Origin of the sequence: Myroides phaeus (assembly GCF_900099675.1) — a bacterium.
GTDB lineage: Bacteria > Bacteroidota > Bacteroidia > Flavobacteriales > Flavobacteriaceae > Flavobacterium > Flavobacterium phaeum.
This window is the reverse complement of sequence record NZ_FNDQ01000013.1, coordinates 1-57,671: the sequence shown is the minus strand read 5'-3', so window position 1 is coordinate 57,671 and position 57,671 is coordinate 1. Positions and strand designations below refer to the sequence as shown.

The 57,671-nt window shown below is 32.2% G+C and carries 51 protein-coding genes and 3 tRNA genes (1 of these 54 running past the window's edge); 29 read left to right on the top strand and 25 right to left on the bottom strand.

The window, feature by feature from the left end; all coding sequences use genetic code 11:
- From BLT46_RS08195 to dtd, 8 genes are all read right to left on the bottom strand, one after another.
- A protein-coding gene (locus tag BLT46_RS08195) for an FAD-dependent oxidoreductase (protein WP_090408990.1) crosses the window boundary here: on the bottom strand, nt 1-113 show its beginning. Its footprint begins 1,228 nt before the window's first position; 113 of the gene's 1,341 nt are visible here — the first part of the coding sequence; it begins with the start codon at nt 111-113; the stop codon falls past the left edge of the window.
- 171 nt (nt 114-284) lie between these two features.
- Nucleotides 285-1,370 (bottom strand): agmatinase family protein, encoded by a 1,086-nt coding sequence (locus BLT46_RS08190; RefSeq protein ID WP_090408987.1) that lies wholly within the window; start codon nt 1,368-1,370, stop codon nt 285-287.
- A gap of 57 nt (nt 1,371-1,427) precedes the next feature.
- Entirely contained in the window at nt 1,428-2,711 is a 1,284-nt protein-coding gene (gene kynU, locus BLT46_RS08185) for a kynureninase (protein WP_090408984.1), read from the bottom strand.
- 232 nt (nt 2,712-2,943) lie between these two features.
- On the bottom strand, nt 2,944-3,993 hold the full coding sequence (gene queA / locus BLT46_RS08180; protein ID WP_090408981.1) for a tRNA preQ1(34) S-adenosylmethionine ribosyltransferase-isomerase QueA: 1,050 nt from the start codon (nt 3,991-3,993) through the stop codon (nt 2,944-2,946).
- A 115-nt stretch (nt 3,994-4,108) separates the two neighbouring features.
- Nucleotides 4,109-5,338 (bottom strand): 3-phosphoshikimate 1-carboxyvinyltransferase, encoded by a 1,230-nt coding sequence (locus BLT46_RS08175; RefSeq protein WP_090408978.1) that lies wholly within the window; start codon nt 5,336-5,338, stop codon nt 4,109-4,111.
- Nucleotides 5,339-5,347: 9 nt separating this feature from the next.
- The gene (locus BLT46_RS08170) at nt 5,348-5,674 is read right to left on the bottom strand and encodes a nucleotide pyrophosphohydrolase (RefSeq protein ID WP_090408976.1); all 327 of its coding nucleotides are present in this window, start codon (nt 5,672-5,674) and stop codon (nt 5,348-5,350) included.
- Nucleotides 5,675-5,685: 11 nt separating this feature from the next.
- Nucleotides 5,686-5,883, bottom strand: coding sequence for a hypothetical protein (locus BLT46_RS08165; protein WP_090408973.1), 198 nt, complete (start codon nt 5,881-5,883; stop codon nt 5,686-5,688).
- Entirely contained in the window at nt 5,883-6,335 is a 453-nt protein-coding gene (gene dtd / locus BLT46_RS08160) for a D-aminoacyl-tRNA deacylase (protein WP_090408969.1), read from the bottom strand. The genes BLT46_RS08165 and dtd overlap by 1 nt, the downstream gene beginning before the upstream one ends.
- Nucleotides 6,336-6,701: 366 nt before the next feature.
- On the opposite strand from dtd, the gene BLT46_RS08155 reads away from it, so the two are divergent.
- Genes BLT46_RS08155 through BLT46_RS08140 form a run of 4 tightly spaced genes read left to right on the top strand, consistent with a single transcriptional unit; the run spans nt 6,702 to nt 15,126 of the window.
- On the top strand, nt 6,702-9,716 hold the full coding sequence (locus tag BLT46_RS08155) for a SusC/RagA family TonB-linked outer membrane protein (protein ID WP_090408966.1): 3,015 nt from the start codon (nt 6,702-6,704) through the stop codon (nt 9,714-9,716).
- Between the two features lie 2 nt (nt 9,717-9,718).
- Complete coding sequence (locus BLT46_RS08150; protein WP_090408963.1) at nt 9,719-11,095, top strand: RagB/SusD family nutrient uptake outer membrane protein; 1,377 nt, start codon at nt 9,719-9,721, stop codon at nt 11,093-11,095.
- 12 nt (nt 11,096-11,107) lie between these two features.
- The gene (locus BLT46_RS08145) at nt 11,108-12,316 is read left to right on the top strand and encodes a DUF4929 family protein (protein WP_090408960.1); all 1,209 of its coding nucleotides are present in this window, start codon (nt 11,108-11,110) and stop codon (nt 12,314-12,316) included.
- Nucleotides 12,316-15,126: a M16 family metallopeptidase gene (locus BLT46_RS08140; protein WP_090408958.1), complete on the top strand. Its 2,811-nt coding sequence runs from the start codon at nt 12,316-12,318 to the stop codon at nt 15,124-15,126. The genes BLT46_RS08145 and BLT46_RS08140 overlap by 1 nt, the downstream gene beginning before the upstream one ends.
- A gap of 50 nt (nt 15,127-15,176) precedes the next feature.
- Here BLT46_RS08140 and BLT46_RS08135 read toward each other — a convergent pair whose 3' ends face one another.
- The 3 genes from BLT46_RS08135 to BLT46_RS08125 form a co-directional block, all read right to left on the bottom strand.
- On the bottom strand, nt 15,177-17,150 hold the full coding sequence (locus BLT46_RS08135) for a DUF3857 domain-containing protein (RefSeq protein ID WP_090408955.1): 1,974 nt from the start codon (nt 17,148-17,150) through the stop codon (nt 15,177-15,179).
- A gap of 85 nt (nt 17,151-17,235) precedes the next feature.
- Complete coding sequence (rsgA, locus tag BLT46_RS08130; protein WP_090408951.1) at nt 17,236-18,201, bottom strand: ribosome small subunit-dependent GTPase A; 966 nt, start codon at nt 18,199-18,201, stop codon at nt 17,236-17,238.
- Nucleotides 18,202-18,222: 21 nt separating this feature from the next.
- Nucleotides 18,223-19,305 carry a chorismate mutase gene (locus tag BLT46_RS08125; RefSeq protein WP_090408948.1) on the bottom strand — a complete coding sequence of 361 codons (1,083 nt, stop codon included), beginning with the start codon at nt 19,303-19,305 and terminating at the stop codon, nt 18,223-18,225.
- A 179-nt stretch (nt 19,306-19,484) separates the two neighbouring features.
- On the opposite strand from BLT46_RS08125, the gene BLT46_RS08120 reads away from it, so the two are divergent.
- The 3 genes from BLT46_RS08120 to gldA are packed head-to-tail and all read left to right on the top strand — an operon-like array spanning nt 19,485 to nt 21,656.
- Nucleotides 19,485-20,327: a sulfite exporter TauE/SafE family protein gene (locus BLT46_RS08120; protein WP_090408946.1), complete on the top strand. Its 843-nt coding sequence runs from the start codon at nt 19,485-19,487 to the stop codon at nt 20,325-20,327.
- 4 nt (nt 20,328-20,331) lie between these two features.
- The gene (locus BLT46_RS08115) at nt 20,332-20,721 is read left to right on the top strand and encodes a DUF1634 domain-containing protein (protein ID WP_090408943.1); all 390 of its coding nucleotides are present in this window, start codon (nt 20,332-20,334) and stop codon (nt 20,719-20,721) included.
- A 35-nt stretch (nt 20,722-20,756) separates the two neighbouring features.
- Nucleotides 20,757-21,656 (top strand): gliding motility-associated ABC transporter ATP-binding subunit GldA, encoded by a 900-nt coding sequence (gldA, locus tag BLT46_RS08110; protein WP_090408941.1) that lies wholly within the window; start codon nt 20,757-20,759, stop codon nt 21,654-21,656.
- A 66-nt stretch (nt 21,657-21,722) separates the two neighbouring features.
- Here gldA and BLT46_RS08105 read toward each other — a convergent pair whose 3' ends face one another.
- The 8 genes from BLT46_RS08105 to BLT46_RS08070 form a co-directional block, all read right to left on the bottom strand.
- On the bottom strand, nt 21,723-22,346 hold the full coding sequence (locus BLT46_RS08105) for a deoxynucleoside kinase (RefSeq protein WP_090408939.1): 624 nt from the start codon (nt 22,344-22,346) through the stop codon (nt 21,723-21,725).
- Complete coding sequence (locus BLT46_RS08100) at nt 22,346-23,146, bottom strand: hypothetical protein (RefSeq protein WP_090409048.1); 801 nt, start codon at nt 23,144-23,146, stop codon at nt 22,346-22,348. Before BLT46_RS08100 ends, BLT46_RS08105 begins: the two co-directional genes overlap by 1 nt.
- 22 nt (nt 23,147-23,168) lie before the next feature.
- Nucleotides 23,169-23,654 carry a dihydrofolate reductase gene (locus BLT46_RS08095; RefSeq protein WP_090408937.1) on the bottom strand — a complete coding sequence of 162 codons (486 nt, stop codon included), beginning with the start codon at nt 23,652-23,654 and terminating at the stop codon, nt 23,169-23,171.
- Between the two features lie 19 nt (nt 23,655-23,673).
- Nucleotides 23,674-24,069, bottom strand: a complete 396-nt coding sequence (locus BLT46_RS08090) for a 2TM domain-containing protein (protein WP_090408934.1) — start codon at nt 24,067-24,069, stop codon at nt 23,674-23,676.
- Nucleotides 24,070-24,099: 30 nt separating this feature from the next.
- The gene (locus tag BLT46_RS08085; RefSeq protein ID WP_090408932.1) at nt 24,100-24,924 is read right to left on the bottom strand and encodes a thymidylate synthase; all 825 of its coding nucleotides are present in this window, start codon (nt 24,922-24,924) and stop codon (nt 24,100-24,102) included.
- 21 nt (nt 24,925-24,945) lie between these two features.
- Nucleotides 24,946-25,581: a bifunctional nuclease family protein gene (locus tag BLT46_RS08080; protein WP_090408930.1), complete on the bottom strand. Its 636-nt coding sequence runs from the start codon at nt 25,579-25,581 to the stop codon at nt 24,946-24,948.
- 89 nt (nt 25,582-25,670) lie between these two features.
- Nucleotides 25,671-26,639: an electron transfer flavoprotein subunit alpha/FixB family protein gene (locus tag BLT46_RS08075; protein ID WP_090408927.1), complete on the bottom strand. Its 969-nt coding sequence runs from the start codon at nt 26,637-26,639 to the stop codon at nt 25,671-25,673.
- A 41-nt stretch (nt 26,640-26,680) separates the two neighbouring features.
- On the bottom strand, nt 26,681-27,427 hold the full coding sequence (locus tag BLT46_RS08070) for an electron transfer flavoprotein subunit beta/FixA family protein (protein WP_090408924.1): 747 nt from the start codon (nt 27,425-27,427) through the stop codon (nt 26,681-26,683).
- A 904-nt stretch (nt 27,428-28,331) separates the two neighbouring features.
- Here BLT46_RS08070 and BLT46_RS08065 point away from each other — a divergent pair.
- The 7 genes from BLT46_RS08065 (at nt 28,332) to porT (ending at nt 36,839) form a co-directional block, all read left to right on the top strand.
- Nucleotides 28,332-29,309 (top strand): pyruvate dehydrogenase complex E1 component subunit beta, encoded by a 978-nt coding sequence (locus BLT46_RS08065; RefSeq protein WP_090408921.1) that lies wholly within the window; start codon nt 28,332-28,334, stop codon nt 29,307-29,309.
- 70 nt (nt 29,310-29,379) lie between these two features.
- Complete coding sequence (locus tag BLT46_RS08060; protein WP_090408917.1) at nt 29,380-31,869, top strand: DUF5686 and carboxypeptidase-like regulatory domain-containing protein; 2,490 nt, start codon at nt 29,380-29,382, stop codon at nt 31,867-31,869.
- An 85-nt stretch (nt 31,870-31,954) separates the two neighbouring features.
- Nucleotides 31,955-32,482, top strand: coding sequence for an inorganic diphosphatase (locus BLT46_RS08055; protein WP_090408915.1), 528 nt, complete (start codon nt 31,955-31,957; stop codon nt 32,480-32,482).
- Nucleotides 32,483-33,084: 602 nt separating this feature from the next.
- A complete protein-coding gene (locus BLT46_RS08050; protein WP_090408913.1) occupies nt 33,085-34,572 on the top strand; it encodes an alanine/glycine:cation symporter family protein in 1,488 nt (495 codons plus the stop codon).
- Between the two features lie 33 nt (nt 34,573-34,605).
- Nucleotides 34,606-35,166, top strand: coding sequence for a GNAT family N-acetyltransferase (locus tag BLT46_RS08045; RefSeq protein ID WP_090408911.1), 561 nt, complete (start codon nt 34,606-34,608; stop codon nt 35,164-35,166).
- A 145-nt stretch (nt 35,167-35,311) separates the two neighbouring features.
- On the top strand, nt 35,312-36,040 hold the full coding sequence (gene ubiE, locus BLT46_RS08040) for a bifunctional demethylmenaquinone methyltransferase/2-methoxy-6-polyprenyl-1,4-benzoquinol methylase UbiE (protein ID WP_090408909.1): 729 nt from the start codon (nt 35,312-35,314) through the stop codon (nt 36,038-36,040).
- A 1-nt stretch (nt 36,041) separates the two neighbouring features.
- Nucleotides 36,042-36,839 carry a type IX secretion/gliding motility protein PorT/SprT gene (gene porT, locus BLT46_RS08035; RefSeq protein WP_090408907.1) on the top strand — a complete coding sequence of 266 codons (798 nt, stop codon included), beginning with the start codon at nt 36,042-36,044 and terminating at the stop codon, nt 36,837-36,839.
- Here the strand turns inward: porT and BLT46_RS08030 are convergent.
- Nucleotides 36,836-37,570 (bottom strand): TrmH family RNA methyltransferase, encoded by a 735-nt coding sequence (locus BLT46_RS08030; protein WP_090408906.1) that lies wholly within the window; start codon nt 37,568-37,570, stop codon nt 36,836-36,838. The genes porT and BLT46_RS08030 overlap by 4 nt on opposite strands.
- A gap of 78 nt (nt 37,571-37,648) precedes the next feature.
- On the opposite strand from BLT46_RS08030, the gene tamL reads away from it, so the two are divergent.
- The 3 genes from tamL to accD are packed head-to-tail and all read left to right on the top strand — an operon-like array spanning nt 37,649 to nt 42,191.
- Complete coding sequence (gene tamL / locus BLT46_RS08025) at nt 37,649-40,177, top strand: translocation and assembly module lipoprotein TamL (protein ID WP_090408904.1); 2,529 nt, start codon at nt 37,649-37,651, stop codon at nt 40,175-40,177.
- 45 nt (nt 40,178-40,222) lie between these two features.
- Entirely contained in the window at nt 40,223-41,290 is a 1,068-nt protein-coding gene (gene fbaA, locus BLT46_RS08020) for a class II fructose-bisphosphate aldolase (protein WP_090408899.1), read from the top strand.
- A gap of 46 nt (nt 41,291-41,336) precedes the next feature.
- A complete protein-coding gene (gene accD / locus BLT46_RS08015; RefSeq protein WP_090408896.1) occupies nt 41,337-42,191 on the top strand; it encodes an acetyl-CoA carboxylase, carboxyltransferase subunit beta in 855 nt (284 codons plus the stop codon).
- 72 nt (nt 42,192-42,263) lie between these two features.
- On the opposite strand, the gene BLT46_RS08010 is transcribed toward accD, so the two are convergent.
- Entirely contained in the window at nt 42,264-43,511 is a 1,248-nt protein-coding gene (locus BLT46_RS08010; protein ID WP_090408893.1) for an ABC transporter permease, read from the bottom strand.
- Nucleotides 43,512-43,710: 199 nt separating this feature from the next.
- Between BLT46_RS08010 and purH the strand changes: the two genes are divergently transcribed.
- From purH to BLT46_RS07975, 7 genes are read left to right on the top strand one after another with little or no spacing between them, the layout of a single operon-like run.
- Nucleotides 43,711-45,237, top strand: a complete 1,527-nt coding sequence (gene purH / locus BLT46_RS08005) for a bifunctional phosphoribosylaminoimidazolecarboxamide formyltransferase/IMP cyclohydrolase (protein WP_090408890.1) — start codon at nt 43,711-43,713, stop codon at nt 45,235-45,237.
- 54 nt (nt 45,238-45,291) lie between these two features.
- The gene (locus BLT46_RS08000) at nt 45,292-46,320 is read left to right on the top strand and encodes a rod shape-determining protein (protein WP_090408887.1); all 1,029 of its coding nucleotides are present in this window, start codon (nt 45,292-45,294) and stop codon (nt 46,318-46,320) included.
- Between the two features lie 9 nt (nt 46,321-46,329).
- The gene (gene mreC / locus BLT46_RS07995; RefSeq protein ID WP_090408884.1) at nt 46,330-47,160 is read left to right on the top strand and encodes a rod shape-determining protein MreC; all 831 of its coding nucleotides are present in this window, start codon (nt 46,330-46,332) and stop codon (nt 47,158-47,160) included.
- Nucleotides 47,153-47,677, top strand: coding sequence for a rod shape-determining protein MreD (locus BLT46_RS07990; protein ID WP_090408881.1), 525 nt, complete (start codon nt 47,153-47,155; stop codon nt 47,675-47,677). Before mreC ends, BLT46_RS07990 begins: the two co-directional genes overlap by 8 nt.
- Nucleotides 47,674-49,539: a penicillin-binding protein 2 gene (gene mrdA, locus BLT46_RS07985; RefSeq protein ID WP_090408866.1), complete on the top strand. Its 1,866-nt coding sequence runs from the start codon at nt 47,674-47,676 to the stop codon at nt 49,537-49,539. Before BLT46_RS07990 ends, mrdA begins: the two co-directional genes overlap by 4 nt.
- Nucleotides 49,536-50,789 carry a rod shape-determining protein RodA gene (gene rodA / locus BLT46_RS07980; RefSeq protein WP_090408862.1) on the top strand — a complete coding sequence of 418 codons (1,254 nt, stop codon included), beginning with the start codon at nt 49,536-49,538 and terminating at the stop codon, nt 50,787-50,789. Before mrdA ends, rodA begins: the two co-directional genes overlap by 4 nt.
- 46 nt (nt 50,790-50,835) lie before the next feature.
- The gene (locus tag BLT46_RS07975; RefSeq protein ID WP_245722965.1) at nt 50,836-51,384 is read left to right on the top strand and encodes a hypothetical protein; all 549 of its coding nucleotides are present in this window, start codon (nt 50,836-50,838) and stop codon (nt 51,382-51,384) included.
- 351 nt (nt 51,385-51,735) lie between these two features.
- Here the strand turns inward: BLT46_RS07975 and BLT46_RS07970 are convergent, their stop codons facing one another.
- The 4 genes from BLT46_RS07970 to BLT46_RS07955 all read right to left on the bottom strand — a co-directional run bounded on the left by BLT46_RS07970 (nt 51,736) and on the right by BLT46_RS07955 (nt 52,297).
- Nucleotides 51,736-51,882: a hypothetical protein gene (locus tag BLT46_RS07970; protein WP_245722964.1), complete on the bottom strand. Its 147-nt coding sequence runs from the start codon at nt 51,880-51,882 to the stop codon at nt 51,736-51,738.
- A gap of 134 nt (nt 51,883-52,016) precedes the next feature.
- A tRNA-Phe gene (locus tag BLT46_RS07965) sits at nt 52,017-52,092 on the bottom strand.
- A 26-nt stretch (nt 52,093-52,118) separates the two neighbouring features.
- Nucleotides 52,119-52,191, bottom strand: a tRNA-Phe gene (locus tag BLT46_RS07960).
- A gap of 33 nt (nt 52,192-52,224) precedes the next feature.
- Nucleotides 52,225-52,297: transfer RNA gene (locus tag BLT46_RS07955), tRNA-Phe, on the bottom strand.
- Nucleotides 52,298-52,424: 127 nt separating this feature from the next.
- Between BLT46_RS07955 and BLT46_RS07950 the strand changes: the two genes are divergently transcribed.
- From BLT46_RS07950 to BLT46_RS07930, 5 genes are all read left to right on the top strand, one after another.
- Nucleotides 52,425-53,174 carry a type III pantothenate kinase gene (locus tag BLT46_RS07950; protein ID WP_090408858.1) on the top strand — a complete coding sequence of 250 codons (750 nt, stop codon included), beginning with the start codon at nt 52,425-52,427 and terminating at the stop codon, nt 53,172-53,174.
- Nucleotides 53,152-54,411, top strand: coding sequence for a BamG family beta-barrel-assembly machinery protein (locus tag BLT46_RS07945; protein ID WP_090408855.1), 1,260 nt, complete (start codon nt 53,152-53,154; stop codon nt 54,409-54,411). Before BLT46_RS07950 ends, BLT46_RS07945 begins: the two co-directional genes overlap by 23 nt.
- Before the next feature lie 20 nt (nt 54,412-54,431).
- Nucleotides 54,432-54,989, top strand: coding sequence for an LPS export ABC transporter periplasmic protein LptC (lptC, locus tag BLT46_RS07940; protein WP_090408853.1), 558 nt, complete (start codon nt 54,432-54,434; stop codon nt 54,987-54,989).
- A 1-nt stretch (nt 54,990) separates the two neighbouring features.
- Nucleotides 54,991-55,182, top strand: a complete 192-nt coding sequence (locus tag BLT46_RS07935; protein WP_090408851.1) for a hypothetical protein — start codon at nt 54,991-54,993, stop codon at nt 55,180-55,182.
- Between the two features lie 235 nt (nt 55,183-55,417).
- On the top strand, nt 55,418-57,520 hold the full coding sequence (locus BLT46_RS07930; protein ID WP_090408849.1) for a peptidylprolyl isomerase: 2,103 nt from the start codon (nt 55,418-55,420) through the stop codon (nt 57,518-57,520).
- Nucleotides 57,521-57,671 lie beyond the last annotated feature (151 nt).

The following is a 57,671-nucleotide window of genomic DNA, read 5'->3' as shown; positions in this document are numbered from 1 at the left end:
CTAATATCACAACTTTTATCATATACAACAACTTGGTAACCTTTTTTCTTTAAAGTTAATGCTAATACAACACCAACTAACCCACTACCTACAACTGCAATATCTCTACTCATCACATTTATACTATTTGAAACTATTACACCAGATAAGCTATAGTATTCATAATTTATCTTGACTATAATAACTACTTATAATTCTGTTTGTTTTAGCTCATAAAGCTACAACCACAAATGATAACAAAAAAATAAAGAGCCTAAAAATGGCTCTTTATCTTTATATCAAAATTACTTTTTGAATTCTATTTTTTCTCCTACTGTCAATCCTTGTGATTTAGCATAGGCACCACACATATGGAACAATAATCTTGCTCCTACGTTTCCATCCCAATCATCTTCTCCTGGAGCCACTTCTACCAAGTCCATACCAATAATCTGCTTATTAGTTTCAGATAACCTTGTAATCATATAAGTAGCTTGTTCAAAAGTTAATCCTCCTGGAACTGGTGTTCCTGTATTTGGACAATACCAAGGTAACAATGCGTCAATATCAAAACTAATAGCAACTTTCTCAGGTAATGAGTTTATAATTTGGTCACATTTCGCTTTCCAAGACATTCCTTCAAACTCATCTGTTTTTAAATCTGAATCTGTATGAACTAATACTCTTCCATTTGATGTATGTACAACCTCAGCTTCTTGCTCACAAAAATCTCTAATTCCTACTTGTACAATTTTTTCAACTTGAGATAACCCTAAAGTATTGAACATAATTGACGCGTGAGAATAAGTAAATCCTTCATACGCATCTCTTAGATCCATGTGTGCATCAAAATGTAAAATTCCAAAAGAATCATGATATTTAGCTAAAGACTTGTAGTATCCTAATGGCGTACTGTGGTCTCCTCCTAATAACACTACTTTTTTACCTTTTTCCATCCAATAAGTGATTTTTTCTTCAACCTCTTTATGGAATACCTCACACGCCTCATTAATAGCATCTAAATCTTTTTGCAATGCCGGATTTTCTGCAACATCTTCTCCATTCTCTAATGCCTCAATAATTGGCTGAGCCATTTCTTTATATTTTGCACTATTCTCTGCCCAATGTGCAGGTGCTTCATCAATAAATATCCCTAATTTCCACAACTCAGGATACTGTTGATGATGTAAATCTACTTGAAAAGAAGCTTCTAAAATAGCTTCTGGTCCTTCAGAAGTACCTGCTCCATAACTAACAGTAACCTCCCAAGGTGCTGGAACTACAATAATTTCACTTTCTTCTGCAGTAAAAGGTAATCCATAAATACTTGCATCAGCTAATCCTGGTTGAGAAGGATCAAAATTGTCTATTTTATGCTGTTTTGTTGACATCTGTAAATGTTTATTTTTTTTGCAAATTTAAAATTATAATTCAATCTCAAAACAATACTACACATTAGATTGTTTTAGTCCTTGTTTCAATATTTGTCCAAAGTGATAAATATCTTCATAAGAGGTGTAAAAAGGAACTGGTGCCAAACGAATTACATTCGGTTCACGCCAATCTACTATCACTCCTTTTTCCATTAAATAAGTAAACAACTCACGGCCTTCTCCGTGTAATAAAACTGAAAGCTGACTCGCTCTTTCCTCAGGTACTATTGGAGTGATTACTTCAAAATTACCTCCTACTTCTTTTGCTATATCTTGAATAACAAAATCAAGATAAGCTGTTATTTGATCTCTTTTAGCAATTAACGTAGACATTCCTACTTCAGAAAACATTTCTACAGAGGCTAAATAAGGTGCTAAACTTAGAATCGGTGGATTGCTAATCTGCCATCCATTTGCACTTTCAATTGGATCATATTTTTTTTCCATCAAAAAGCGACGCTCTTTATTATGTCCCCACCATCCACCTAAACGAACAAGCGTTTCATCTTGGTGATACTTTTCATGTATAAAACAACCAGAAGCGTTTCCTGGTCCTCCATTCATATACTTATAGCTACACCAAGCTGCAAAATCAACATTCCAGTCGTGTAACTTTAATTCTATATTACCAGCAGCGTGAGCTAAATCCCAACCTACTTTTGCATTGTATTGCTGTGCATAATTGGTAATCGTTTTTATATCTAATACTTGACCAGTGTAATAATTAATTCCTCCTATCAGAACAAGGGCCAACTCATCTCCTACCTCATCAATTTTAGCAAGAATATCTTCCGTTCTAAAATTGTGTTCTCCTTTTCTACGTTTTACCTCTACAACAACATCTTTATAGTTCAATCCATGCCATTGTACTTGTGATTGTATTAAGTACTGATCACTCGGAAATGCCTTCTCTTCACAAATAATTTTAAACTTACCTGTGGTAGGTTTATAAAAAGTAGCCATTAACAAGTGTAAATTAACTGTTAATGTATTCATTACAGTAACCTCACTTGCTTTTGCCCCTACAACTTTTGATAAAGGTTCACAAAATCTCTCGTGATAATCCCACCAAGGTTTATCTGCATAGAAATGTCCCTCTACCGCTAATTCTGCCCAATCAGTCATTACTTCATTTACAAACTTAACTGCTCTTTTGGGCTGAAGTCCTAATGAATTACCTGTAAAGTAGATAACTTGTTTCCCATTTACTTTTGGAAAATTAAACTCCTGTCTGTATTTAGACAGCACATCTTTACTATCTAAACTCTTTGCATAAGAAAGGCTGTTCTCAAACATCATGAATTATATTACTTTTGGTTTTAGTAAATGTAACTATTTTAATCCTATCTCAAAGACACCTTATCGAATAAAACCGAATACTACTTTCTATTAAAACAACTAAATGATTATCTCTAAACAATAACTTACCCTACTGGTGTTAACTACTTGATATCCTTGTTTCCTAATCTCAAAACAAAAAAGAGGATATCTGTTTAGATATCCTCTTTTATAAATTATTTAAAATCTTCTACTATAAGATTAGCATCGCATCTCCGTAAGAGTAGAATTTGTATTTCTCTTTTACTGCTTCTTTATAAGCTTTCATCATTAAATCATGACCACAGAAAGCTGAGATCATCATCAATAATGTTGACTTAGGCATATGGAAGTTTGTTACCATACAATCAGCAATACTGAAATCGTAAGGAGGGAAAATAAATTTATTTGTCCATCCAACGAAAGGATTCAAAGTTTGATTAGAAGAAACAGAACTCTCTAAAGCACGCATACTTGTAGTACCTACAGCACATACTCTGCTTTTTCTTACTTTAGCTTCATTAACTATATCACAAGCTTCTTGAGTTACAAACATCTCTTCAGAATCCATTTTATGCTTAGATAAATCTTCAACCTCAACTGGGTTAAATGTACCTAATCCAATGTGTAATGTAACTTCTGCAAATTTAATTCCTTTAATTTCTAAACGTTTTAATAAATGCTTAGAAAAGTGTAATCCTGCCGTTGGTGCAGCTACAGCTCCTTCTTCTGTAGCATAAATTGTTTGGTAACGTTCTGCATCTTCTGGAACTACCTCACGGTTGATATATTTAGGTATTGGAGTTTCTCCAAGTTCTTGAAGCTTCACTCTAAATTCTTCATAAGATCCATCATATAAGAAACGTAATGTTCTTCCTCTTGATGTTGTATTATCAATTACCTCTGCTACAAGAGAATCATCTTCTCCAAAGTATAATTTATTTCCAATACGAATTTTACGAGCTGGATCCACTAAAACATCCCATAAACGCTGTTCTGCATTTAACTCACGTAATAAGAAAACTTCGATTCTTGCTCCAGTTTTTTCTTTATTACCATATAAACGAGCTGGGAATACTTTAGTATTATTTAATACCATTACATCACCTTCATCGAAATAATCGATTAAATCTTTAAATTCTTTATGGTCAATAGTTCCTGCTTTACGATCAATCACCATTAAACGTGATTCATCTCTATTTTCAGCTGGAAACTCTGCCAATAACTCAGTTGGCAAATCAAAATTAAAGTTTGATAACTTCATTGAATACGGTTTAAATTAAAATAACACTAAAGACTATACTAGTCCAAGAATATGCAAATATACAACCTCACGATAGGGGTTGTCAAGTATTTAACGATATTTTTCTTTTTATAGCTTATATCTCTGCTGTATTAAATCCTAATTCAGTCAAGCAATCCCAGAAATTAATAAATGATTTACTAACTACCTCTGCCTCAAGAATTACTATATCAGTCTTCAATGCTAAAGGAGCAAAAGCCATAGCCATCCTATGATCTTGGTAAGTTTCAATTGCAATCCCACTATTAATTACTTGACTTGAATTAATAAATAAACTCTCGTCCGTTACCGTAATAACAGCACCAAGTTTTGTTAATTCGTTTTGTAAAGCAACTAATCGATCTGTTTCCTTGATTTTTAACGTATGTAGCCCTTTTAACTCACATTCAACTCCTAATCCAAAACACGTAACTGCAATTGTTTGAGCTAAATCTGGTGTTTCTATTAAATCCGCACTAAACTTAGACAGCTCCTTTTCTACCTTTTGTAACGCTATACAATCGTCTTCTAAAAAGGTAGTTTCAACACCTAATCTTGCATATAACTTTGCTACATTACTATCACCTTGTAAACTATTCTCTTTATAACTGCTTAATCGCATTGTTGTTCCTACAGGCGATAATGCAATTATAGAATAAAAATAAGAAGCAGAAGACCAATCAGATTCCACTGTAAAACTATTTTTTAATGGTTTCTCTAGTTGTTTTGCAACAATAGTATTGCCTTCAAAAAATGTTTCTACCCCTAATTGATTTAATAAAGACAAGGTCATCTCAATGTACGGGCGTGAGGTAATATCTCCTACTAATTCTATTTCAACTCCTTGTTTAAAATGAGTTCCGACTAACAATAAGGCAGTTATATACTGACTACTAATATTAGCTGGCAACACAACTCTCCCTCCTTCTGATAAATGTCCTTTTATTCGCAAAGGTGGATATCCATCAGCTCCTTTATAACTAATCTCAGCTCCCAATTGACGTAAAGCATCAACCAAAACACCAATAGGTCTTTCTTGCATTCTCTTACTACCAGTCAATACCAAGCTTCTATTTGTACATAAAGAATAATAAGCCGTCAAAAAACGCATTGTTGTTCCTGCGTGATGAATATCAACCACTTCTTCTGTAGTTGACTTCAATGCATTTACCATAGCACAAACATCATCTGAGTCAGATAAGTTTTTAATGTGTAATTGTGGAAACAATTGTTGTAAAATAAGTAGGCGATTACTTTCTGATTTACTTCCTGAAATCACCAATGATTTACAATTGTTTATTTGACTATGAGAGAGTATTTTCTTCATATAAACAGTTTATTTCAATTTTTCATTGTTGTGGTGACGGTCGTGATCACGCTTTGTTTTCACATCCATCTTTTTATCAAAAGCTTCTTGTAGATTAACTCCTGTCTGATTTGCTAAACAAAGTACAACAAAAACAACATCGGCTAATTCTTCACCTAAATCCTTGTTTTTATCGCTTTCTTTTTCAGATTGTTCTCCATAACGTCTTGCAATAATACGGGCTACTTCTCCAACTTCTTCAGTTAATTGAGCCATATTAGTCAACTCATTAAAATAACGAACTCCGTGTTCTTTAATCCAATTATCTACTGCTTTTTGTGCGTCTTGTATATTCATCTTTTTTACACTTAATTCTTTTTAAATATTTTTCCTTTAATCCACTTGTCATAAATAATCATCAATACCATAAATACAACATATTTTACCATAAAATTCAAAACACAAGTTTGATTTCCTGCTATGGCACATCCTAACTCATCTGACAAAAACCAAGTTAATCCAATATATATAACCGTAAAAAAACTATATTTTACTAATGTATTCATTACTCTTTATTTTGTGTGTCAATAATTATAGTTACAGGTCCGTCATTTAAGAGTTCTACTTTCATATCTGCTCCAAACTTTCCTTTTTGAATTGGCTTTCCAAGTTCTCTTTCCAATTGTGCTATAAATTTCTCATACATCGGCACGGCAAAATCAGGCTTTGCTGCACGTATGTAAGAGGGTCTATTTCCTTTTTTTGTAGAAGCGTGTAAAGTAAATTGACTTACCAACAATATATCTCCTTCGATATCTTTAATAGACATATTCATCACTCCATTCTCATCATCAAATACACGTAAATTAGTTACTTTTCCTCCTAACCATTCTATATCACTTTGTGTATCTACTTCTTCAATACCAACAAGTATAAGCAATCCTTTTTCAATTTCACCTATAACTTGCCCTTCTACAGTTACAGATGCACGTGTTACTCTTTGTATTACAGTTCTCACTTGATAATTTTTTAAATCAATATCTACAAACTTAAAACTTTCAATTATTCTCTCCTCTCTTTCTACTCTTTTTTTTACTTTATCAAAACCTCCAAAAAAAATATAAATTCAATCTAAACACTACTCAACATTCACTTAGTGAGAATATTCTCATTTACACTAATTCTAATTAAAATATAAACAAAAAGCAAGAAACATAATCATAAACACCTGTAAACAAACACATTAAACCTTGCTTTTTTAACAATTAATTCCTACTCTATTATTAGTATTTAATCTAAATAAAGAACTAAATACCTTTGATTAGTTAATAAAATGTTTAATTTTGTGCGTTAATTTAGAATAAGTCTTAATTAAACACTAACTATGAAACCTCTTAAAATCAATTTATTAATCGCTTTCTTTTCTTTACTTTCTACTGTATGTTTTGCTCAAACGCAACAATATGTAGGAAAAGTAATTAATCAGCATACGAAAAAACCTATACAAGGTGCGATTATCACCTTAGTAGATACTAAACAAATTTTCATTACTGAAGATAATGGTACCTTTTCTTTTACAGCTCCTAAACAAACAGATATTATCGTCTCCCATTTAGGTTTTGAAGAAATCCGTATGTCTTTAAAAAATACTTCTCAAAATATTTATCTAAACCCAATTATGGAGCAACTCGAAGAATTGCTCATAAAATGTACACACAATATAAATGATATTGATGTGCGTAATCTAACTGGTTCTGTAGTTACACTTGATATGAATAAATTAAGTGAACGTTCTGAGATAGATATGGCTAAACTTTTACAAGGACAAATACCAGGATTGACTGTTAATTATGGAGGGGAACTTGGAAAGAAACCTGAAATACGCATTAGAGGTAACTCCTCTTTTAATTACAAAGGAAGTGCTAATGAACCACTTTTTGTAATGGACGGAATTATTATATCTACAGAAACATTCCTTACTTTAACCCCAAATGACTTTACGACAATAAAAGTACTTAAAGACGCTCCTGCTACAGCTTTATATGGTATAAAAGCGGCTAATGGTGTAATTGAATTAACGTCAAAACAAGGTTTTGAAGGCAAACCTATTTTTAGTTTTTCTATGAAACAAGGAGTAACTTTTAGAGGAGAACGTCCTGTTGAAATGATGGGAACTAATGAAAAATTAGCATTTGAAGAGCGAATAGAAATGCTGGCCACTCCTGGCTACTTGTTCTCTGAGAAATACATCACTAAAAATTATCAAAATAGCCCCTTATTACAAGAAAAATTAGCAGAGGGAAACAGAATACTCGATTCTCTTAAACAATATAACACGGATTGGTTTAAAGAACTAATTAAGCCTAATCATTTTCAATCGTACAACTTTAGTGTTCGTGGGGGGACTGAAAAAAACACCTATTTCTACTCTTTGAATTACAGTAAACAAGGAGGTCGTATTCCTGGTAATGATATTCACCATATCACAGCTCGTGCTAACTTGAATTATCTAATCACAGATAACTTCAACCTTGCTATTAATAATAGCTTTGGGGTAGCTACTGCTAACACTCAAAATGGTATGGACAATGATCCTACCTCTCTCGCTTATATACTAAATCCATATGAAACTAAAGAGAGTAAAAAATTGTATAGTTTTAATAAACATCAATCTTATAAAGATTTAATTAATCAATTCTATCAAAAAAGTACTACTAAACGCTTTAGTAGTTCTTTGGTTATGCAATGGGACGTCTTACCTGAATTAAACATCTCAGGAGTAATTGGTGCAGATTATAGTTTAGGGGAAATAAATAAACGCATATATAGTACTGCATACAGTCAACGTGATAATCCTATAAATGCACAGGGGTACTTATCAGAGGAAGACAACAAAAACTTTGATTTTTCTTCAAATATTCGTGCGAGTTACCAAAAACAAATAGGAGACCACGACTTTTTTATCGGAGTAAACTCAGATTATTATTTGTCTAATATTAAATCACTTTCTGCTTCTGGTTATGGTATTGCTGATGATATAAACAGCATCTCTGGTATCAATAACTCTTTAACGGGGACTTATGCTCCTAATAACGGGGGAAATAAAATTAAAAATGCGCAATTAGGTTTTGGAGCTGCCTTGGGGTATACATTCCAAAATACCTATGATTTTTATGCAAGTATCAAAAGGGATGGTTCTTCTCTTTTACCAAGTAATAACAGATGGAACAATGCTTGGGCAACGGGTATTGCATGGTCTCCAAGTGAATATGCTTTTTTTGCTAAACAGGACATTTTAACGGCTTTAAAGTTTAAAGCTTCTTTAGGTTATACAGCAAGTATGGTTGGTATTACTCCACGTGATATTACTACAACTTTCAGTAATTCTAACAACTTTTATGGAGAAAGTAGAATTTTACAACTACTTGCATTGCCTAATAAGGATTTAAAACCACAGCAAACTTATTCAACAAACTTTACAATTGACTTTGGTTTCCTAAATAGATTTAACCTTACAACTACTTTGTATAACGAATTAACGAAAGAAGCCATAGTTACTGTTCCAATTGCAAGTAGTAATGGTTTTAAAACGTTTACAAAAAATATCGGGGAATTAGAAAACAAGGGGATTGAGTTAATGCTTAATGGAGATGTTCTACACATTGCTGATTTTAAATGGAACTCATCTATTTCTATGTCTTATAATGCTAATAAAGTCAAAAAACTTTATGGTACGGATAAAATTTATTTAACTGACCAATCTGTCATTCCTGAATATGAAGTTGGCAAGCCTTTAGGTGTCATTTATGGTTTACGCGATAATGGTGTTTACCCTATTACTGGATTGCCTCAATATGTTGATAATGATGGGCAAATAATCAACTTTGAAAATAGTATCTCTCCTAATTACTTCAATAACTTAGGATACTCTATTGCGCCTTACAGTGGCTTTTTCAACAACTATTTTAGTTATAAAAACTGGTCTCTAACTGTTAACATTAACTATAGTTCAGGTGGTAAAGCAACTTATAGTAAATCTTATATTAGAGATAATACAAATGCTAATAAGAATGCTATTAAAGGACAATTAGACAATATGTGGTTTGAAATTGGTGACGAAAACAAACTATATCCTGCTAAAAAACTTCCAAGCTCTGTTTATGATTTGTATCAATATCCAACAACGAAGACGATATATAAAACAGATTATATAAAATTAAACTTTGTTCAATTAGGTTATAGCATTACACAAAGCGCATTCATTAATCGCTACTTCAAGTCTTTACAAGTAAATGTACAAGCTGATAATATTTACACCTATCGCAGACAAAAAGATAAAGGCTCTCTAAATGATGTATTACAACCAATTTTAACTTTTTCTATTAACGCTACATTCTAATTATGAAAAAAATATTCCTATTTATAGCTATAGGCTTTCTTACAGCGTGTAGTTTAGACATAAATTCACAAGACGAAATATCTGGTGATAATATTATTAATACTCCCATAAAAGCAATGGGGGTATTATCTCAAGCTTATAAGAGCCTTCCTGTTTCTTCTGAAAAATTCACTTTACTAACAGAGGATTTACACCCCAACTATCAAGTTGTGTACAAAAAAGAGTATCAACTTATCTATAATTGGGACCAACGTGAACTAACAAAAAATACTGCGTCTATCTGGGAGGATTACTATAATGCTTTAATAAATTTGAACGCTATTTTACTTTCAAATGATAATGCGAATAAAGACAATGAAGATTGGCAATATATTAAAGGAAATGCACTCTTATTAAAAGCATATATATACTTTGATTTGTTGCAGCTTTATAGCGATCGTTATACTCCTAATGCTTTAGGTATTATTCCTACAAACTCATTAAGTCTGGAAACAAATAAGCGTTTAACCCAAACAGAAACATTAACTGAAATTAATAACCTATTGGAAGAAGGATTGTCTCTCATTAAAGATTATCCTAATGAGAAAAACTATTTCATAACTAAAAAAGGAGCTCTGCATATACAAGCTCAAGTAGCTCTTTTTATGAGAGACTTTTCAAAGGCAGAAAAGCTGGCTAAAGATCTTTTAAATGATAATTTTAAACTGATTAATACTGAAACGACGTATGCTAATCTTTGGAATAATCAAGTGGCAAGTATTTCTTCTAATGTTTATTGGATATATGATTTACAAGAAAACCCTAATCACTATTTGTATTATCAACAAAACGCAGGTGATTACTTCTATATCAATGAAACTTTCTCTTTTGAGGAAAAGGATATTAGACATAACGTTTCTCAATATCTATTTAAGTTTAAAGCCAGTGGTATAGATATAATAGATAGACAGTTGTTAGGAAAATATAAAACTACATCTGAAGACAAAACACAAAAGCCTATTGTTATGGCAAGAAATACGGAGACTTATTTTATTTTAATTGAAAGCTTAATTGAGCAAAATAAAAATGTTGAAGCAATACAGTTATTAAATGATTTTCTTTCAAACTTAAATCAAGATATGCTTGCTCCTAATCTTTCGCAAAGCGAATTAAAAGCAATCTTTCGCTTACAAAAACAGAAAGAGTTCATTGGAGAAAAGATAAACTTCTTCGACTTAAAAAGATGGAATATTGACCTTGTCAGATATATACCTGATAGCAATAATAAAGCTACTACAATTAAATCCACAGACTTCAGGTGGACTTGGCCATTGCCTGCTTCTGAAATGAGATATAATCCTAATGCAACTCAAAATGAAGGATGGACTATTGTTGACTAATATTGAAAAAAAATGAAAAAGACATTACAAAAAAACATATTCGTTTTAACTGCTTTCCTAATTACTATAAGCTCTTTTTTCGCTTGCTCTACTGAAGATAATGCGAATGGAGAATTTTTAGGTGAAAATAAAATAGTACTGATTCCGCAAACCAGCGTATTTATAAAAGATAATAGTACTGATGAAACAGTAATAGACATTCATCTTGTAAAAGCAGTAAACACAACTATTAAACTTAAATTTGCTTTACAAGATAATGTATTTGAAAACACTAAACTTCTTGAAATAGAAGATCCAATTATTGAATTTTTACCTGGTCAAAAAAAAGCTCAATTAAAGGTGAAAAGTACGTCGAGAAAAGTAATAACTAAACCAACCTATATTAGTTTAGTATTAGTAGAAAATAACAGTACTCTGAATCTTGAAAAACACTTACAATTTACATTACAACCTCTTTCTGCTACTGATGAATTAACGCCTAAACAAATTGAGTTACTTGAGCTTTATAAGAGCAAAGGATTAGATTTGTATTCTTTGATTGGTGATGTGGAAATGACAGGAACTATCTACTTTCCTGGTGATGGTAATTTAGATGCTTTATATAACAAGAAAACAATACAAATTAATGGTATAACAACATTTACATTAAGTGAAAAAGCTACTGCAGAAAAACCAGTATTAAAAATGACTTCTAACGCAATGGGGTTAGAAAGTTACTTATATAAATTGTTTAGAGACCTTACTATTGACGACCTTGTATTCTGGAATAATCAAGGCCCATATGCACCTCCTGCTAATAAAAACATTATGGAACTTATAGGTCTTACGCGAGAATCGAAAGAAACCTTTGAAGTTATGATGGATGATATTGAAATAGACTTAAATACTAAAGAGGTTTCTTACATAGGGAAGGGGAAAGATTTTTATGGTGAAGAAATTACAATTATCCCTTTAACATACAGGTATAGTGCCTATGAAAGATTACAACAATTCATTAATGATAAAAACCCTATCGCAATAGAAAGCATTGAAAATGGAGCAAATATTAATCCTGCTGCAATAATTAATAATGAAGATATAAAAGAAGATAATTATGAAAATGATACTTGGTCAGAAAGTACTGCAATGTTATCAAACGATAAACTTTCTTTTAAATTTATAATGGGACACTCTCAAGCTGGAGGATACATAAACATAACTGTTGACTACAAAATCAAATAATGACTAAATACAAAATCTTATTATCTTCTTTATTTTTATCACTTTGTCCATTTTTAAGTAATGGACAAAGTCTTTTTAAAGAATTACCAACGATAATGAATAAAAAAATTGATAGCCTTGACAATGGTTTGCAATACATTATTCACTCAACAGAACAACCGAACACAGAATTTCGTTTGGTGTTTAATATTGGTTCTCTTCAAGAAACAGAAGATGAAATTGGCTATGCTCATTTCTTAGAACATTTAATATTTAATGGTTCGGAAGACTTCCCGAATAGACAAGCGGTTGATACTTTACAAGCATTGGGGTATAGATTTGGAAGAGATATTAATGCTTATACGACGTATGAACGTACAGTTTATGAACTATCTCTATTAGCCCCTAATCAATTAGACTTGGCTCTTAATATCTTAGCTAACTTCTTAGGAAAATCATCGTTAACGGATGAAGCCATTTTAAAAGAAAAGAAAATTGTAATTCAAGAAATTAGGGATTATGGCGTAGAATCTACTTTTACAAAAAAGAAATTAGAGGGAACAAAACACGCGAATCGTTTGCCTATTGCGACTGAACAAGATATTATAAATATCGACCATCAACGCTTAAGAGAGTTTTACAAAAAATGGTATACTCCTAATTTAGCTACTATTATAATAACTGGAAATGTTGATACTGACAAGGCAACTAAAGCAATTCAACAGAATTTCGGTAAGTTTAATCCTACGCCAAATGTCAATAGAAAACAGAATATTTTTGCTTTTAACCCTGTATTCAAAGACAAACTTGTTACGCAAGAATTACCTAACTCAAAAGTGAATAAGCTTGAAATAATTCGCTTTGTAAAAGCTCCGTTGTTAGAATCAAAAGCGGATTTTAAGCTTCAACTTATTGAGCGTTTATATAACTCGTTTTTAAAGCAAAAACTGAAAGAAGGGGCTTCTAAAGCCATTAATCATTCTACTTGGTATTTGTCTAATAGAAATGAAAATGCTTTTGAATTACAAGCTGCAACTAAAAAAGAACTCCTTTCTGAGATTCGATTATTAAGTAGCATTATATACTCTATAGAACAGAATGGAATAGCTGAGGAAGAATTAAACACATTAAAAGCTTCTTATTTGAATGCTTTGAACAAAAATAATTCTACAGATCCTTACTATTTAGCTAACTCTTATATTGACCAAGTAGCGGCATATAGTTACTTCTTAACGAATAGTGAAGAAGATCTTTTAGCGCAAGAAATAATAGCTTCCATTTCAATTGATGATATCAATACACATCATAAAAACACTTGGGCAAATGATACTGCCAACTTATATTTATTCGAATTTAATCCTGATTTATTTGAAATAAAGAACGAAAAAGAATTTGAAAAGAGCTGGAAAAAAGGGGCAAAACAAGTAACTAAATTCATTAAAAAACAACCTGTTAAAAGTAATGAGGTAAATGAAATACCGTTAAATTGGGATACTATGCCTCCTATTGCCTTTAATTCAAAAGCTCATATTATCTCTGAAAAAGAGTATAAAAATATTGGGGTTACTGAAATAACACTTCAAAATGGCTTGCGCATTGCTATTAAACCTACAACGAGTGAAGATGATAATTATATATTATCAATCGCTACACGAAAAGGCTTAAATCAGGTTAATCAAAACGAACTATATCTGTTTGAAGAAACTCCTTATTTCATAGATACAGCTTGGATTAATGGTTTCTCTAAAGATGATTATAGTGATATTGGAGCTCAAAAAGAAGTTTCTACTTTGGTAAGTATGATTGATAATGCGAGTATTGCGAATACTTCAAGCAGACAAGCAAATGCAACTGATTTATTTGAATGGAGTTATAGAAAATTGTATGACTATGTTATACCTCAAGAAGATTTTGAGGAATATATTGCTGAAGAAATAGAGTCTTTAACTACTACTCCTACTACACCTAATTATCTAAACAATCCTTTTGTGGCTATGTCACATAAAATAGCTGCGTATAAATTGGGTACAAAAGAGGACAAGCAAGTAGTAAAAACAAAAGAGGATATCCAAAAAATTAACCTTGAAAATATGTTTTCTCTTTTTAACGAAACATTTAGATCGCCTAAGGATATGTCAATCGTTATCTGTGGTTACTTCTCAGTAGATGAAATTAAAGATAAAGCAACAACTTATTTTGGTAGTATTCCCTTACATAAAAGGACAGAGCAAAAGAGTAATATTGCTGATCCTCTAAAAGAGAAAGAAGAAATCACAAGAGCTAAGATAATTACGTCAGAAGCTGAAAGACCAGATGTCTCAATCGTTTTCAAAGGTGATATAAATGCTACACTAAAACAGAGCATTATTGCTCAAATGATACGTGAACTTTTAAATGATGCATTTTTAAATGTTTCTCGTGAGAAAGAGGGTTTGGTATATTCACCGTATTCAGATATTGACGTTACTCTATATCCTGAAGCTAAAACGTTTACTTCTTTACATTTTTCTGCAGAGGAAAAAGATCTTGCTACTTTAGAGGAATACGCCAAACAAGCGGTTAAGAAATTACAATCTACTCCGATCAACAACGAGATGTTAGAGCGTATGAAGCGTACAATTCTAAACAACAAAACACTTCACTTAACAAGTAGTAGTACATACCAATGGGTAGAAAAATTAAGAGAAATATACCTCAACTTTGAAGATTTAAGTGAGTTTGACCAGTATGATACTATATTGCAATCAATCACGACCGAAGACGTCTTAAACACAGCTAAAACAATGTTTAACTTAAATAAATACGGTGTATTTGTTATTGCTCCAAAATAACAACACAAAAAAGCCTCAAAAAGTTTTATACTTCTTGAGGCTTTTGTTTTTTATTTCTTTCTGGCAAATACAACTTGTTGTTGTAATACCTTTCCTACTTTCTGATACAAATCGCGTACATACGGATAATCTTTCACTCCAATCATTCCCTTGTTTTTTAAAAACAATAAAGTTCCTTCTACTTTATTGGTATCAACAGTAAACTTAACTTGCATTTCTATCCCTGCTTGTTGATTCCTCAACACTATATCTTCGGGCACTTTTTCTACTTCATAGCCTTGTGGAATTGCAATGCTAATCATATAGTTTTCCATTGTAGGATATCCAAAATAAATAGGCATTACTCTATTTTCAGCTTCAAAAACGGATGCATTAAAATTGTATAGTTGGAATGGATTTACAAAAAGCTTATCGTTAAACATTGATACAGCATTTCTTTTGTACAATGAATAATTTACTCTAACATCTTTTGATAAATCTTCCTTGCTATTAAATACTCTGACATTACTAATTTGTACACCAAATTGTTGTGATTCGTACATCTTACCTAATTGCCATTCACTACCATTGTAACCACCTCTAAAAACTAATGCATCATAATTACTATAGTTTTTAAGCAATTGCCCTTGCATAGATCCATCAATGTTTAATTCTACTTGATATCTATCTGTTATACCTGAAACAAATTGAGGCATTAAATCAATTGACACAATACTTCCATTGTCTTTAAACAACATTCCTCTACCATTCAAATCTTCTAATGGCAAAATATTAATTCCTGAGTATGGATTTGTAGCATCCAGTAAATAATAGGCTTCTCCAACTTCAACAGCAGTTATAACGTGATTGTAGTAATTTCTCTGCCAAGTTGTTTTTACTCCATTACTCCTTGTACTTAACAAAACAGGATTAGCTTGCAGACCTATATACCTCAACATACTTGTTAGCATCAGATTTATATCAGCAGAATTTCCAATCCCTTTATAATATGCTGTTTTTGTACCATTGTTCGCAAAAATCCCATAGGTATTATCCCATTTTACTTTTTGTTGCACAAATTTTAAAACCTTCTCTATTTTTTCTTCTGTTGACAAACCTTGATAATCCTCCAGTAAAACATCTCTTTTATAATATTTATCTTGCTTTAATTCACGCGAAAAACCACGATTATTAGTCAAATCTGTCAAAAATTCTTTCTCGTTTAACAAGACTTTCTGTACGGGTGAAAAGGGAAACTGTACTTCTAATAAATCAAAACGCAAGGAAGCAATATAGTTTATTGGATTATCAACATAGGGTTCGTTAACAAAAGCGGGAACATTAACTATTTCAAATGTCTTTTCGAGTGCATTAACATTTGTTCGCATTCCTGCTGATACAATTCCTGTCATAGACACTTTCTTTTCAGTTGTTGTCTCTTTTAACTTAAAATCACCTTTCTGAACAATACTATATTGAAAATACTCAGGTAAAACTACTGTGTATTTTGAGATACGCTTAGGTAAATCAGCTTGAATTACCCACTCTGGTAACTCATCAATAAAGCTTGTTACTCTACTATACGAATAAGTAACTATATCTCCTTTCTTTGCATTTTTAAATAACACGCCAACTTCCTTCCAATTGCCATAGTCACTCTTTACAACTTCCTCTTTTTCTATCTTTGTCTTAGAAATATCTACCCCTTGCAAAGAAAAAAGGGAAGCTTGATGTATAACTACTTCTTCGCTTAAATAACCTTTAGGAGAATAAGAGACATAGAAAGAAAGCGACTCTCTCGCATCATCTTTATATAATTTGACTTTACGACTAACCTTTTCCGTTACACGAAAACCATAATCTTGAATATAATCCATTGCAACATCAATCTGTTCATTCAGGATGACAGCATCTGCTCCTGGAAAAATAGGATTAGTATTTTCTCTCAACTCCTCTACACTTACTTTCTCTAAAAAACTTTGTGCATATATTGAAGGAATATTCATAAATAAAACAAACGCCAATAAGGGATATAAATATTTCATTCTTTCTTTTATTAATCTCTAAACGATAAAGGTAAAAATTCCAACGTACATAAAGTATGACATTGTACAAATAAAAAAACCAAGACTATTCGTCTTGGTTTCTTCCATCTTTATAAATATCTGTTCGATAATGTTCTTCTTCACCATCTAATATCTGAATATAACTTTTATATCTTGACCAAGCTAAAACATCTTCATCAAGTGCATCTTTCACAGCACAATGTGGCTCTTCTTTATGCAAACAGTTATTAAACTTACATTGGTCTTTCAAAGCAAAAAACTCAGGGAAATAGTCTCCTACCTCTTGCGGTTCCATATCAACAATACCAAAACCTCTAATTCCAGGGGTATCTATAATACTTGCATCAAAAGATAAATCATACATCTCTGCAAAGGTCGTTGTATGTTGTCCTTGTTGATGTTGCTCTGAGATCTGTGCGGTCTTTAAATTCAGTCCAGGCTCAATTGCATTAATCAGAGTTGATTTTCCAACTCCTGAATGCCCAGAAAACATAGAAACTTTTCCTGTCATTCGTTCTTTAATCGCATCAATTCCTTTTCCTGTCAATGCAGACACACGTAAACATTCGTATCCTATTTGCGAATAGATGTATTGCATATACAATTGTTCATCTAAAGCATCTTCAGAATACGTATCAATTTTATTAAAAACTAATACTGTTTTAATCCCGTAAGCCTCAGCTGTAACTAAAAAACGGTCAATAAAACTTGTTGTTGTTACAGGATTATTAATAGTAACTATTAAAAAAACTGTATCTATATTAGAAGCAATAATATGTACTTGTTTAGACAAGTTTACAGATTTACGAACGATGTAATTCTTTCTTGATTCAATCTGATTAATTACTCCAGTCGTAACGTCATTTGTAGTTTCAAGTTCAAACTGAACGTGATCACCAACAGCTATTGGATTGGTACTTTTAATACCTTTTAATCTGAACTTTCCTTTGATACGACAATCATAGAAATGTCCTTCTTCATTTTTTACCGAGTACCAACTTCCTGTTGACTTGTAAACTATACCTTTCATAAATAGTATTGCCCTCTTGTTTTATTCTTTGTTAATAATTTTATCCTGTCTATAAATACTCTCTTGGTGAATTGCTGTATAAATAGCTGTAATAAACTCTTCAGTAAACCCGATGTGCTTACCTTCTTCTTGCATTTTCTCCAAAATTGTAGTCCAACGTCCTTGTTGGAAAACAGCAACGTTCTTCTCTTTTTTCAACGTACCAATTGCATCGGAAATCAACATACGCTTTCTCAAAAGATCTAATAGTTTACTGTCCATATCGTCAATTTGAATACGATATGCTTGTATTTGTTGTAAAAACTCTTCCGTTTCATCAGTAACATTTCTCACTTTCAAGTTATCTAAAATATCTTGTAACTGATCCGGTGTTACTTGTTGGGGTGCATCACTCCACGCATTATCAGGATCACAATGTGTTTCAATCATTAATCCGTCATAATTCAAATCAAGTGCTTGCTGTGATACTGCAAATATCTTACTTCTATTTCCAGTAATATGTGATGGATCACAGAAAATTGGAATATTAGGCAAATGTAGCTTTAAATCTAATGGTATTTGCCATTCTGGGTTGTTGCGATATTTTGTTTTTTCATAAGTACTAAATCCTCTATGAATAACTCCTAATTTAGCAATTCCCGCTTTAGCAAGACGCTCAATTCCCCCCATCCATAAAGATAAGTCTGGATTCACTGGATTTTTTAACAAGACAACTTTATCAGTTCCCTTCAAAACATCTGCAATTTCTTGAATAGCAAATGGATTTACTGCTGTTCGAGCACCAATCCACAAGATATCTACGTCGTGTTCTAAACACAACTGCACGTGTTCTGCTGTTGCAACTTCTGTAGCAATCAACATTCCTGTTTCTGCTTTTACTTGTTGCAACCACTTCAATCCAATGGCTCCTACTCCTTCAAATCCTCCTGGACGTGTACGAGGTTTCCAAATCCCAGCGCGAAATACTTTCACTTCTTTCGGTAGTGATTTGGCGATTTTCATAACCTGTTCAGGTGTCTCTGCACTACAAGGTCCTGCAATGATTGCAGGATTTTGTCCTTGAAATAAAGACAACCAATCCTTGTTAATGTTTACTTTTTCCATTGGCACAAATTTAATAGTATTACTTTAATAACGACGCAAAGAATAGGTAAGATTAACACCTATTCTTTACGAAACAGAAATTAAAGATAACATATCTAAATTATAAAATTGCACTTAAAATCGATTTTTATACGATAAATACTTACTTTTAACCACATTACTACAAAAATTATATCGAAATGACGTTACTCACCTTCACGCTAATTATGTTTTTAGGAGCATTTGCAGCTGGATTTATCGGTTCTCTTTCTGGTTTAGGAGGAGGAATTATCATAATCCCTTTACTTTCTGTATTTTTAGGAGTAGATATGCACTATGCCATCGGTACTGCTTTAGTAGCTGTTATTGCAACTTCTTCTGGATCGGCTTCTGCTTATGTAAAGGAGGGAATTACAAATATGAGACTCGGGATGTTTTTAGAAATAGCGACAACAGCCGGTGCTGTGATTGGTGCGTTAATTTCTACCAATGCTCCAACATCAGTATTAGCAGTTATATTTGGTGCAACATTAGTATTCTCTTCTATAAATTCTCTTCGCAAAAAAGAAGACCATTTGGTTACTCCGGAGCAATCAAGCACACTGACACACAAATTAAAATTAACGAGTACATACCCTACTCCCTCTGGAGAAAAAGTTAAGTATGGGATGACAAACATCATCGGTGGTTTTAGTATGATGGGGGTTGCTGGTATGATGTCTGGTTTATTGGGAATTGGTTCAGGTGCTTTTAAGGTTATTGCAATGGATAGCATTATGAAGGTTCCTTTTAAAGTTTCTACTACAACAAGTAACTTTATGATGGGTGTTACAGCAATTGCCAGTTCAGTGATCTATATTCAAAAAGGATATATTGAACCAAGTATTTGTATGCCTGTTATTATTGGGGTATTAATTGGTTCGATGGTTGGCGCTAAAGTGCTGATGAGAGCGAATACTAAAAAACTAAAAGTGTTCTTTGCTTTCCTAATTTTAGTTTTAGCTGCAAATATGATTTATAACGGAGTACTTGGAAATATTTAACCTTATGACTACAAAGAAATTTAACGATACAGATTTACAAGCAATCATTGGAAATGTCTTGCGATATGGCGTATTATTAGCTTTATCAGTTGCTCTAATAGGTGGTATCATCTTATTGTTTACTCAATCTGGAGAAACAGTAAACTTTGCAACATTTACAGAAAAACACGATAATATATACATTGTGTTTAACAATATCATAAGTGGTGTAGCTCGAGGAGATGGAGAGGCAATTATATTTTTAGGCGTATTGTTATTATTCCTTACACCTGCCCTGCGTTTAGTGCTATCACTACTCTCTTTTTTCTTGGAAAAAGATTGGTTATATATTGTTATTACATTGATTGTTATTGGGATAATTGGCCTAAGCGTATCTTTCGGTTTTTCTCATTAAAATAACTACATTTGTTACTCTAATACTTATAAACAATGTCACTACTCGTTAAAAACATCAGTAAAATATACGACGATCAAAAGGCCTTAGACAACATTAGCTTTTCTATTCCAAAAGGACAGATAGTTGGCTTTTTAGGTCCTAATGGAGCTGGTAAATCAACATTGATGAAAATACTTACAACCTACATCCACAGTGATGAAGGAAAAGCTTATGTAAACGAGTTTAACGTTGAAACTGAAAGAAAAAAAGTACAGCAATCAATCGGGTATTTACCAGAACACAATCCGCTTTATTTAGATATGTATGTTAGAGAATATCTGCAATTTAATGCAGATATATATAAAGTTAACAAACAACGCATAGAAGAAGTGATTGAGCTTACTGGACTTACGCCTGAAGCTCATAAGAAAATTGAACAGCTTTCAAAGGGATACCGACAAAGAGTAGGTCTTGCAACTGCTCTTCTTCACAATCCTGATGTTCTAATTTTAGACGAACCTACTACTGGATTAGACCCTAATCAATTAGTAGAAATTAGAGAGCTTATTAAAAATATAGGGAAAGATAAAACTGTTTTTCTTTCTACTCATATTATGCAGGAGGTTGAAGCTATTTGTGAACGTGTGATTATTATCAAAAAAGGACAAATAGTAGCTGACCAGATGTTAACGGATATGTTAGAACATCAAAACGAACAAATCATTGCTGTCGAATTTGATTACAAAATTGAAATTCAGTTTATCAATCAAATTCCAAACCTTGTTAAAGCTAATCATATACACGATACACAGTGGGAGTTGTTTTTTCCTATTGAAGGAGATTATCGTGGTACTGTTTACGACTTTGCACAAGAAAATGGTTTAAAAACATTATCACTACAAGTAAAAAGTAAGAACCTCGAAAAACTATTTAGAGAAATTACTAATGCATAAAAAAAGAGCTGTTTACTTAAACAGCTCTTTTCTTTTATCGTCAACTTATTTCTTTACAAAATAATGTTATTGCTTTTTAAATAATCCATTGATTTCTGCATCAATCTTATTGATAACATCTCCTAAGTCTTCTGGATTATCAACGAAGTCTAAATTATCAACATCTACAATTAATAATTTACCTTTATCATACCCTTTAATCCACTCTTCATATCTATCGTTCAATCGATTCAAATACTCAATTGAAATAGAGTTTTCATACTCTCTACCTCTTTTGTGAATTTGTCCTACTAAATTAGGAACAGAGCTTCTTAAATAGATTAATAAATCAGGTGCTCCTACTAACTCTTGCATTAATTCAAACAAAGAAGAATAGTTCTGGAAATCACGGTTAGACATTAACCCCATTGCGTGCAAGTTAGGTGCAAAAATATGGGCGTCTTCATAAATAGTACGATCTTGAATAATCGACTTACCACTTTGTCTTATCTGTAAAACTTGGCGAAAACGACTATTTAAAAAGTAAACCTGCAAATTAAAAGACCATCTATCCATCTGGTGATAGAAATCATCTAAGTACGGATTGTCAACTACATCTTCATAATGAGGCTCCCAATTATAATGTTTTGCCAATAAATTTGTAAGCGTAGTTTTTCCTGCGCCAATATTTCCTGCAATAGCTATATGCATTACGGTAATTTTATAAGGTAATTATTTATTTTCTGTTCCGCAAAAATACTCAATTTTTGAGTGTTATAAAAGAAGCTTGAAATGCTTTTTTCCGGAACGGCAATCGGATATACTTTATTCTGCACCAAATCAACGTAATACATTTTGTTTTGGTAGCTATAAATTAATTTCTGTAAGTCTATGATCTGAATCTGATCATAGTTAGTAGGCAGCGCATAATCAAATATTGTTTTTCCTGTCAAGCCTACTGCGTGTATAATATTTTTATCATCTACGTAAAAGAAGGCTTGAGGCAACGAATAATAATTTTTTATTCTCCCCTCAGGTAATGTAAATACACGGTGTAATTCATACGTTGTACTGCTATATAAACTAACACTTCTATTGACACTATTTACTATCCAATAATTGCGCTTCGTACTATTAGAAAGGTATTCCATTTCCATACTTGGAAACTTTTCACCAAATTCTACAGTACCTACTGGAGCTAAATCTTTATTAAGTATAACAACTGATTTATCTTCTTTAAAAAATAAAAGTATTTGCAACGGATTACTAAAATCTACTTGCGTTAACGCTCCTTTATTTTTATTTGAAAAATTTACAGAAGTATATCTTGTTACTTTTTTAAAGACATTCCCTTCTTCTGTTAGATAAGTACTATCATAAATATCCTTCCCAACAAACAATTGTCCTTTTGCTAAGTTCTCACTATTGAGCAATTTTACTTTAATACTATCTTGCGCTTGTACATTCAAAGAACAGACAAACAAAACAAGAAGAGATAATATCTTTTTCATAAACATATTTATTAACGGTTACTTACTTCTCAAAAGTTTGAAAGGTAAATGAGTATTGATGTTTCTCATCAACACTGTGAAACTCTTCTTTTTTCAACTTCCACTCCCCCAGTGAAAATTCAGGAAAAAAGGCATCTGCATCTAAACTTGTGTGAACTCTTGTCAACTCAATTCTATCTGCAAATGGTAGTGCTAATTTATATATTTCACCACCACCTATTACAAACACTTCAGCTTGTTCTTTTACAATTGCTAAAGCGGCTTCTAAACTCGCTACAACAATACACCCCCCTGGTGCTGTATAGTCTGTTTGTCTTGTGATGATAATATGTGTTCTATTAGGCAATGGCTTAGGAAAAGACTCAAACGTTTTTCTCCCCATTATGATAAAATGGTTTGACGTTAAGTTTTTGAAATGCTTAAAATCATCTGGCAAATGCCATAACATTTCATTGTTCTTTCCTAAAGCATTATTTTCTGCTGCTGCTGCTATTAAAATAAGCTTCATTGTATTCTTTTATTAGAATTCAGAATTCGTTTTTTGTTACATCAGTGTTTTTCTGATCTAAATCTCTCTTTACATCTACTAATGGAAAATCTTTTTCAACTCTTGCTCTTAGCTCTTTTATTCGCTCTTCCTGTTTCTCGATCAATCGCTTCACTTGTTTATCTTCCCATTTTTTCCCCATAAAACTGTCAACAATTAATACGTTCACAGCGTGTAAAAAAACAAGAATAGACCACGCTCCAATAGCATAAGGCCACCAAACAACAGTATTCGCAGGATCTTGAATAAAAGCGTTAAAGCAAAACATCAAAACACTTCCCAAGAAAAAAACAGCGAAGTGAAAAAACAATAACTTTTTTTGTTTAACTCTTCTACGGGCGTAATCATACGCTTCATAAGGATTCTTATTGTCCATAGCTATATCGTTTATAAAGGTTATTCTGTTTTAAACCGACACCTTACCTTTTATTGCAGGATGAGGGTTGTAATCTTCTAATGTAAAATCTTCGTATGTAAAACTAAAGATATCTTTAACATCTTTATTCAACACCATTTTTGGCAATGCCATTGGCTCTCTTGACAACTGAAGATTAACTTGTTCAATATGATTATTGTAAATATGTACATCTCCAAAAGTGTGAACAAAATCTCCCACTTCTAAATCACAAACTTGCGCAACCATCATTGTCAATAAGGCATAAGAAGCAATATTAAAAGGTACTCCTAAAAACACATCAGCACTACGTTGGTACAATTGACAAGAAAGTTTTCCTTCTGCTACATAAAACTGAAAAAACGAGTGACAAGGAGGCAACGCCGCTTTTCCATTTGCTACATTCTCTTCAAAAGAAACAGATGTATCTGGTAAAACACTTGGGTTCCAAGCAGAAACCATAATCCTTCTACTATTAGGATTTGTTTTCAACGTGTCAATAACCTCTTTAATTTGGTCTATTCCCTCTCCATTCCAATTTCTCCATTGGTAGCCATAAACAGGTCCTAAATCACCATTCTCATTAGCCCATTCATCCCAAATACGAACACCATTATCTTTTAAATATTTAATATTAGTATCTCCGTTTAAGAACCATAAAAGTTCATAAATTATAGACTTTAAATGCACTTTTTTAGTTGTTACCAAAGGAAATCCCTCTGATAAATCAAAACGCATTTGATGACCAAAAATACTTTTAGTCCCTGTTCCTGTCCTATCTCCTTTTTGAACTCCTTTATCTAATACTTCTTGTACTAAATTTAAATATTGTTTCATAGTGTGTTGTATAGTAGTTTATTATTTTCTCTTCGTTAGTTCATCACGCAATTTGGCTGCCTTTTCATAATCTTCATTAGCTATTGCTTTATTTAACAAGTCATTTATTACCTCAACGGATAACTTAGAAAAGTCATTAGCCTTCGCTTCGCTTTCTAAAAACTGTTCTACCTGTGTTGCAATATCATTTAGATCATCACTATCTTCATTGTCCTCTTCATCTTCTAAAACATCATCCTGATCTCCATTTAAGATAATACCCGCCTTTTCCATAATATCTTTAAATGTAAATATTGGTGCAAAGAAACGAATAGCAATAGCAATGGCATCAGATGTTCTTGCATCAATAATCTCTTCCACTCCTTCTCGCTCACAAATTAAACTTGAATGAAAAATTCCATCTACTAATTTATTAATAATAACCTGCTTAACTATAATACCATATTTATCTGACAATGTTTTAAACAAATCGTGTGTCAAAGGTCTTGGAGGTCTTATATCATCTTCAATTGCAATCGCGATCGATTGTGCTTCAAACGCTCCTATTACAATAGGTAACTTTCTATTTCCATTTTCTTCATTCAAAATAAGTGCATAAGCACCATTTTGGGTATGACTGTAAGATATTCCACTTACTGTTAATTTTATCAAACTCATAATTTTTACTTAAACAAAAAAGCAACTAAAACAAAGATATAAATTCTTTGCCTTAATTGCTTTTTTTTATCTATTGCATTTAGAAATGCTTATGCGTTTTTCTCTTTGAACTCTTTTAATTTTTCAACTAATTGAGGTACTACTTGGAATGCATCTCCTACAATTCCGTAGTCAGCCACTTTAAAGAAAGGAGCTTCTGCATCTGTATTAATAGCAACTTTTACTTTAGATGAGTTAACCCCTGCAATATGTTGGATAGCTCCAGAAATACCAACAGCGATATACAAGTTAGAAGAAACAGGTTTTCCTGTTTGTCCAACGTGCTCTTCGTGTGTTCTCCATCCTAAGTCAGAAACTGGTTTTGAACAAGCTAAAGCAGCTCCTAAAACATCAGCAAGATCTTCTAACATTTTCCAGTTTTCTGGTCCTTTTAATCCACGTCCTCCTGATACAACAACATCTGCATCAGCAATAGTAACTTTTCCAGAAACTTTCTCTACGCTTTCAACTTTTAATGAAAAGTCTGCATCATTTAAAGAAGCTGAAAAATCTTCAGCAGCAGCAGCTCCAGAAGCTTCTACTAATCCGAATGAGTTTTTAGCTAATGCAATAACTTTTACATCTGTTGTAAGTTCTGTTTCGTTAAACGCTTTGTTAGAGAATGAATTTCTCTTTACTACAAATGGAGAAGTACTAACTGGTAAAGCAACCACGTTAGAAGCATATCCTGCATCTAAACCTACTGCAACAATCGGAGCAGCATATAAACTATCTGTTGAAGAAGATAATACAACTACTTTTGACCCTTCTTTTTGAGCAGCTTGTTTAATAACATCTGCATATGCTTTAGCGTTAAAAGTTTTCAATTTGTCATCAGAAACTTTTAATACTTTATCTACACCGTATTTTCCTAATTCGCTAACATCACCAGCATTAACTGTTACAGCTGTTACAGTTGTTCCTAAAGATTCTGCTACTTTTTTCGCATAAGAAGCTAACTCTAATGCTACTTTTTTAAATTTTCCTTCTGCTGATTCAGCATATATTAAAACTGACATAATACTTTCTTTTTTAAAGGTTTACAAATAAATTAATAGAATTAGATAACTTTTGCTTCGTTATGTAATAAGTTAATTAGCTCATCAATGTTGTCTGGAGAAATCATTTTACAAGCTGATTTTGCAGCTGGTTTTTCAAATTTAACCACTTTAGTAGCAACATCAGTAGCTACTGGTTCTAACACTGTTAAAGCTTTAGATCTTGCTGACATAATTCCACGCATATTTGGAATACGTAAATCTTTTTCGTCAACAATTCCTTTTTGTCCACCTACAACTAAAGGTAAATTACCTGAAATTGTTTCTTTACCTCCATCAATTTGACGGATTGCTTTTATAGAAGTACCATCAACTTCAAGTCCTTCACAAGAGTTGATAAAATCAAATCCTAAATAAGCAGCTAACATACCAGGAACCATTCCACCATTGTAGTCTAATGATTCTTTACCTGCTAATACTAAATCATAACCTCCGTTTTTAACTACCTCAGCTAATTGTTTAGCTACAAACATTCCGTCTGTAGGATTAGCATTTACACGGATAGCCTCGTCAGCTCCAATTGCTAATGCTTTTCTCAATGTAGCTTCTGTATCTGCTCCACCTACATTTACTACAGTAACCGTAGCTCCTTGTTTTTCTTTAAACCAAATTGCTCTTGTTAAAGAATACTCGTCATTTGGGTTGATTACAAACTGAACTCCGTTTGTATCAAACTCTGTATCTCCATTAGTGAAGTTGATTTTTGAAGTAGTATCAGGCACGTGGCTGATGCAAACTAATATTTTCATTTTTTATATAGTTTTTGTGTTTTACAATTTTACTTACTGAACGAAAATAAGAATTAATTTCGATATTTTACTATGCACGCATACAATTTTAAACTAAGCTATCAAAAGATTTTTGTTTAAACATTACTTTCTTTAGAGTAATTCTAAAGAATAGGGAAAAGTTATCTTAGACACATTATATAAATAGGGCAACTTTCTGCTAATAATGCATAAATAATACGACTGCATTTACGGCTTATTTAATAAACTCCTCTTCCTCTTTTTTTAATAAAACACACGATTTGCATACTTATATCTTATAAATAATGGAATAGTTGCACTGTGCTGAAATAACTGTACAGTACAAAACAGGATTATCCACTATAACTGTACAGCTAAAGTAGGACGAGACAGGAATAAGACAAATGGAATATTAGTTTTAAGAAGGATGTTTGTATAGTGTATGTATAGTGCTTGTATAGTGTATGTATACTTTCTATGTAAAAATATACAAGCACCTTACATATATTAAACACAGGATATACATAAATACACAACAAGATCTGGCTTGTTTTTGGAAGCTTTTAGATGAAAAAATAAAAGCAACTATTCGAAAATTAATCTTCACAGCTGCTCCTGTATAAGAAATTAGAAGTAGAATTTCTAAAACTTATAACCAATAGTGGTTTCTAAAAAAATGTGTACAATAAAATAAAAAGAAAAAAGAGCAAAAACTTGCTGATAGAGAAATAAACCTTAAAATATAATAGCAATATATAAGTATTCAATCCCCTATTATTATCAATGCTTATAAAATAACCATACCCTCCGTTAAAAAATGCAAAACATACTATAACATAAGGTAGATAAAGATATTTTTTTATACTTTTGCTTTTGTAAATTAATTACAGAAAATAGTAAAATTATGAAAACGATTCAATTTAGAGAGGCCATATGTGAAGCCATGAGCGAAGAAATGCGTCGCGACGAATCAATATATTTAATAGGTGAAGAAGTAGCTGAATATAATGGTGCTTATAAAGCTTCTAAAGGTATGTTGGACGAATTCGGTCCTAAACGCGTAATTGACGCGCCTATCGCTGAGCTTGGTTTTTCAGGTATTGCAGTAGGATCAGCAATGAACGGTAACCGTCCAATTGTTGAGTTTATGACATTCAACTTCTCTTTAGTAGGAATCGACCAAATTATAAATAATGCTGCTAAATTACGCCAGATGTCTGGTGGACAATTTAACATCCCGATCGTATTCCGTGGTCCTACAGCTTCTGCTGGACAATTAGGAGCGACACACTCTCAAGCTTTTGAAAACTGGTATGCTAACGTACCTGGATTAAAAGTTGTAGTGCCTTCTAACCCTTATGATGCAAAAGGATTATTGAAAGCTGCTATCCGTGATAACGACCCTGTTATCTTTATGGAATCAGAGCAAATGTATGGTGATAAAGGAGAAGTGCCAGAAGGTGAATACTCTATCCCATTAGGAGTTGCTGATATCAAAAGAGAAGGTACTGATGTAACTGTTGTTTCTTTTGGTAAAATTATCAAAGAAGCTTACAAAGCTGCTGATGAATTAGCTAAAGAAGGAATTTCTTGTGAAATTATCGATTTACGTACTGTACGTCCTTTAGATCAAGAAACAATTTTAAACTCTGTTAAGAAAACTAACCGTTTAGTAATCTTAGAAGAGGCTTGGCCATTTGGAAGTATTTCTTCAGAAATCACTTACATTGTACAAGAGCAAGCATTTGATCACTTAGATGCTCCTATCCAAAGAATTACTACTGCTGATACGCCAGCGCCTTATTCTCCTGTTCTTTTAGAAGAATGGTTACCGAATTCGAACGACGTTGTAAAAGCGGTTAAAAAAGTACTTTATAAATAAAAAAATAACGTATATTTGAAAGACTCCATTTTTAATTAAATGGAGTCTTTTTTTATGTCCTTATATTGCTATGAAAAACAAATTTAAGTTCCTACTGTTATTTTTATTTATTTCCATGTTTAGTTGGGCTCAAACCAAAGTAAGTGGTAAAATCATAGATAAAAACAACCAAGAAGTCCCTTTTGCAAGTGTTTATTACAAAAACTCTACTGACGGAGTTATTGCCAATGAATATGGTAAATTCTACTTAGAATCTGCCAAAACTTATGACATCCTTATCGTCTCTTTTGTAGGGTATGAAACAAAAGAAATTCAACTTGCAGGAAAAACAAACCTCGATATGACAATCGTCTTAGAGGAAGATAACCTTCTTTCTGAGGTTACTATTTACGCTGGTAAAACATCAAAAAAAAATAATCCTGCTTTAGATATTCTGCGTAAAATTTGGGAGAGAAAAAGAAAGAACGGTTTGAATATGTTTGCTCATTATGAATATGACAAATATGAAAAAATCGAATTTGATTTAAATACAATTGACAGTGCTTACAGACAAAAAAAGCTGTTTAGAGGAATGGACTTCATCTTCGAACACGTGGATACAAGTAAGATTACTGGAAAAACATATTTACCTATTTTTATCAATGAAAATTTCGGACAGGTTTATGGTGATAACCAAAACAACAAGAAAATTGAAAAAACATTAGGTAATAAAAACTCAGGGTTTGATACAAACCAACATATTATTGAGTTCGTAAAAGATCTATATGCTGATTATAACATCTATAATAACTACATTAAAATTTTTGATAAAGACTTCGTAAGTCCACTTTCAAGAACAGGTATTAACGTATATAACTACGTTTTGGCTGATAGTGCTTTTATAGAAGACAAATGGTGTTATAACATTGTTTATTACCCTCGAAGAAAAGGAGAACTTACATTTAAAGGTGATTTCTGGGTAAATGATTCTACGTTTGCTATTAAGAAAATTAATATGGACGCCAGTAAAGATGCAAATATCAACTGGGTTAAAGATATTTATATTGAGCAAGAGTTTGATGTACTAAACGACTCCGTTTTCTTATTGACAAAAGACTACTTTATGTCTGATTTTGCTTTGTCTAAAAAAGAAACATCTAAAGGTATTTATGGGAAGAGAACTTCTATTTATAAACACCATAAATTCGATATAGAACATCCAGCAGAATTCTACCAAAAGAATGTGAATGTTTACGATGAAACTGTATACAAACGCTCTGATGATTTCTGGAAAAGCTATCGTTTTGAACCGTTGAGCAAAGACGAATTAGGTATTTATAAAATGTTAGATACACTAAAAACGGTTCCTAAATTCCGTTTCCTATTTGACTTATCATCAACTATTGCGAGTAACTACTATAATATCAATAAGTATAATTTTGACTACGGTCCTATCTTCTCAACTTTCGGATACAACGATATTGAAGGTTTAAGACTTAGAGCTGGTGGTAGAACCTACTTTGGTCCTAACGACAAATGGAGATTAGAAGGTTATGGTGCTTATGGTTTTAAAGACAATAAGTTCAAATATGGTATTAGCGGAAAAGTATTGTTACATAATGATAGTCGCTTAATTTTATTTGGAGGTAATAGAAGAGATATAGAACAAATCGGAGTTAGCTTAACAGAGACTAACGATGTATTAGGTAGAAGTTTTGCTTCGAGTTCGCTATTTGCAAGTGGTGACAACTCTAAACTTACTGATATTAATTTATCTACTGTTGGATTAGAAATTGAACCAGTAAAAAACCTAAGATTTATTACAACATTTAGTTACAGAACATTAAAACCAGCTTCTGATGCTTTTAATCTAAACTACTACTCTGACAAAGAAACGGGTGAGATTAAAAATGAAACTAAACAATCTGAAGTTGAATTAGCAATTGATTATACACCTGGCCGCAGAACAATTGGCTATGGAGTTGATAGAAATGATATAGATAGCAAATATTTAAAACTATACTTGAGATTTAGCCAAGGTTTTAAAGGGGCATTAGAAAGTGATTTTGAATATAAAAAACTACAGTTCTATGCGCGAAAACCTATTTTATTGGGTGGTTTTGGAACGCTTACAACTACTTTTGAAACAGGTAAAACTTTTGGAGATGTTCCCCTTGGTTTACTTAGTGTAATACCAGGTAACCAAGCGTGGTTTAATATCACTAATACGTTTGCAAACTTAAACTACTATGAATTTGTAACAGATCAATATGCTTCTCTACATTTAGAACATAACTTTGGAGGTCGCTTGTTTTCAAGAATACCGTGGTTGCGCGACTTTAATTTGAGAGAAATTGTTGGTATTCGTGGTGCTTATGGTAAAGTATCGCAAGCTAATATAGACTTGAATGCTTCTGATTTAGTGTATAAAGCTCCTCAAGATATTTACTATGAATACTATGTGGGGGTAGGAAATATTTTTAAAATTTTCAGATTAGACTTAAGCTGGAGAGGTAACTATCTTGATATGCCAGACGCGAGAAGATTTGCAATACGAGGTTCTTTTGGAATTTATTTCTAATTATTTGGGGAAAGCTTGTTATAAACAAGTAATTACAGTATTTTTGCACCCAATTATTTAGAATTAAGATTTAAAATAAATAGATATGAATACATTTGAAACTTTCGACGCTTTTGTTGAAATTCCAGCAGGAAGCAGAAACAAATACGAGTATGATTTTGACTTAAAAAGATTACGTTTTGACCGTCTTTTATATTCAAACATGAGATATCCAGCTGATTACGGATTTATTCCAGAAACTTTAGCTTTAGACGGAGATCCATTAGACGTATTAGTAATGTTTACTGAGCCTTCTGTTCCAGGATTGGTAGTAGAGGTTAAACCTGTAGGTATTTTCTACATGGCTGATGATAAAGGAGATGATGAAAAAATTCTTTGTGTTCCAGTATCTGACCCAATTATGAATAAGTTAAACGACATCAACGACGTTAACGAACATTTCAAAAAAGAGGTTGAACACTTCTTCCAAGTTTACAAAGACTTAGAAAATAAAAAAGTTTCAACTAACGGTTTTGGAGACAAAGCTGCTGCTATCAAAATGATCAAAGAATGTAAAGAGCGTTTTGATAACATCGAAAATAAAGAAGAAGGATTATTCAGTATCCGTTTCTAATAAACACAAAAGGTATCTATTTATTTAGATACCTTTTTTTATTCTACCTACCTCAAAAATGTTTTTTACTCCCCTATCTAATTGCTGTTTTCGTCAACAAAAAAAGAAAATTTATTGTGCTTTTAATAGCTACAAACAAACCACATTTGACGTTTTTTGACTTATAGTCATTGTAAAACAGATGTTATTTCATACTTATTACACTTCTCTTTAAGGTGTAAAACTCATTTAATCACTATTTCACAGATAATTATCCTATTACTCTATACTATTAACTTTCCCCTCTGCTATAAGCATATACATATTCTCAAAACACCTTGAAATCCCCTTGCTAATTACAATTAGAGAAAACAACTATAAATCACTGTTTATCAACAAAGTAAACCAACTAAATAGATTAGTAATAGTTTATTTCTTAAAATTATTTTACTTTATAATTCTTTTTAAAACAACTCCAAAATACTTTACAATAAGTGTAACACTTCACTCTATAAAATTAATTTTCTTTATTTATAATCCTTTTAAATCTACAAAAACAAAAAAATAAACTTTGTCATTAGTTAAAATATTCTTACTTTTTAACCAACAACAAACAACTAACTATGGAACACGCAATTCAAGTCGCCAATGATATTATTTGGTCAGACGTTTTTATTGCCCTTTGCCTCTGTGCAGGGTTATTTTTCTCAATACGAACAAAGTTTGTGCAAGTACGCTTTTTCAGACATATGATCAAGCTACTTTTTACAGAAGGATCCTCTGAAAAAGGGATTAGTCCATTTCAAGCTTTTAGTATTGCAATTGCGGGACGTGTTGGCGTTGGTAATATTGTAGGGGTAGCTACTGCAATTGCTGCAGGAGGTCCGGGTGCAATATTTTGGATGTGGATGATTGCTTTCTTAGGAAGTGCCTCTGCATTTGTAGAATCGACGTTAGCTCAGATTTACAAAGTGGAAAAAAATGGACAATATTGTGGTGGACCTGCTTTTTATATCCAAAGTGGTATGAATAATAAAACATTCGCCTTAGTATTTTCGATTATAACAATAATAAGCTGTTCTCTTTTTTTACCAAGTATTCAGAGTAATAGTATTTCGATTAGCATCAATAGTGCTTTTGGAGTACCTCAATGGATAACTGGTTTACTTATTTGTTTATTTCTTGGACTTGCGGTATTTGGGGGAGCAAAGAATATTGGCCGTATCTCACAAGTTGTTGTTCCTTTTATGGCAGCAGCTTATATCATAATGGCACTTATAATTATAGCCCTAAACTATCAAGAAATACCATCAGTTTTTGGACTAATATTTAGATCAGCTTTCAATATGGAGGCGGCGTTTAGTGGTATATTCGGAGCAGCAATTGCTTGGGGAGTAAAAAGAGGAATTTATTCCAATGAAGCAGGACAAGGAACTGCACCACACGCTGCTGCTGCATCAGAAACATCACACCCAGTAAAACAAGGATTAGTACAAGCCTTTTCTGTGTATATAGACACGTTATTTGTTTGTACTGCGACTGCTTTAATGATTCTTTTTACAAATCAATACAATGTTGTTGATGGTGTTGGAAATTATATTGTAGAAAACATCCCTGGAATTGAACCAGGAGCAGCATACACTGTAAAAGCAGTAGCAACACAATTTCCAGTATTTGCAAGTCAATTTATCGCAATTGCTTTAACGTTTTTCGCATTTACAACTACAATGTCATACTTGTTTATTGCGGAATCAAACTTTGAATATTTAAGTAAAAAAAGAAATATCATCTTAAGATGGATTATGCGTACTATTATTTTAGCATCTGTCTTTTTTGCTTCTATTAATGAACCGAGTACGGCTTGGGCAATTGGAGATATAGGTGTAGGTGCAATGGCTTGGATTAACATTATTGCAATTCTCTTACTTTACAAACCAGCAATGGTTGCTTTAGATGATTATATCAAACAACGCAAAGCAGGAAAAGACCCCGTTTTTAATCCTGCTAATGTCAATATTAAAAATGTAAGTGAGATTTGGTATAGAGTTGTAAAAGAAAAAGAAAGAGAGGAGAAAGATAAGGATAGACTCGCAAGTGAAAAAACACTTTAGTACCTTTGCATTTCAATTTTAAAGTATAAAAAAATGCAGTTTACTATTAGACCAGCGAAAAAAGAAGATTATGACGTTGTTCCTGAGTTAATGCTACAAGCAATGGAAGATATTGTTTTTAGTTTTATTCAAAAACAAGACGTTGAAGAAGCAATTAACTTCTTGACTATTCTTTTTAGAAAGCCAAACAATCTGTATAGTTATGAAAATACTTTTGTAGCTGTAGATGAAGAAGACAATGTTGTAGGATCTGTAACAGGATATAATGGAGATGACTTTGAAAAACTTAGAGAGCCGGTCTTAGAATTAATGAAAGCACAATATCAAAATGATTTAATTCCAGAAGCAGAAACAGAGGGAAATGAGTTTTACTTGGATACTGTTGCTGTTTCTCCTATCGTACAAGGAAAAGGTGTTGGAAGTCATTTATTAAATCACGCTGTTACTTTTGCGAAAGAAAAAGGTTTTAAACAAGTAGGTTTAATCGTTGATTTAGAAAACCCAAATGCAATGAAACTTTATACTCGTTTAGGGTTTAAACAAGGGAAAGAACTTGAATTTGTAGGTGGAGATTACTACCATATGTACATCTAAAAAAATATTTTATAGACAAAACCTAAGCAAAGAATGCTTAGGTTTTTTTATTTCTATTAAGAAAACAATCTAAGGGTCAATTATACGAGTGATGAAACTTACAATTTGGCTTTAAATAATTATATTTGCTCAAAATTTATTTACAATGTCAAAGAATATAACTCCATACGAAGAATCTGAACTTGGTAAAAAACAGCAAGTAGAACAAATGTTTGATACAATTTCTGGAAATTACGATAATTTAAATCGTATGATTTCTTTAGGAACTGATCAAGGATGGAGAAAAAAAGTATTAAAATTGGTTTCTGATACAAATCCAGAATCAATCTTAGATATTGCTACAGGAACTGGTGATTTAGCTATTTTGTTGTCAAAATCGAAAGCTACTAAAATTACAGGTCTTGACTTATCTGCAGGAATGCTTGAGGTTGGTAAACAAAAAATCAAAGCTTTAGATCTTCAAAATAGAATTGAAATGATTCAAGGTGATTCAGAAAACTTACCTTTTGCAGACAATTCTTTTGACGCTATTACTGTTGGTTTTGGAATTAGAAACTTTGAAGACCTTGAAAAAGGACTTTCTGAAATATTAAGAGTATTAAAGCCAGGTGGAATTTTTGTAATTCTTGAAACATCTGTACCTACTAAGTTTCCTTTTAGACAAGGGTACTTCTTCTATACTCAAAACATTATGCCTTTTATGGGTAAATTGTTTTCTAAAGATCAAAAAGCATATAAATATTTATCTGACTCTGCTAAAAACTTCCCTTTTGGAGAAGAATTAAACAATATTTTAAGAAAAGTTGGGTTTAAAGATGTAAAGCATCGTCCGCAAACTATGGGTATTGCTACTATTTATTCATCTTCGAAATAATATGAAAAAACTACTTGTCATAATCATTGTCTTACTTACAAGCTCAAACTCTTTTGGGCAATGGGTCTTTGGAAGAAATCCTATTATCAATAAACCTGATTGGGACAAACAACGTGTTCACTGGGGGTATTACTTAGGATTTAATTCTTATGACTTTAAGTTTGATTACGACAAAAACTTTTATGACAAGCTTCAAGAATATGAAGAAAAACAAGGTACACCGAGTGATTATACAGAAATTCAGGTAACATCTAACATTGGATTTAATGTTGGGTTGGTTGGTAACTTAAGAATTATGGAATATATAGACTTGCGTTTTGAACCAGGTCTATATTATACCAAAAGAGAATTAAGATACCCTTCTGCAATTATCAATGAGTATTTTCATTCACAAGGTATCGCAAACCCTTCTACAAATGAATTGAACAATACTTCTGTAAAAAGTGTAAGTTCAACCTATATTCACTTTCCATTACTTTTGAAGTTCTCTTCTAAGCGAATTGGAAATATCAAACCTTATGTACTGGGAGGTGCTTCTTTAGATTTAAACCTGAGTAGTAATCATAAAGTAGACTCTGATAACTTTGAAGGTGTTTGGAGAATGAAAAACTGGACTGCTAATTATGAATTAGGAGTTGGTATAGATATTTACTTTGAGTACTTTAAATTTTCTCCTTCTATTCGCGGAGTATTTGGAATTGGTGATGAATTAAAAAGAGATAATAAAAACAGCCCTTGGACTGGAGATATTACCTCTATGAAAACAAGAGGATTATTCGTAAACTTTACCTTCCATTAGAAGTTAATTCTACGAAACTCATTTATAACAATAGACGCTGCCATTGCAACATTTAAACTTTCGGTTTGTTGCAATGAACCAAAGCGAGGAATGGCTATTTTTTGTGTTACTAATGATTCGATTGTTTTAGAAATTCCATTAGCTTCATTTCCCATTACGATTATTCCTTTATTTACAAACTCTTGTTTATAAATACTGTCTCCATCCATAAATGTTCCGTAAACAGGAACATCTGCTGCATTTTTAATCATCTGCTCTAAATCGCCGTAAACTAAATTTACTCTGACCATAGACCCCATTGTTGCTTGTACTACCTTTGGGTTATAAACATCAACTGTTTCACTTGTACAAATAATATGGCGAATACCAAACCAATCACATAGGCGAATAATAGTACCTAAGTTTCCAGGGTCTCGTATATTGTCAAGAGCTACTACAATATCATTGTAATCAACTTCTTCTTCTTTAGCACAATGAAACACAGCCAAACAATTAGAGTTAGTTGTTAAAGCAGACATCTTTTTCATATCATCTTTACTCACAAGAGAAACCATTGATGAAGAAACCTCAAAGTTTAATGCCTCTGTGCAATAAATGTGTTCAAGAACTAAAGATGATTTCAGTAATTCACCTATAACTTTAACCCCTTCAGCAATAAAAAGTTGATGTTCTTTTCTATATTTTTTCTGATGTAAACTCTTAATTAATTTGATTTGGTTTTTCGTAACCATAAAAAAATGTATTTTTGACTGATAATTGACATTACTACTTTGAGCAAATATTTCCCAAAAATACTACTAATTCTATTAATGAGCATAAGTTTTTTTTCTTGCTCAATCACGAAGCGCGTTCCTGAGAACAAAGCTTTGTTAATGGATAATATCATTATTGAAAATGGTAAAAAAACAACAAAAGAAGATATAATCAATCAATTATATCAACACCCTAATAGTTCTTTGCCAATGACTAATTTCAGATTGAGATTAGCCTTGTACAATCTTGCAAAACCAAATGCTGATTCATTGTATCATCAGTGGCTAAAAGAACATCCAGGAACAAATAAAACATTAGAAGCTATCTTGTCAAAAAAACAAGTGAATAGACTGGGCGAATCATTTGTAATCTCTGGTATAAACAACTTCTTGATCAAAACGGGAGAAGCTCCTGTCTTAATTGATTCTTTAAAAACTGCTAAATCTATAGCTCGTTTGTCGAATTACTACTTTAACAAAGGATACTTTGACCGTACGGTAGTTAATAAGGTTGATAGTGTAGGCGTAAAAAAAGTAAAAAACACATATACTATTAATACTGGATTACCCTATTACATTGATAGTATCAGTACAAACATTACTTCACAGCCATTAGAGGATATTTACGAAAAATCGAAAGCAAAAAGTAAGATTAAAACGAATACAGTTTTTGACGTTCAAAACTTTGAAGATGAACGCAAAAGAGTTACAGCTGAATTTAGAGATAATGGTGCTTATCACTTTCAAGAACTAAATATTCGCTATGAAGTAGATACTATTTTACAGAAAAAAAACAAAGCAAATATTGAAATGATTATTGACCCGAGAACAGTAAAATCGGGAGATACACTTATTCAAGTACCTTTTAATATTTATAAAATAAGTGATGTCAATATTTATACTGACAATAGCTCTAAAAACAAAGAATATGTATTAGACAGTGTTCACTATAACAATTTTAATATTTATAGTTCAAATAAACTACAATACAAACCAAAAGCCTTAACAGACGCTATATTTATCACAAAAGGGAGTACTTTTAGTGACCAAAGACGTATGCTTACTTCTCGTTCGATTAGTAACTTGCGTACGTTTAATTATCCTGTAATTGAATACATTGAAGACCAAAGAGACTCTACAGGACAATCTTTAATTAGTAACATCTATTTGACGTCAAGAAAAAAGATGACGTTTAACCCTTCGTTAGATATTACACACTCAAACATACAAGACTTTGGTATTGGAGGTAGTATTGGACTTTTATTTCGAAACGTATTTAGAGGTGCAGAACTTTTAGAGATTAATTTAAAAGGAGCATTAGGGTCATCAAAACAAATGAACAATCCTAATAATGTATTCTTCAATGTAACAGAATATGGAGGGGACATTAAGTTAACTTTTCCAAGATTATTATTCCCTATTAAAACGGAGAAAGTAATACCTAAAACAATGTTACCTACAACTTCTATGAGTTTTGGTCATTCACAACAAAGAAATATTGGGCTGGATAAAAACAATTTTAATGGTATTATTAATTATAGTTGGTATCCATCAAGAAAGAACTCTTTCAGCGTTGACTTAGCCAATATACAATATGTAAGAAATACCAATCCGCAAAACTATTTTAGTGTATATAAATCATCGTATAAAAGATTAAATGATATTTCTAAAGAATATGAAAATGTTAATCCAGATTACGTTGACCAAAACGGCAACCTTACAATCTCTGAAGGAGGAGCAAATCACTTTATTAATGAAGCATTAAGTCCTGACAATCCTCTAAACATTAATCAACAAGATTATAGAGAAATTAGAAGTATTGAAGAAAGAAGAATTCGTCTATCAGAAAACAACCTTATCATTGCCTCTAACGTTACATTTACGAATACAACACGTACAAATATCACTGACAACAACTTCTACACACTAAAAGCAAAAGTAGAATCTGCCGGTGGATTAATGGACGTTATAATGAAAAGTACCAGCTCTAAAGAAGGACCAACAGGCAAAAAAACAATCTTAGATGTTGAATTCTCTCAATATGTAAAAACAGAAGTTGACTTTGTTAAATATTGGGATTTAGGACATAAAAAAGTAATAGCAATGCGTTTATTTGGAGGATTGGCTGTTCCTTACGGAAACTCCAACTCTATTCCTTTTACACGTAGTTACTTTTCAGGAGGATCAAATGACAATAGAGGATGGCAATCTTATAGACTTGGACCAGGACGAAGTGGTGGAATAAACGATTTCAATGAAGCTAATATGAAACTATTTTTCAGTACAGAATATAGATTTAATGTAGCCGGAAAATGGTATGGAGCACTATTTGTAGACGCATCAAACGTATGGAACGTTTTTGATGATGTAGAACAAGAAGAATATACATTTAATGGAATATCATCTTTAAAAGATTTTGCAATAGCATCAGGATTTGGAATTCGCTACGATTTTAGTTTCTTTGTATTTCGATTAGACTTTGGATTTAAAACATACAATCCATCAATAGAATCAGATCGCAAGTGGTTTAAAGAGTTTAGCCTAAAAGAATCAGTTCTAAATGTTGGAATTAATTATCCATTCTAATCAAATAATAATTAGTATTTTTGTAAAATAAAAAACAACACGACTATGGCACATAATATTAAACCAGGGGTTGCATTTGGAGACCAAGTGCAAGAGATTTTTAAATACGCTAAAGAAAAAGGATTTGCGTTACCAGCGGTAAACGTAACAAGTTCAAGTACTATTAATGGAGTATTAGAAACTGCAGCTAAATTAAATTCACCTGTAATAATTCAGTTCTCTAATGGAGGTGCTGCATTTATGGCTGGAAAAGGTCTTTCAAATGAAAACCAAAAAGCTGCTATTATTGGAGCTGTTGCAGGAGCTAAACACGTTCATACTTTAGCAGAAGCTTATGGTGTACCTGTAATTTTACATACAGACCACTGTGCTAAAAAATTACTACCTTGGATTGATGGATTATTAGATGCTGGTGAAGAGTTTATGAAACAATTCGGTAAACCTCTTTTCAGTTCACATATGATTGATTTATCAGAAGAATCAATTGAAGAAAATATTGAAATTTCTAAAAAGTACTTAGCAAGAATGGAAAAACTTGGTATGACATTAGAAATCGAATTAGGAATTACTGGAGGAGAAGAAGATGGTGTTGACAATAGTGATGTTGATACTTCAAGATTATACACTCAACCAGAAGAAGTAGCATATGCCTATGAAGAATTATCAAAAGTAAGTCATAGATTTACAATTGCAGCTGCTTTTGGAAACGTTCACGGTGTTTATAAACCAGGAAACGTAAAACTTACTCCTGTAATTTTAAAAAATTCTCAAGAGTATGTTGCTAAAAAATATAATTTAGCACACAACCCTGTTGATTTTGTTTTCCACGGAGGATCAGGTTCTACATTAGAAGAAATTAGAGAAGCAATTTCTTATGGTGTAATAAAAATGAATATAGACACTGACCTTCAGTTTGCATATACAGAAGGTGTAAGAGACTATATGGTATCAAAAATTGACTATTTAAAAACTCAAATAGGAAACCCAGAAGGAGCAGATGTACCAAATAAAAAGTACTACGATCCTCGTGCTTGGGTAAGACAAGGAGAATTGACTTTTAACGCTCGTTTAGAAGAAGCTTTTAAAGACTTAAACAACGTTAACACCTTATAGTCTGACTCTTTGTTTAAAAACATAGTATAAACAAAACAAACATTTTATGGCTTGGTTTAAAAGAAAAGAAAAAGGAATTCAGACACCAACAGAAAACAAAAAAGATATTCCTAAAGGTTTATGGTATAAATCACCTACTGGAAAAATTATTGATTCTGATGAATTAGCACATAATTTATGGGTAAGTCCAGAGGATGGATATCACGTTCGTATTGGTAGTAAAGAATATTTTGAAATTCTTTTTGACAACAACGACTACAAAGAAATAGCCAAAAGCCTTTCTTCAAAAGATATTTTAAAATTTGAAGATACTAAAAAGTATGTAGATCGTTTAAAAGAAGCAATGGCTAAAACGCAATTGAAAGATGCTGTTAGAGTTGCTGTTGGTAAATCAAAAGGAGAAAAATTAGTAGTTGCTGCTATGGATTTTGCTTTTATTGGAGGTTCTATGGGATCTGTAGTAGGAGAGAAAATTGCACGTGGAATTGACTACTCTTTAAAAAACAACATACCTTTCTTAATGATTTCAAAATCAGGAGGAGCACGTATGATGGAAGCAGGTTTTTCATTAATGCAAATGGCGAAAACTTCTGCAAAATTAGCTCAATTGAGCGATGCTAAAATTCCGTACATTTCATTGTGTACAGACCCTACAACAGGAGGTATTTCTGCATCTTTTGCAATGTTAGGAGATATTAATATCGCTGAACCTGGTGCATTAATTGGATTTGCAGGTCCTCGTATTGTGAAAGATACAACTGGTAAAGATTTACCAGAAGGATTCCAAACATCTGAATTCTTATTAGAACACGGATTCTTGGATTTCATCACTCACAGAAGAGATCTTAAAAAGAATGTAAATCAATATTTAGATTTAATTCTTAATAGACCAATGAGATAATATTACTCGTTATTATACCAAAAAAGGGCTAACTCAAATCTGAAGTTAGCCCTTTTTACTTTTTATATTTTACTATCCACCCATTCTAATTGCTTCAACAGGATCTAATTTTGCTGCTGAACGAGCTGGCAACAACCCCGATATCAAGCCAATTATCCCTGATAAGAATAATCCTATTACAATATTATAGAAACTCAATACAAATTTAAAATCAGCAAAGCTATTAATAAGTAAAGCTACACCCCATACCAAAAACAATCCTACTACCCCTCCTATTAATGCCAATATCACAGCTTCAAAAAGAAACTGAAACATAATAAATCTACTCTTAGCTCCTATTGCTTTCTGTACTCCTATCAAATGTGTTCTTTCCTTTACAGAAACAAACATAATATTAGCAATTCCAAAACCTCCCACTAATAAAGAAAAACCACTGATAACCCAACCAACTACATTCATCTTTCCTACAATCTCATCAATCATATCCAACATTCCACCAAAGACATTAATAAAGAAGTTATTCTCCTCGCTTACTTTAATACCACGAAACATTCGTAACTTAGAAGTTATTTCCTGTTCAAATTGTTTAATATCACTTCCTTTAAAAGGTTTTAAAACGATAGCAGGAGTACCTTTTATATTAGTATCGCCATAAAGCTGTCGCAAGAAATTTACTGGAAAAAACACCGTCTCATCATGACTACCTCCAAGAGCCTTTCCTTGTTTATTTACAACGCCGACAACCCGAAAATTACGTCCATAAAGACGAACTGACTTACCTATAGGATCGTAATTTTTAAACAAAGTATTTGCTATTTCATAACCAAGAACGACAACTGCAGCTCCTTTTGTAGATTCTGCCTCATTAAAAAAACGACCATTCCCAATTTTTACATTATCTAAAAACTCCATTTCAGAGGTACAAGGCTTTACGCTTACACTTTCGACAACATTAGCCCCAAATTTAATATTCTCCCCACGTGTAAAAATACTATAAGATATAAACTCTACTTCTTTCAAGTTTCTCTTTAAATAATCATACTCTTCATAAGTAACCTTGGGAAACCTATCGATCTTCCATTTAGGAACATCCGTTGGTCCAAAAGAATGATTAAAAACGTACATCATACTTCGGTCGAGTCCACTTAATTCAGACTTTATATTTTTATCCATAGAATCTACAGCTGCAAGAACAGCAATGATTGAGAATATACCAACTGTAACCCCTAATAGAGATAGTAAAGTCCTTAACTTATTAGTAATCAAAGCAGCCCAAGCAAAACTAAAACTCCCTAAAATCAGTCTTAAATACAACACCATAACTTACTAAAAACATTGTGAATACGTCATATAAATAAGACGAAAGTTAGTTCTGTACATCCTAAAAAAACATACATTCTTCTAAATTAAACATTATTGTAAAAAAAGAAAAATAATAGTCAAAAAGTTGCAGATTAAACTTTGATTAATAGACTTACAATGGTTACTTTTGCTTTTTACTAAAACACACACACACAACATGAACACAATTAAAAAAATTCAATCGGCATTGATTTCCGTTTTTGATAAGAACGGTTTAGAGCCGATTGTTAAGGAGTTACACAAGCACAATGTAACTATTTACTCAACAGGAGGAACAGAAACTTTCATTAAAGAATTAGGAATTCCTGTAGTTCCAGTAGAAGACGTAACTTCTTATCCTTCAATTTTAGGAGGAAGAGTTAAAACCTTACACCCAAAAGTATTTGGTGGAATATTAAACAGACAAGATCACGAAGGAGATATTGCTCAAATGAAAGAATTTGATATTCCTCAAATAGACTTAGTAATTGTTGACTTATATCCATTTGAAAAAACTGTGGCTTCAGGAGCTGTAGAAGCTGATATTATAGAAAAAATTGATATTGGAGGTATTTCTTTAATTAGAGCTGCTGCTAAGAATTTTAAAGATACAGTAATTGTTGCCTCTGTAACAGAATATGATTTGTTTTTACAAATGTTACAAAACAACAATGGAGGAACAAGTCTTGCTGAAAGAAGATTATTAGCTACTAAAGCATTCCACGTTTCTTCTCACTATGACAGTGCTATTTTCAATTATTTTAATGCAGAAGAAACTACATTAAAAATCAGTATTGATAATGGAAACGAATTAAGATATGGGGAAAACCCACATCAAAAAGGACACTTCTTTGGTAATTTTGACGAGTTATTTCAAAAATTACACGGAAAAGAATTGTCTTACAACAATTTATTAGACGTTGATGCTGCTGTTAATTTAATGAATGAATTTAAAGGAGGATTACCAACATTCGCGATATTAAAACACAATAATGCTTGCGGTGTAGCTCAAAGAGCAACAATGAAACAAGCTTATCTTGATGCTTTAGCAGGAGATCCTACATCTGCATTTGGAGGTGTTTTGATTGCTAACGACAAAATAGATGTAGAAACAGCAGAAGAAATAAACAAATTATTCTGTGAAGTAGTAATTGCTCCATCATTTGATGAAAAAGCAATTGAAATTTTACAAGAAAAGAAAAATAGAATTATTTTAGTTTTAAACGATATAGAACTCCCTACAAAACAAGTTCGTACTTGTTTGAATGGTATCTTAGTTCAAGACAAAGACAATATTACAGACAATAAAGACATCTTGAAAACCGTTACTAAATTATCTCCTTCTACAAAAGAAGTAGATGATTTATTATTTGCTTCTAAAATTTGTAAGCACACTAAATCAAATACAATTGTTTTAGTAAAAGACGGTCAATTATGCGCTTCAGGAACAGGACAAACATCACGTGTAGATGCATTGCGCCAAGCTATTGAAAAAGCAAACTCTTTTGATTTTAATTTAAAAGGAGCAGTAATGGCAAGTGATGCCTTTTTCCCATTCCCAGATTGTGTAGAAATTGCAGGAAATGCAGGAATAACAGCTGTAATCCAACCAGGAGGTTCTATTAAAGACGACTTAAGTATTAATTATTGTGATGAAAATAATATCGCAATGGTACTTACAGGAATTCGTCATTTTAAACATTAATTTATTACTTTTGTAACGCACAAATTATATTAACTATAAAAGCCTTTTAATTGTATGGGATTTTTTGATTTTATGACTGAGGATATCGCGATCGACTTAGGAACAGCGAATACTCTAATCATACACGATGGAAAAGTGGTTGTAGACAACCCTTCTATTGTAGCCCGAGATAGAACAACGGGAAAAATTATTGCTGTCGGGAAAGAAGCAAGTTTGATGCAGGGGAAGACACATGGTAATATCAAAACAATCCGCCCTTTAAAAGATGGTGTAATTGCTGATTTTGATGCGTCAGAAAAAATGATAAGCCTCTTTATCAAAAGCATTCCTTCATTAAGAAAAAAAATGTTTACGCCTGCATTACGTATGATCGTTTGTATCCCTTCAGGTATAACTGAAGTAGAAATGCGTGCTGTAAAAGAATCTTGTGAACGTGTGAATGGTAAAGAGGTTTACTTAATACACGAACCTATGTCTGCTGCAATAGGTATTGGTGTTGACATTATGCAACCTAAAGGAAACATGATTGTTGATATCGGAGGAGGAACAACAGAAATTGCTGTAATAGCTCTTGGGGGAATTGTTTGTGATAAATCAGTAAAAATTGCTGGTGATGTATTTACAAACGATATTATTTATTATATGCGTACACAACACAACTTATTTGTTGGAGAGAGTACAGCAGAAAAAATAAAAATTCAAATAGGAGCCGCAACAGAGGATTTAGAAACTCCACCTGAAGATATGTTAGTTCAAGGTCGTGACTTACTTACTGGTAAACCAAAACAAGTAACTGTATCGTACAGAGAAATTGCTAAAGCTTTAGATAAGTCTATTCAACGTGTAGAAGATGCTGTAATGGAAACGTTATCTCAAACTCCACCTGAATTAGCAGCTGACATCTATAATACAGGTATTTACTTAGCAGGTGGTGGATCAATGTTAAGAGGTTTAGACAAACGTATTTCACAAAAAACAGATTTGCCTGTTTACATTGCTGAAGACCCATTAAGAGCAGTAGTAAGAGGAACAGGTTTAGCTATTAAAAATCTTGATAAATACAAAAGTGTATTGATCAAATAAAAATAACTTATGCAGCAAATAATCAATTTCTTTATAAAAAACAGTACTAAGCTACTGTTTTTGCTGCTTTTAGTCATATCATTCGGATTAATAATTCAAACACACTCTTTTCATCAGAGTTCTTTTATTAGTTCAGCGAATGGTGTGACTGGTTATGTCTATGAAAATGTAAATGATTTTAAAGAATATATGCACTTAAAAACAGAGAATGATGCTCTTGTTTTAGAAAATGCACTTTTAAAATCAATTGTTTACAATAGTACATCAGAACAAGATTCTGTTGAAATAAAGAAACTCATGCCTTTAGAAAGGCAGGAGTTTTCTATTATTGTAGCCAAAGTAATCCGCAATACCTTTAATACAAAAGAAAACTACATCACTATTAAAGGTGGTTCTAAGCAAGGTATCGAAAAAAACATGGCCGTTATTAATAGTAATGGAGTTTTAGGTATCATTGAAAGAACTTCAAACAACTATTCGACTGTACAAAGTATCTTAAACGTTAAATCTAAGATTAATGCTAAAATTAAGGGTTCTAATCACTTTGGTACTTTAGAATGGGATGGTAAAAACACTGGATATGTGCATTTATCAGATATACCAAGATTAGCAGAGATCTACAAAGGAGATACTATCGTTACTGGTGGTGATTCAACTATTTTTCCTGAGAATATTCCTATTGGTGTAATTGATAAAGCATATACAAATGAAACATCAAACTACTTCACCATTTCAGTTCGCTTATTCAATGATATGACGAACTTAGGATACATCTATGTTATCACTAACAAAGATCTAGAAGAAATTAATCAACTTGAAGAGGAGACTACAAATGAATAGTATTGCATTTTCAAATATTGCTCGATTTATAGTGTTGTTAATCGCACAGATTTTAATATTTAACAATATTGATCTGTTTGGTTTTATCAACCCTTTTCCCTATATCCTATTCATAATACTTTACCCTTCAGAAAACTCAAAACCTATATTTTATATAGCAAGTTTTATGTTAGGTTTAGTAGTAGATATGTTTGAAAACTCTGGAGGAATTCACGCAGCTTCAAGCTTAATTCTTGCTTTTTTCAGACCTTCTGTACTAAAATTTTCTTTTGGTATTAGTTATCAATATCACAACTTAAACATTATCAAAAAAGTAACTAAAGATCTTTTTAGATCATTAGAAGTAATGGGATATATTGTTATATCTGTAGTTATTCATCATATTGTATTATTCGGATTAGAGTTTTTTAGATTTAATTTCGTTTGGGAAATCTTGTACAGAACATTACTTACAACAATCACTACTCTATTAGCTTGTATTTTAATTCTATTTTTGATTAAACCATCTAAGAAATGAGAAAATTGTTATTGCCAATTATAATTGTAACTGTTACAATTGTAATTCTATCAAGACTATTTTATTTACAAGTTGTAGATGATACATATATCAAAAAATCAGAAAATAACGCACTAAAAATAGTCTATGAATATCCTGAAAGAGGTTATGTTTTTGATCGTAATGGCAAATTATTGATAGCAAACCAACCGTCTTATGATATTATGGTTATTCCAAGGGAAGTTAAAGACATTGACACTTTAGCCCTTTGTAACTTATTAGACGTATCTATAGAAACGTTTAATACTAAACTTGAAAAAGCAAAAAAATACAGTCCGCGTTTACCTTCTATTTTCTTACCACAATTGAATAAAAGAGAGTATGCTGCATTTCAAGAAAAAATCAGAAACTTTAAAGGTTTTTATATTCAGAAACGTAACTTAAGAGACTACCAAGTTTCTTCTGGAGCAAATATTTTTGGATATATACGACAAGTTAACGAACAAAATATTAAATCTAATCCATACTACAAATCGGGTGACTTAATAGGTATTCAAGGAATTGAACAACAATATGAAGAAACACTTAGAGGTACTAAAGGGGTTAGATATATACAACGAGATCGCTTTAATAGAGAAATAGGCTCGTTTAAAAATGGTATATATGATACTTTAGCTGTTAAAGGAGAAGATATAACCCTTACAATAGACAGTGAATTACAAGCTTATGGAGAGCTTTTAATGCAAAATAAAAGAGGAGGAATAGTAGCAATTGAACCTAAAACAGGCGAAATATTAGCGCTTGTTAATGCTCCAAGTTACGACCCCTCTCTACTTGTAGGACGTGAAAGGTCAAAAAATTACACTAAATTATATAATGATTCTTTAGCTAAACCGTTATATAATCGTGTATTATCAGGAGAATATTCTCCTGGATCTCCTTTTAAAATCCTTACAGCATTAATTGGATTACAAGAAGGCGTAATAACACCGCAAACTACCTTTAGTTGTAATAGAGGTTTCTATTATGGAAAGGGCGCGTGGATGGGCTGTCACGATTCAGGTAATTGGAACTTAAATACTGCTATTGCAAAATCTTGTAATACTTATTTTGCCAATGCTTATAAACGTGTAATTGAAAAATATAAATCTCCTACTGTAGGGATTAATAAATGGAGTGAGCATCTACATAGCTTTGGTTTGGGCCAATTTTTAGGTTATGACTTGCCTGAAGGAAGAAAAGGGCATATTCCTGATGCTGATTACTATAATAGATGGTATCCAAATGGAGGATGGAGAAGTACAACAACAATTTCTAACTCCATCGGACAAGGTGAGGTTATACTAACTCCAATGCAACTTGCTAATATGATGGCTGCCGTAGCTAACCACGGTTACTACTATACACCTCATATCATCAAGAACATTGAACATCACGATATTGACAATAAATTCACTACTAAACACCAAACAACTATTGATCCTCAGCATTTCTTACCGATTGTACAAGGAATGAATGATGTATTTAATTTTGGTACTGGTAGATCCGTATATGTTGACGGTTTAGATATGTGTGGTAAAACAGGGACGGTAGAAAACTTTACCAGAATTAATGGTAAACGTTATCAATTAACAGACCACTCAGTGTTCGTTGCTTTTGCTCCTAAAGAGGACCCTAAAATTGCAATTGCTGTATTCATTGAAAACGGATACTGGGGAAATCGCTGGGCAGCTCCGATAACAAGTTTAATGATTCAAAAATATTTATTAAAAGAAATTGTAAGAAAAGATCTTGAAGATAAAATGTTAAAAGGTAGCTTACAATCAGAGTACGATAGGGTTCTTCAATTATATAGAGCAACAGAGAAAGCACATAAAAAATGAAAAATGTAAGTGTTCAAAAAAATATTGACTGGATTACGATACTAATATATGTTTTATTAGTGTTTGCTGGTTGGATAAACATTTACTCTGCCTCTTTACCTGCGGAGACAACTTCTATCTTTGATCTTAAACAAATATATGGAAGACAATTAATGTTTATAATTATGTGTATTCCTCTTATTATTTTAATTGTCTCAATAGACGCGAAATTTTATGAGAAATATGCATTGGTATTTTATGTAATAGGACTACTATCAATACTTGGATTATTCTTTTTTGGTAAATCCGTAAAAGGACAAACTAACTGGTATCAAATAGGAGGTTTTGGTATACAGCCATCAGAATTTGTAAAAACTACAACTGCATTACTATTGGCTAAATACCTCTCAGACAATCAAACTCATTTAGCCACATTTAAAGAGCAAATTGCAGCTTTAGCAATTGTTGGTATACCTACCCTATTTATTTTAAAACACGATACAGGAAGTGCTATGTTATTCGTATCTCTTGTTTTTGTTTTATACAGAGAAGGTTTGCCAAGTTGGTACTTATGGACTGGTTTTATTGCTATTATTCTATTCGTACTTGCACTTGTAGTTAAGCCAATAATAATTATCACCTTAATCATTATAGCTGTAAGTATTCATTTTTATATGAATAAAAAAATCACAAGAAACCCCGTTTTTTACATTATTTTAACAGCAATAATGACTACTTTTGTCCTTTCAGTAGATTACGTTTATGATAACGTTCTTGAGTCCCATCAAAAAGACAGAATAAATGTCTTAATTGGAGAAGAAGTAAATTTACAAGCTGAAGGATATAATTTAAATCAATCAAAAATTGCTATCGGCTCAGGAGGTTGGTCAGGTACAGGCTTTTTAGAAGGAACACAAACAAAAGGTGGTTTTGTTCCAGAACAGCATACTGATTATATTTTTACAACAGTTGGTGAAGAATGGGGCTTTACAGGAGCAACAGTTGTAATCGTTTTATTTGTAGGATTATTCTTTAGATTAATATACTTAGCAGAAAGACAAAAGAAAACTTTTAACAGGGTATATGGATATTGTGTAGTATGTTTTCTCTTTATACATTTTGCTTTTAATATTACAATGCTAATTGGTTTATTCCCTACAATTGGAGTTCCATTACCTTTTTTCTCTTATGGAGGGTCGAGTTTAATGGCATTCACAGTTCTACTTTTTATCTTTTTAAAATTAGATGCTAATAAAATTAATGAGTGGTAAGTAACGCCACAATAAAAAGAACATAATAAAAACTCACAATAAAAAAATGAAAAAGAAGATGCTTTTAGTTGCAATACTTTTCGCAACTACAACTAGCACAATGGTTGCTCAAGAACTTTCTAAAGAGCTTCCTACAACTAATAATGCTATCCAACAACTACAGACAACTGAAGAATTAGAACACGCTAAAAACGCAGTTGCTACAGATTTAAAAATTGAAGAGCTAAAAGTACAAAATGAACTTGACGCTGCTAAAAAATTAAAGCAACAACAAAAAATTGAAGCTCAAAAGCAAAAAGCAGAATTAAAAGCTCAAAAACAAACAGAAAAAGAACAAAAACTGGCTATTAAAAAACAAAATGATATAATTAAAAGCCAAAAGAAATTAGAGAAAACTACTGCTAAGCTTCATAAAGCTCAAGATAAATTTAATGCAGAAAACATTAAATTCACACAAAAGAAAGCTTTAGGGAAACTTACTCCAATCGATGAATTAAAAGGAAAAGGAAAACTTTTAAAACTTCAAACTAAAATAACTGAATTAGAATTTGAGGTTAAAAGACAAACTTTACAAGTAAATGCTTTAACTAAATAACACGAAAGGCTACTCATTTTAATGAGTAGCCTTTCTTTATTTTTATTATCTACAATTCAATTCAAATAGCAATCTACTTTTAAATTGGAGTAATCCCTCCTTATAATGATCATTACCCAATAGAAGGCAATAGAGCCTTTTTACGCCCTTCTTCCCCATTACTTACCTTATATATTACACCCCCATAAATAAAGCCTTTAAGAACTCTATTTAGAAGTATCCATAAAAGCCTTTCAGAGCGCAATTTAGAGGCGTCAGAAATATTGATTTCTTCCTTTACAGATTAGCTAAACTTTATGCGTAAACACAACTTTTGTGCTTGACCCATAAAATCCTTTGGAAACTAATTGTTTATCTGGAAGTTGATGACCATAATCGTTTTTTTTCTTCGAAGTAAATATCTAAACGACTATTTAATTCTTCAACTTTTGTAATATTAAAGTGCTCTACCAAGTACTCAGGTAGGATTAGTTTTAGTATTTCTTTGCTATCCATCATGATGCAAATATATTATTTTACAACTTCCTCCCCAACTTTTGTGCCTGATCCCAAATAAACCTATGTTTTGTAAACCTATTTTAGGAAGGACAATTAAAACAAAAAAGCCGATACATTACTGTATCGGCTTTTAGTGGTGGTGCCTCCAGGAATCGAACCAGGGACACAAGGATTTTCAGTCCTTTGCTCTACCAACTGAGCTAAGGCACCAGTGAGCTTACCATGTTTTAAATTAGTGGTGCCTCCAGGAATCGAACCAGGGACACAAGGATTTTCAGTCCTTTGCTCTACCAACTGAGCTAAGGCACCAGTTTTAAAACTACTTACTAAAAGCTAAATTAGTGGTGCCTCCAGGAATCGAACCAGGGACACAAGGATTTTCAGTCCTTTGCTCTACCAACTGAGCTAAGGCACCAATTGGCTTTTAGTATTGAACAATGTTGTTCTGTTAAGCGGTTGCAAATATAGAACAGTTTTTCTTTCTTCCAAAACTTTTTTAGAAAAAAATCATTCATTACCTTTGCTAAACTTAAAAAAAACGCATGATTTTAGCCATTGACATAGGCAATACTCGAACGAAAATAGCTAAGTTTGAAAACAATAGGTTTTCTGAAACTCTATTTTTTGACGATGAAAAAAAAGTTGATTTTTTTTTAAAAAAAATTTCAACAGAACACGAAAAACTACAAATCATCCTATCTTCGGTTGGAAAAATTAATGAAGAAACTTTCAATTGGTTAAAACAAAATACCAATCTTATCGTTATATCTCATAAAAGTAGCTTCCCTTTTAAAAATTTATATGTCACTCCAAACACATTGGGCATAGACAGAATGGTTCTCGCTGCAGGTTCGGTAATGCAATTTCCTAAAGAAAATCGTTTAGTGATTGATGCAGGTACATGCATTACCTATGACTTTATAAATAATAATGACGAATATTTAGGTGGTGCAATATCCCCTGGGTTAATGTTGCGATATAAATCGCTAAATGATTACACAGAAAAGTTACCTTTGCTACATCCAGAAGATATAGATTATTTGATTGGAGATCAAACAACAAATGCTATACACTCAGGTATCATAAATGGTGTTACAACAGAAATAGATGGTGTAATCGCTGAATACCAAAAAAAATATCCTCAATTAACCGTTATTTTGACCGGAGGAGATACACTTTTTTTGGCAAAAAGATTAAAAAATGTAATATTTGCTAATTCAAACTTTCTTTTAGAGAGTATGAACTCTTTATATCAATACATAATTGAAAATGATAAAAAAAATCTTCCTTAGCCTAAGCCTTATTTGTGGTTCCATTGCAATGGCACAACAAGGCAACGCTTCTCCCTATTCTTTTTACGGAATAGGTAATGTTAATAACAGTGGTACGAATGAATATAAAGCTATGGGTGGAACAAGTGTTTACGCAGATAGTATTCACATCAACTTAAATAACCCAGCATCTTTTGGTAAGCTTAAACTTACAACATTCTCACTTGGGGCAACAGCTAAATTCTATGACTTTGCATCTGATGATTCCAATAATAAAGCAAAAAGACAAACATTAGACTATATCGCTGTAGGTTTTCCTATCGCTAAAAAAGTTGGTGTTGTATTTGGATTAACACCATTTTCTAATGTTGGATATAAAATAAATGGTCAATATAAAAACGACCAAAATCAACTTATTAAAAACTCTTTTGAAGGTAATGGTGGAGTAAATAAAGTGTTTTTAGGAGCTGGTTATGAAGTTACTCCTAACATACACATAGGTATCGATGCTGGTTATCACTTTGGAAATATCACAAATGAGGCCTATAGAAATATTGCTAATATAGGCGATGGTTCGCCCCTACAAACAGTTTCAAGAGAATTACAAGAATTGAATTACAGAGGTGTATCTTTAAAAACTTCAGTACAATATACTGGAAAATTTAAACAATACGATTGGCAAGCTAACGTAACATATAGCCCACAAACAAAATGGTCTAATGATAACCTAACTAAATTACAGCTTGTAAGATTAAACCAAGTGATCGAATCACAAACTATTATTGATGGCAACAGAAAAATTACAAATCCTCAGGCTTTAGCTATGGGACTTGGTTTTGGTAAAGAGCACAAATGGTTTGTAGGAGCACAATATACATTTACAGAAAATAGTAAGTTAGCCGATTCTTGGAATACATCTTCTATTTCATCATTTGAAAATTCGAATAAATTCTCAGTTGGAGGTTTCTATATTCCTAAATACAACTCTTTTACAAGCTATTTTGATAGAATTGTTTATAGAGCAGGTATTAGATACGAAAATACTGGTTTAGTATTGAACGATAAAGCAATCAATGACATGGCTGTAAACGCAGGTTTTGGTTTCCCTATTGGAAGAAGCTTTACTAACTTAAACATCGGATTTGAATACGGATCGAGAGGTACTAAGACTAATGGTCTTACAAGAGAAAACTACTTTAGTATGTATGTTGGCTTCTCAATGAACGACCTTTGGTTCAAAAGAAGACGTTTTGAATAATATCTATTCATTATCATAAAATGAAATACATAAATAAATCGATAAGCATTCTTTTATTTATCTTATTTTCTTTTTGCTTATTCTCTTGTGAGAGTAATTTTAAAGAAATACAAAAAATAAACAAAGTCACCTTCTTTCCAGCTGGTGAAGCAGAGAATATGCGTTTACAATATATCGATTCAGGTAGAGTAAAAGCTATATTACTAAGCCCTACGATGTTAGACTATAGCAATGTTAAATATCCTTTTACTGAATTTCCTAAAGGAGTTCATCTTACCTTTTTTGATGCTGATAACAACAAAAATACTGTTGTTGCAGATTACGCTATTAGTTATACAAAAACAGAACTAATAGACTTGCAAGGAAATGTTGTTATAACAACACATGATGGTAAAAAACTTGAATCAGACCAATTATATTTTGATCAAAAAAATGAATGGTTCTTTACAGAAGGAAAATATAAAGCTTCTACTGACAAAGAAAACTTTACAAGAGGAATTGGAATTGACTTCGATAGTAAATTAAAAACAGTAAAAGCAACTAATAGTTATGTTGAAAGCATAAACAAACAGAATTAATATGAAAGCATTAAGAATTATACCTTTCTTCTACTTAGTTATTGCAGCACTATTTATATATGATGCAATCGATAAAATAAGCAAAGGAGAAAACAACTTCTGGTTAAACTTTATAATAGCTGGAGTAGCAATCTTCATGTTTTTCTTCAGAAGGAAGTTTGCAAAACGTATGGATAATTACAATAATAAGTAACAATATCTCAAAGGTGTAATCATAGTTGATTACACCTTTTTTTTGTACTTATACCATTACTAAATTATAAGTTATAAGCTCCAATATAGTCGGAATTAAAAATTATTAGACAATTAATTTAAAAATACAAGAAAAAAGATGTGAATTGTCGTAAAATAATAGCATCACTCCTTTTATTATTAAATAGATAATTGTATTTTCGCTCACTGAAAAAAATTACACATAATAAAAAAGCATGGCAGTTTTATCAAAAATTAGACAAAAATCCGCTCTGTTAATTGCAGTAATAGGTATTGCTTTATTAGCATTCGTTATTGGCGACGTAGTAAGAAGCACGGGAGGTGGACTATCAAGAAATGTTGGTAGTATCAACGGAGAAGAAATCAACACACAAGAATTCTTACACAAAGTAGCTCAAGCTGAGAAAAACGGACAAATGAGTAACACTCAAGCAAGTGTGGCTGTTTGGAACAGTGAAGTAAACAATATTTTACTTACTACTGAGTTCGAAAAATTAGGATTACGCATTGGTAAAGACCAATTGGTAAATGTTGTAAAAAACAACCCAAACTTTGCTAATAATCCTGAATTCTTAAATCAATTAGGACAGTTTGACGTTAACAAATTCAACCAATTTGTTTTAATGATGAAACAAGCTGGACAAGAGCAATGGAATGCGTGGTTAGCTTACGAAAAAGAACTTGAAAAAGTAGGTCTTGAGCAAATGTATTTCTCTTTAATCCAAGGAGGAATCTACACTACTCAAACTGAAGCTAAAGCAAGTTACTTAGCTGATAATAGCAAAGTTTCTTTTGACTATGTTACTGTACCTTATTCTACAGTGAACAACGAGGAAGCTGCTGTTTCTGATGCTGCTATCATAGATTATATGAAAAAACACGAGAACAGATTTAAATCTGAAACAACTCGTGAATTACAATATGCTTTCTTAGCAAGTAAACCTTCTGACTCTGATAAAGATGCAGTAAAGGAAACTATTGAATCTCTATTACAACCAAGAGTTCAATATAATGCTGAAACTAAGAAAAACGACACTATTCCTGGATTCAAAACAATTAAAGATGTTGAGTCTTTCGTAAACGCAAACTCAGATATTAAATTCGATAGTTTATACTACGCTAAGAAAGATCTTCCGTTAGAATACCAAGAAGAGTTATTTAACTTACAACCTGGTCAAGTATTTGGTCCATATGTTATGGGAGACTACTACTGTGTTTCTAGATTACTAGACAAAAAACCAGGTCAAAGAGTTGACGCTGCTCATATCCTAATCACTTACGCAGGATCTGCTGCTCCTGGTTCAACAAGAACTAAAGAAGAAGCTAAAGCGAAAGCTGAAGAAATCTTGAAAAAAGTTCAAGAAGCTCCTGCTACATTTGCAGCTGTTGCAACTGTTGAAACAGAAGATCCAGGATCTAAAAACAACGGTGGAAAATATGAAGATATTCCAAACGGACAAATGGTTAAGCCATTTAACGACTTTATCTTTAATAATCCTGTTGGAAAAATTGGTTTAGTTGAGACTGATTTTGGTTACCACGTAATCCAAGTTATCAATAAAAAAGAAGGTGCTAAATTAGCTACTGTTGCTTTAAAAATTGAAGTATCTGACGCAACTGCTGATGAGTTATTCACTAAAGCTACTACATTAGAACAAGACGCAGCTTCTGCTAATGACTTCATCATGACTGCTAAAGGTTTAGGTTTTGATACTCAAAATGACGTAACTGTTCGTCCTTTTGAAGAGTTCTTACCTGGTGTAGGAAACCAAAGAAGTATTGTTGCTTGGGCTTTTAACAAAGACACAAAAGATGGTACTATCAAAAGATTTGATAATGCTGATGGACACATCATCGTTAAATTAAAATCTAAAAACGATACAGGTTTAATGCCAATCGAAGAAGTAAAACCATTCATTGAGCCAATCTTAATGAACGAGAAAAAAGCTCAAATCATTAAACAAAAAATGACTGGTAAAACTATAGAAGAGGTATCTGCTAATTCTAAAGCATCTATCGCTTCTGTATCTGAAGTTAGCTTAAATGCTCCACTTATCACTAATATCGGAAACGAACCATTAGTAGTAGGTACAGCTTTCGCAACTGCAGTTAACCAAAACTCTAACCTAATTGATGGGGCAAAAGGAGTTTATATGGTAAAAACTAAAAACGTTGCTAATGCTCCTGAATTACCAAACTACAACAGCTACAAAGCTAAAGTTGAAAATGGTGTTCGCAACATGGCTCAAATGAGAGTTATGAAAGCATTAAAAGACAATGCCAAAATTAAAGATAACCGTATCGGTGTTATCCAATAAACTATAAAAACTTGCAAAAGAAGCCATCTGTACTCCAGATGGCTTTTTTTATGTCTGTGTCCCGTCCTAAAATAGGTTTACACAAAATAGACTTATTTATGAAAGAGACAGAAAACACAAGGGAAAAGCGTAGTCAACGAGATTATACTTT

What these genes read in the sequence shown, in the direction of transcription:
- accD (WP_090408896.1), top strand. Translation starts at nt 41,337, where the DNA reads ATGGCTTGGTTTAAAAGAAAAGAAAAAGGAATTCAGACACCAACAGAA.
- BLT46_RS08095 (WP_090408937.1), bottom strand. Translation starts at nt 23,654, where the DNA reads ATGAAGCTTATTTTAATAGCAGCAGCAGCAGAAAATAATGCTTTAGGA.
- BLT46_RS08000 (WP_090408887.1), top strand. Translation starts at nt 45,292, where the DNA reads ATGGGATTTTTTGATTTTATGACTGAGGATATCGCGATCGACTTAGGA.
- BLT46_RS08070 (WP_090408924.1), bottom strand. Translation starts at nt 27,427, where the DNA reads ATGAAAATATTAGTTTGCATCAGCCACGTGCCTGATACTACTTCAAAA.
- mreC (WP_090408884.1), top strand. Translation starts at nt 46,330, where the DNA reads ATGCAGCAAATAATCAATTTCTTTATAAAAAACAGTACTAAGCTACTG.
- BLT46_RS08135 (WP_090408955.1), bottom strand. Translation starts at nt 17,150, where the DNA reads ATGAAATATTTATATCCCTTATTGGCGTTTGTTTTATTTATGAATATT.
- lptC (WP_090408853.1), top strand. Translation starts at nt 54,432, where the DNA reads ATGAAATACATAAATAAATCGATAAGCATTCTTTTATTTATCTTATTT.
- BLT46_RS07990 (WP_090408881.1), top strand. Translation starts at nt 47,153, where the DNA reads ATGAATAGTATTGCATTTTCAAATATTGCTCGATTTATAGTGTTGTTA.
- BLT46_RS08165 (WP_090408973.1), bottom strand. Translation starts at nt 5,883, where the DNA reads ATGAATACATTAGTAAAATATAGTTTTTTTACGGTTATATATATTGGA.
- BLT46_RS08050 (WP_090408913.1), top strand. Translation starts at nt 33,085, where the DNA reads ATGGAACACGCAATTCAAGTCGCCAATGATATTATTTGGTCAGACGTT.
- BLT46_RS08145 (WP_090408960.1), top strand. Translation starts at nt 11,108, where the DNA reads ATGAAAAAGACATTACAAAAAAACATATTCGTTTTAACTGCTTTCCTA.
- queA (WP_090408981.1), bottom strand. Translation starts at nt 3,993, where the DNA reads ATGAAGTTATCAAACTTTAATTTTGATTTGCCAACTGAGTTATTGGCA.
- mrdA (WP_090408866.1), top strand. Translation starts at nt 47,674, where the DNA reads ATGAGAAAATTGTTATTGCCAATTATAATTGTAACTGTTACAATTGTA.
- BLT46_RS08125 (WP_090408948.1), bottom strand. Translation starts at nt 19,305, where the DNA reads ATGGAAAAAGTAAACATTAACAAGGATTGGTTGTCTTTATTTCAAGGA.
- BLT46_RS07975 (WP_245722965.1), top strand. Translation starts at nt 50,836, where the DNA reads ATGAAAAAGAAGATGCTTTTAGTTGCAATACTTTTCGCAACTACAACT.
- BLT46_RS08055 (WP_090408915.1), top strand. Translation starts at nt 31,955, where the DNA reads ATGAATACATTTGAAACTTTCGACGCTTTTGTTGAAATTCCAGCAGGA.
- BLT46_RS08085 (WP_090408932.1), bottom strand. Translation starts at nt 24,924, where the DNA reads ATGAAACAATATTTAAATTTAGTACAAGAAGTATTAGATAAAGGAGTT.
- BLT46_RS08120 (WP_090408946.1), top strand. Translation starts at nt 19,485, where the DNA reads ATGACGTTACTCACCTTCACGCTAATTATGTTTTTAGGAGCATTTGCA.
- BLT46_RS08155 (WP_090408966.1), top strand. Translation starts at nt 6,702, where the DNA reads ATGAAACCTCTTAAAATCAATTTATTAATCGCTTTCTTTTCTTTACTT.
- BLT46_RS08090 (WP_090408934.1), bottom strand. Translation starts at nt 24,069, where the DNA reads ATGGACAATAAGAATCCTTATGAAGCGTATGATTACGCCCGTAGAAGA.
- BLT46_RS08080 (WP_090408930.1), bottom strand. Translation starts at nt 25,581, where the DNA reads ATGAGTTTGATAAAATTAACAGTAAGTGGAATATCTTACAGTCATACC.
- BLT46_RS08115 (WP_090408943.1), top strand. Translation starts at nt 20,332, where the DNA reads ATGACTACAAAGAAATTTAACGATACAGATTTACAAGCAATCATTGGA.
- BLT46_RS08045 (WP_090408911.1), top strand. Translation starts at nt 34,606, where the DNA reads ATGCAGTTTACTATTAGACCAGCGAAAAAAGAAGATTATGACGTTGTT.
- BLT46_RS08175 (WP_090408978.1), bottom strand. Translation starts at nt 5,338, where the DNA reads ATGAAGAAAATACTCTCTCATAGTCAAATAAACAATTGTAAATCATTG.
- kynU (WP_090408984.1), bottom strand. Translation starts at nt 2,711, where the DNA reads ATGATGTTTGAGAACAGCCTTTCTTATGCAAAGAGTTTAGATAGTAAA.
- BLT46_RS07950 (WP_090408858.1), top strand. Translation starts at nt 52,425, where the DNA reads ATGATTTTAGCCATTGACATAGGCAATACTCGAACGAAAATAGCTAAG.
- gldA (WP_090408941.1), top strand. Translation starts at nt 20,757, where the DNA reads ATGTCACTACTCGTTAAAAACATCAGTAAAATATACGACGATCAAAAG.
- BLT46_RS07935 (WP_090408851.1), top strand. Translation starts at nt 54,991, where the DNA reads ATGAAAGCATTAAGAATTATACCTTTCTTCTACTTAGTTATTGCAGCA.
- BLT46_RS08030 (WP_090408906.1), bottom strand. Translation starts at nt 37,570, where the DNA reads ATGGTTACGAAAAACCAAATCAAATTAATTAAGAGTTTACATCAGAAA.
- BLT46_RS07945 (WP_090408855.1), top strand. Translation starts at nt 53,152, where the DNA reads ATGATAAAAAAAATCTTCCTTAGCCTAAGCCTTATTTGTGGTTCCATT.
- rsgA (WP_090408951.1), bottom strand. Translation starts at nt 18,201, where the DNA reads ATGAAAGGTATAGTTTACAAGTCAACAGGAAGTTGGTACTCGGTAAAA.
- BLT46_RS07930 (WP_090408849.1), top strand. Translation starts at nt 55,418, where the DNA reads ATGGCAGTTTTATCAAAAATTAGACAAAAATCCGCTCTGTTAATTGCA.
- BLT46_RS08140 (WP_090408958.1), top strand. Translation starts at nt 12,316, where the DNA reads ATGACTAAATACAAAATCTTATTATCTTCTTTATTTTTATCACTTTGT.
- BLT46_RS08100 (WP_090409048.1), bottom strand. Translation starts at nt 23,146, where the DNA reads ATGAAAAAGATATTATCTCTTCTTGTTTTGTTTGTCTGTTCTTTGAAT.
- fbaA (WP_090408899.1), top strand. Translation starts at nt 40,223, where the DNA reads ATGGCACATAATATTAAACCAGGGGTTGCATTTGGAGACCAAGTGCAA.
- BLT46_RS07970 (WP_245722964.1), bottom strand. Translation starts at nt 51,882, where the DNA reads ATGATGGATAGCAAAGAAATACTAAAACTAATCCTACCTGAGTACTTG.
- BLT46_RS08060 (WP_090408917.1), top strand. Translation starts at nt 29,380, where the DNA reads ATGAAAAACAAATTTAAGTTCCTACTGTTATTTTTATTTATTTCCATG.
- BLT46_RS08190 (WP_090408987.1), bottom strand. Translation starts at nt 1,370, where the DNA reads ATGTCAACAAAACAGCATAAAATAGACAATTTTGATCCTTCTCAACCA.
- porT (WP_090408907.1), top strand. Translation starts at nt 36,042, where the DNA reads ATGAAAAAACTACTTGTCATAATCATTGTCTTACTTACAAGCTCAAAC.
- ubiE (WP_090408909.1), top strand. Translation starts at nt 35,312, where the DNA reads ATGTCAAAGAATATAACTCCATACGAAGAATCTGAACTTGGTAAAAAA.
- BLT46_RS08150 (WP_090408963.1), top strand. Translation starts at nt 9,719, where the DNA reads ATGAAAAAAATATTCCTATTTATAGCTATAGGCTTTCTTACAGCGTGT.
- rodA (WP_090408862.1), top strand. Translation starts at nt 49,536, where the DNA reads ATGAAAAATGTAAGTGTTCAAAAAAATATTGACTGGATTACGATACTA.
- purH (WP_090408890.1), top strand. Translation starts at nt 43,711, where the DNA reads ATGAACACAATTAAAAAAATTCAATCGGCATTGATTTCCGTTTTTGAT.
- tamL (WP_090408904.1), top strand. Translation starts at nt 37,649, where the DNA reads ATGAGCATAAGTTTTTTTTCTTGCTCAATCACGAAGCGCGTTCCTGAG.
- BLT46_RS08170 (WP_090408976.1), bottom strand. Translation starts at nt 5,674, where the DNA reads ATGAATATACAAGACGCACAAAAAGCAGTAGATAATTGGATTAAAGAA.
- BLT46_RS08075 (WP_090408927.1), bottom strand. Translation starts at nt 26,639, where the DNA reads ATGTCAGTTTTAATATATGCTGAATCAGCAGAAGGAAAATTTAAAAAA.
- BLT46_RS08010 (WP_090408893.1), bottom strand. Translation starts at nt 43,511, where the DNA reads ATGGTGTTGTATTTAAGACTGATTTTAGGGAGTTTTAGTTTTGCTTGG.
- BLT46_RS08065 (WP_090408921.1), top strand. Translation starts at nt 28,332, where the DNA reads ATGAAAACGATTCAATTTAGAGAGGCCATATGTGAAGCCATGAGCGAA.
- BLT46_RS08105 (WP_090408939.1), bottom strand. Translation starts at nt 22,346, where the DNA reads ATGCATATAGCTATTGCAGGAAATATTGGCGCAGGAAAAACTACGCTT.